48 protein-coding genes (2 of these 48 cut by a window edge) are annotated in these 57,671 nt (G+C 71.3%); 34 read left to right on the top strand and 14 right to left on the bottom strand.

Annotation, left to right across the window (positions count from 1 at the left end):
- Both ACFUO4_RS35140 and ACFUO4_RS35135 read right to left on the bottom strand, forming a co-directional pair.
- A protein-coding gene (locus ACFUO4_RS35140) for an aspartate aminotransferase family protein (protein WP_383492494.1) crosses the window boundary here: on the bottom strand, positions 1–1,009 show its 5' portion. It extends 356 nt beyond the left edge of the window; only the first 1,009 of its 1,365 coding nucleotides appear in the window; it begins with the start codon at positions 1,007–1,009; the stop codon falls past the left edge of the window.
- Between the two features lie 20 nt (positions 1,010–1,029).
- The gene (locus ACFUO4_RS35135) at positions 1,030–1,554 is read right to left on the bottom strand and encodes an Lrp/AsnC family transcriptional regulator (protein WP_059198004.1); all 525 of its coding nucleotides are present in this window, start codon (positions 1,552–1,554) and stop codon (positions 1,030–1,032) included.
- Between the two features lie 170 nt (positions 1,555–1,724).
- On the opposite strand from ACFUO4_RS35135, the gene ACFUO4_RS35130 reads away from it, so the two are divergent.
- Positions 1,725–3,164: a gamma-aminobutyraldehyde dehydrogenase gene (locus tag ACFUO4_RS35130; protein WP_079309716.1), complete on the top strand. Its 1,440-nt coding sequence runs from the start codon at positions 1,725–1,727 to the stop codon at positions 3,162–3,164.
- Positions 3,165–3,286: 122 nt separating this feature from the next.
- Here the strand turns inward: ACFUO4_RS35130 and ACFUO4_RS35125 are convergent, their stop codons facing one another.
- Positions 3,287–3,784, bottom strand: a complete 498-nt coding sequence (locus tag ACFUO4_RS35125; protein ID WP_383492490.1) for a hypothetical protein — start codon at positions 3,782–3,784, stop codon at positions 3,287–3,289.
- Between the two features lie 116 nt (positions 3,785–3,900).
- On the opposite strand from ACFUO4_RS35125, the gene ACFUO4_RS35120 reads away from it, so the two are divergent.
- The 8 genes from ACFUO4_RS35120 to ACFUO4_RS35085 all read left to right on the top strand — a co-directional run bounded on the left by ACFUO4_RS35120 (position 3,901) and on the right by ACFUO4_RS35085 (position 9,646).
- A complete protein-coding gene (locus ACFUO4_RS35120) occupies positions 3,901–4,554 on the top strand; it encodes a response regulator transcription factor (RefSeq protein WP_383492486.1) in 654 nt (217 codons plus the stop codon).
- Entirely contained in the window at positions 4,551–5,720 is a 1,170-nt protein-coding gene (locus ACFUO4_RS35115) for a sensor histidine kinase (RefSeq protein WP_383492483.1), read from the top strand. Before ACFUO4_RS35120 ends, ACFUO4_RS35115 begins: the two co-directional genes overlap by 4 nt.
- 82 nt (positions 5,721–5,802) lie before the next feature.
- Positions 5,803–6,993: a PotD/PotF family extracellular solute-binding protein gene (locus tag ACFUO4_RS35110; RefSeq protein WP_383492480.1), complete on the top strand. Its 1,191-nt coding sequence runs from the start codon at positions 5,803–5,805 to the stop codon at positions 6,991–6,993.
- A gap of 128 nt (positions 6,994–7,121) precedes the next feature.
- A complete protein-coding gene (locus ACFUO4_RS35105) occupies positions 7,122–7,487 on the top strand; it encodes a sortase-dependent protein (RefSeq protein ID WP_383492477.1) in 366 nt (121 codons plus the stop codon).
- A complete protein-coding gene (locus ACFUO4_RS35100) occupies positions 7,484–8,116 on the top strand; it encodes a class F sortase (RefSeq protein ID WP_383492474.1) in 633 nt (210 codons plus the stop codon). Before ACFUO4_RS35105 ends, ACFUO4_RS35100 begins: the two co-directional genes overlap by 4 nt.
- 85 nt (positions 8,117–8,201) lie before the next feature.
- Complete coding sequence (locus ACFUO4_RS35095) at positions 8,202–8,693, top strand: RNA polymerase sigma factor (RefSeq protein ID WP_059197996.1); 492 nt, start codon at positions 8,202–8,204, stop codon at positions 8,691–8,693.
- A complete protein-coding gene (locus ACFUO4_RS35090; protein ID WP_383492470.1) occupies positions 8,677–9,087 on the top strand; it encodes a hypothetical protein in 411 nt (136 codons plus the stop codon). Before ACFUO4_RS35095 ends, ACFUO4_RS35090 begins: the two co-directional genes overlap by 17 nt.
- 43 nt (positions 9,088–9,130) lie before the next feature.
- Entirely contained in the window at positions 9,131–9,646 is a 516-nt protein-coding gene (locus tag ACFUO4_RS35085) for a hypothetical protein (RefSeq protein WP_383492467.1), read from the top strand.
- Here the strand turns inward: ACFUO4_RS35085 and ACFUO4_RS35080 are convergent.
- The 3 genes from ACFUO4_RS35080 to ACFUO4_RS35070 form a co-directional block, all read right to left on the bottom strand.
- Positions 9,639–10,763, bottom strand: coding sequence for a serine hydrolase domain-containing protein (locus ACFUO4_RS35080; protein WP_383492464.1), 1,125 nt, complete (start codon positions 10,761–10,763; stop codon positions 9,639–9,641). The genes ACFUO4_RS35085 and ACFUO4_RS35080 overlap by 8 nt on opposite strands.
- Positions 10,764–10,928: 165 nt before the next feature.
- Entirely contained in the window at positions 10,929–11,618 is a 690-nt protein-coding gene (locus ACFUO4_RS35075; RefSeq protein WP_383492461.1) for a glycerophosphodiester phosphodiesterase, read from the bottom strand.
- 42 nt (positions 11,619–11,660) lie between these two features.
- Positions 11,661–12,722: an adenosine deaminase gene (locus ACFUO4_RS35070; protein WP_383492458.1), complete on the bottom strand. Its 1,062-nt coding sequence runs from the start codon at positions 12,720–12,722 to the stop codon at positions 11,661–11,663.
- Positions 12,723–12,874: 152 nt separating this feature from the next.
- On the opposite strand from ACFUO4_RS35070, the gene ACFUO4_RS35065 reads away from it, so the two are divergent.
- Positions 12,875–14,053, top strand: coding sequence for a hypothetical protein (locus ACFUO4_RS35065; RefSeq protein WP_383492455.1), 1,179 nt, complete (start codon positions 12,875–12,877; stop codon positions 14,051–14,053).
- Here ACFUO4_RS35065 and ACFUO4_RS35060 read toward each other — a convergent pair.
- Positions 14,050–14,634, bottom strand: coding sequence for an NADAR family protein (locus ACFUO4_RS35060; RefSeq protein ID WP_383492453.1), 585 nt, complete (start codon positions 14,632–14,634; stop codon positions 14,050–14,052). The genes ACFUO4_RS35065 and ACFUO4_RS35060 overlap by 4 nt on opposite strands.
- 212 nt (positions 14,635–14,846) lie before the next feature.
- On the opposite strand from ACFUO4_RS35060, the gene ACFUO4_RS35055 reads away from it, so the two are divergent.
- From ACFUO4_RS35055 to ACFUO4_RS35020, 8 genes are all read left to right on the top strand, one after another.
- Entirely contained in the window at positions 14,847–16,400 is a 1,554-nt protein-coding gene (locus tag ACFUO4_RS35055; protein WP_383492450.1) for a gamma-aminobutyraldehyde dehydrogenase, read from the top strand.
- A gap of 52 nt (positions 16,401–16,452) precedes the next feature.
- Positions 16,453–17,700, top strand: coding sequence for a PotD/PotF family extracellular solute-binding protein (locus ACFUO4_RS35050; RefSeq protein ID WP_383492447.1), 1,248 nt, complete (start codon positions 16,453–16,455; stop codon positions 17,698–17,700).
- The gene (locus ACFUO4_RS35045) at positions 17,697–18,860 is read left to right on the top strand and encodes an ABC transporter ATP-binding protein (RefSeq protein WP_383492445.1); all 1,164 of its coding nucleotides are present in this window, start codon (positions 17,697–17,699) and stop codon (positions 18,858–18,860) included. The genes ACFUO4_RS35050 and ACFUO4_RS35045 overlap by 4 nt, the downstream gene beginning before the upstream one ends.
- Complete coding sequence (locus ACFUO4_RS35040) at positions 18,860–19,789, top strand: ABC transporter permease (protein ID WP_079310950.1); 930 nt, start codon at positions 18,860–18,862, stop codon at positions 19,787–19,789. Before ACFUO4_RS35045 ends, ACFUO4_RS35040 begins: the two co-directional genes overlap by 1 nt.
- The gene (locus tag ACFUO4_RS35035; RefSeq protein ID WP_383492441.1) at positions 19,790–20,590 is read left to right on the top strand and encodes an ABC transporter permease; all 801 of its coding nucleotides are present in this window, start codon (positions 19,790–19,792) and stop codon (positions 20,588–20,590) included.
- Between the two features lie 35 nt (positions 20,591–20,625).
- A complete protein-coding gene (locus tag ACFUO4_RS35030; RefSeq protein ID WP_383492438.1) occupies positions 20,626–22,053 on the top strand; it encodes an NAD(P)/FAD-dependent oxidoreductase in 1,428 nt (475 codons plus the stop codon).
- 137 nt (positions 22,054–22,190) lie between these two features.
- Positions 22,191–22,643, top strand: a complete 453-nt coding sequence (locus ACFUO4_RS35025; protein WP_059197983.1) for a hypothetical protein — start codon at positions 22,191–22,193, stop codon at positions 22,641–22,643.
- A gap of 218 nt (positions 22,644–22,861) precedes the next feature.
- Entirely contained in the window at positions 22,862–23,359 is a 498-nt protein-coding gene (locus tag ACFUO4_RS35020; RefSeq protein ID WP_383492433.1) for a GntR family transcriptional regulator, read from the top strand.
- On the opposite strand, the gene ACFUO4_RS35015 is transcribed toward ACFUO4_RS35020, so the two are convergent.
- Both ACFUO4_RS35015 and gabT read right to left on the bottom strand, forming a co-directional pair.
- Positions 23,316–24,143, bottom strand: coding sequence for a phosphatase PAP2 family protein (locus ACFUO4_RS35015; RefSeq protein ID WP_383492888.1), 828 nt, complete (start codon positions 24,141–24,143; stop codon positions 23,316–23,318). The genes ACFUO4_RS35020 and ACFUO4_RS35015 overlap by 44 nt on opposite strands.
- Before the next feature lie 216 nt (positions 24,144–24,359).
- Positions 24,360–25,694: a 4-aminobutyrate--2-oxoglutarate transaminase gene (gene gabT, locus ACFUO4_RS35010; protein ID WP_079310953.1), complete on the bottom strand. Its 1,335-nt coding sequence runs from the start codon at positions 25,692–25,694 to the stop codon at positions 24,360–24,362.
- 286 nt (positions 25,695–25,980) lie between these two features.
- On the opposite strand from gabT, the gene ACFUO4_RS35005 reads away from it, so the two are divergent.
- The 4 genes from ACFUO4_RS35005 to ACFUO4_RS34990 all read left to right on the top strand — a co-directional run bounded on the left by ACFUO4_RS35005 (position 25,981) and on the right by ACFUO4_RS34990 (position 32,857).
- On the top strand, positions 25,981–28,410 hold the full coding sequence (locus tag ACFUO4_RS35005; RefSeq protein WP_383492430.1) for an ATP/GTP-binding protein: 2,430 nt from the start codon (positions 25,981–25,983) through the stop codon (positions 28,408–28,410).
- 145 nt (positions 28,411–28,555) lie between these two features.
- Positions 28,556–30,148, top strand: coding sequence for a PucR family transcriptional regulator (locus tag ACFUO4_RS35000; protein ID WP_383492428.1), 1,593 nt, complete (start codon positions 28,556–28,558; stop codon positions 30,146–30,148).
- A 169-nt stretch (positions 30,149–30,317) separates the two neighbouring features.
- Positions 30,318–31,229 carry a hypothetical protein gene (locus ACFUO4_RS34995; protein ID WP_383492425.1) on the top strand — a complete coding sequence of 304 codons (912 nt, stop codon included), beginning with the start codon at positions 30,318–30,320 and terminating at the stop codon, positions 31,227–31,229.
- 182 nt (positions 31,230–31,411) lie between these two features.
- The gene (locus tag ACFUO4_RS34990; RefSeq protein WP_383492422.1) at positions 31,412–32,857 is read left to right on the top strand and encodes an aldehyde dehydrogenase family protein; all 1,446 of its coding nucleotides are present in this window, start codon (positions 31,412–31,414) and stop codon (positions 32,855–32,857) included.
- 134 nt (positions 32,858–32,991) lie between these two features.
- Here the strand turns inward: ACFUO4_RS34990 and ACFUO4_RS34985 are convergent, their stop codons facing one another.
- Positions 32,992–35,832, bottom strand: a complete 2,841-nt coding sequence (locus ACFUO4_RS34985) for a glycoside hydrolase family 3 C-terminal domain-containing protein (RefSeq protein WP_383492419.1) — start codon at positions 35,830–35,832, stop codon at positions 32,992–32,994.
- 325 nt (positions 35,833–36,157) lie between these two features.
- On the opposite strand from ACFUO4_RS34985, the gene ACFUO4_RS34980 reads away from it, so the two are divergent.
- From ACFUO4_RS34980 to ACFUO4_RS34945, 8 genes are all read left to right on the top strand, one after another.
- Positions 36,158–37,861 carry an extracellular solute-binding protein gene (locus tag ACFUO4_RS34980; protein WP_079310258.1) on the top strand — a complete coding sequence of 568 codons (1,704 nt, stop codon included), beginning with the start codon at positions 36,158–36,160 and terminating at the stop codon, positions 37,859–37,861.
- Between the two features lie 27 nt (positions 37,862–37,888).
- Positions 37,889–38,923 (top strand): sugar ABC transporter permease, encoded by a 1,035-nt coding sequence (locus ACFUO4_RS34975; RefSeq protein WP_079310259.1) that lies wholly within the window; start codon positions 37,889–37,891, stop codon positions 38,921–38,923.
- Complete coding sequence (locus ACFUO4_RS34970) at positions 38,920–39,867, top strand: carbohydrate ABC transporter permease (RefSeq protein WP_383492415.1); 948 nt, start codon at positions 38,920–38,922, stop codon at positions 39,865–39,867. The genes ACFUO4_RS34975 and ACFUO4_RS34970 overlap by 4 nt, the downstream gene beginning before the upstream one ends.
- Before the next feature lie 125 nt (positions 39,868–39,992).
- Positions 39,993–42,194 (top strand): 1,4-beta-glucanase, encoded by a 2,202-nt coding sequence (locus tag ACFUO4_RS34965; RefSeq protein WP_383492412.1) that lies wholly within the window; start codon positions 39,993–39,995, stop codon positions 42,192–42,194.
- Positions 42,194–44,161 (top strand): beta-galactosidase, encoded by a 1,968-nt coding sequence (locus ACFUO4_RS34960; RefSeq protein WP_383492409.1) that lies wholly within the window; start codon positions 42,194–42,196, stop codon positions 44,159–44,161. The genes ACFUO4_RS34965 and ACFUO4_RS34960 overlap by 1 nt, the downstream gene beginning before the upstream one ends.
- Complete coding sequence (locus tag ACFUO4_RS34955; RefSeq protein WP_383492406.1) at positions 44,158–46,338, top strand: glycoside hydrolase N-terminal domain-containing protein; 2,181 nt, start codon at positions 44,158–44,160, stop codon at positions 46,336–46,338. The genes ACFUO4_RS34960 and ACFUO4_RS34955 overlap by 4 nt, the downstream gene beginning before the upstream one ends.
- A 38-nt stretch (positions 46,339–46,376) precedes the next feature.
- On the top strand, positions 46,377–47,093 hold the full coding sequence (locus ACFUO4_RS34950; protein WP_383492403.1) for a hypothetical protein: 717 nt from the start codon (positions 46,377–46,379) through the stop codon (positions 47,091–47,093).
- A 35-nt stretch (positions 47,094–47,128) separates the two neighbouring features.
- Positions 47,129–47,695: a chorismate mutase gene (locus ACFUO4_RS34945; RefSeq protein ID WP_383492400.1), complete on the top strand. Its 567-nt coding sequence runs from the start codon at positions 47,129–47,131 to the stop codon at positions 47,693–47,695.
- 56 nt (positions 47,696–47,751) lie between these two features.
- On the opposite strand, the gene ACFUO4_RS34940 is transcribed toward ACFUO4_RS34945, so the two are convergent.
- Complete coding sequence (locus tag ACFUO4_RS34940; RefSeq protein WP_383492398.1) at positions 47,752–49,791, bottom strand: TIM-barrel domain-containing protein; 2,040 nt, start codon at positions 49,789–49,791, stop codon at positions 47,752–47,754.
- 77 nt (positions 49,792–49,868) lie between these two features.
- Positions 49,869–50,876 carry a LacI family DNA-binding transcriptional regulator gene (locus ACFUO4_RS34935; RefSeq protein WP_383492395.1) on the bottom strand — a complete coding sequence of 336 codons (1,008 nt, stop codon included), beginning with the start codon at positions 50,874–50,876 and terminating at the stop codon, positions 49,869–49,871.
- A gap of 299 nt (positions 50,877–51,175) precedes the next feature.
- Here ACFUO4_RS34935 and ACFUO4_RS34930 point away from each other — a divergent pair, with 299 nt between their 5' ends.
- Positions 51,176–51,898 carry a CDP-alcohol phosphatidyltransferase family protein gene (locus tag ACFUO4_RS34930; RefSeq protein WP_079310265.1) on the top strand — a complete coding sequence of 241 codons (723 nt, stop codon included), beginning with the start codon at positions 51,176–51,178 and terminating at the stop codon, positions 51,896–51,898.
- Here the strand turns inward: ACFUO4_RS34930 and ACFUO4_RS34925 are convergent.
- Entirely contained in the window at positions 51,861–52,313 is a 453-nt protein-coding gene (locus tag ACFUO4_RS34925) for an adenylyltransferase/cytidyltransferase family protein (protein ID WP_079310266.1), read from the bottom strand. The two genes, ACFUO4_RS34930 and ACFUO4_RS34925, sit on opposite strands and share 38 nt — an antisense overlap.
- A 135-nt stretch (positions 52,314–52,448) precedes the next feature.
- Between ACFUO4_RS34925 and ACFUO4_RS34920 the strand changes: the two genes are divergently transcribed.
- From ACFUO4_RS34920 to ACFUO4_RS34910, 3 genes are read left to right on the top strand one after another with little or no spacing between them, the layout of a single operon-like run.
- Positions 52,449–53,732: a glycosyltransferase gene (locus tag ACFUO4_RS34920; RefSeq protein WP_383492392.1), complete on the top strand. Its 1,284-nt coding sequence runs from the start codon at positions 52,449–52,451 to the stop codon at positions 53,730–53,732.
- Positions 53,729–55,360, top strand: coding sequence for a lipopolysaccharide biosynthesis protein (locus ACFUO4_RS34915; protein ID WP_383492389.1), 1,632 nt, complete (start codon positions 53,729–53,731; stop codon positions 55,358–55,360). Before ACFUO4_RS34920 ends, ACFUO4_RS34915 begins: the two co-directional genes overlap by 4 nt.
- A complete protein-coding gene (locus ACFUO4_RS34910) occupies positions 55,357–56,568 on the top strand; it encodes a hypothetical protein (protein ID WP_383492386.1) in 1,212 nt (403 codons plus the stop codon). The genes ACFUO4_RS34915 and ACFUO4_RS34910 overlap by 4 nt, the downstream gene beginning before the upstream one ends.
- 81 nt (positions 56,569–56,649) lie before the next feature.
- Here the strand turns inward: ACFUO4_RS34910 and ACFUO4_RS34905 are convergent, their stop codons facing one another.
- Positions 56,650–57,671: the 3' portion of a hypothetical protein gene (locus tag ACFUO4_RS34905; protein ID WP_383492383.1), read on the bottom strand. It continues 448 nt past the right edge of the window; 1,022 of the gene's 1,470 nt are visible here — the last part of the coding sequence; the start codon falls outside the window, past its right edge; the stop codon is at positions 56,650–56,652.

The raw sequence follows: 57,671 nt of genomic DNA, 5'->3' as shown, positions 1-57,671 counted from the left end.
CGAACAGGTCGAGGTTGGCGAGGCCGACGGCCGCGGAGACCGGGTGGCCGCCGAAGGTGTAGCCGTGCAGGAAGGTGTTGTCGCCCTTGTAGAACGGCTCGGCCAGGCGGTCGGAGATGATGCAGGCGCCGATCGGGGAGTAGCCCGAGGTCATGCCCTTGGCGCAGGTGATCATGTCCGGGACGTAGTCGAACTTGTCGCAGGCGAACATCGTGCCGAGGCGGCCGAAGGCGCAGATGACCTCGTCCGACACCAGCAGGACGTCGTACTGGTCGCAGATCTCGCGGACGCGCTGGAAGTAGCCGGGCGGGGGCGGGAAGCAGCCGCCCGCGTTCTGGACCGGCTCCAGGAAGACCGCGGCGACCGTGTCGGGGCCCTCGAAGAGGATCTGCTGCTCGATCTGGTCGGCGGCCCAGCGGCCGTAGGCCTCGGGGTCGTCGCCGTGGATCGGGGCGCGGTAGATGTTGGTGTTCGGCACCTTGTGCGCGCCGGGGACCAGCGGCTCGAAGGGCGCCTTCAGGCCGGGCAGGCCGGTGATCGACAGGGCGCCCTGCGGGGTGCCGTGGTAGGCGACCGCGCGGGAGATGACCTTGTACTTGGTGGGCTTGCCGACCAGCTTGAAGTACTGCTTGGCCAGCTTCCAGGCGGTCTCGACCGCCTCGCCGCCACCGGTGGTGAAGAAGACCTTGTTGAGGTCGCCCGGGGCGTGGTGGGCGAGGCGCTCGGCCAGCTCCACGGCCTTCGGGTGGGCGTAGGACCACACCGGGAAGAACGCCAGCTCCTGCGCCTGCTTGAAGGCGGTCTCGGCGAGCTCGGTGCGGCCGTGGCCGGCCTGGACCACGAACAGGCCCGCGAGGCCGTCCAGGTAGCGCTTGCCCTTGTCGTCGTAGATGTGGGTGCCCTCGCCCCGGACGATGGTGGGGACGGGCGACTTCTCGTACGAGGACATGCGGGTGAAGTGCATCCACAGGTGGTCGTACGCGGTCTGGCTGAGGTCCTTGGTGCTCACGGTTATCGGGTCCTCACGGGTTATCGGGTTCCCCACATGTAGGTCTGCTTCTTGAGCTTCAGGTAAACGAAGCTCTCGGTGGAGCGCACGCCGGGGATGGCGCGGATGCGTCGGTTGATGACCTCAAGGAGGTGGTCGTCGTCCTCGCAGACGATCTCCACCATCAGGTCGAACGAGCCCGCGGTCATCACCACGTACTCGCACTCGGCCATGGAGGTCAGTGCGTCGGCCACGGACTCGACGTCGCCCTCGACATGGATGCCGACCATCGCCTGTCGGCGGAAGCCCACGGTGAGCGGGTCCGTGACGGCGACGATCTGCATCACGCCCTGGTCGAGCAGCTTCTGGACGCGCTGGCGCACGGCCGCCTCCGACAGGCCGACGGCCTTGCCGATCGCGGCGTACGGCCGGCGGCCGTCCTCCTGGAGCTGCTCGATGATGGCGAGGGAAACGGCATCCAGATGAGGAGTGCCGTTCCTGGACTCGCGGACGACCCGTGAGTCCCTGGGGTCTGTGCTTCGACTGGCCACCAGCTCACTGTGCACGACGTATCGACACTTCCGCAAGGCCGTAGCGATGAAATTCGTTGTTTACGTGTCTGAGACCTGCGGATTTCGCAGAATCGGCGGGAGCGGGGGTGTTGAAAACGTGGGCAAGCCGATTAGGGTGGGTGTCTCAACCAATGGACAGTTCGACCCGACACAGGAGGCCGGCAGTGAGCACCGAGCTGCGTCGTCTGCGCAACTACATCGACGGTGAGTTCCGGGACGCCGCCGACGGACGGACCACCGAGGTGGTCAACCCCGCGACGGGCGAGGCGTACGCGACCGCGCCGCTGTCCGGGCAGGCCGATGTCGATGCCGCGATGGAGGCCGCCGCACGCGCGTTCCCCGCCTGGCGCGACACGACCCCCGCCGAGCGCCAGAAGGCCCTCCTGAAGATCGCCGACGCGTTCGAGGAGCGGGCCGAGGACCTCATCGCCGCCGAGGTGGAGAACACCGGCAAGCCGATCGGTCTCACGCGGTCCGAGGAGATCCCGCCGATGGTGGACCAGATCCGGTTCTTCGCGGGTGCCGCGCGAATGCTGGAGGGCCGCTCGGCCGGCGAGTACATGGAGGGGATGACCTCCATCATCCGCCGCGAGCCGGTCGGCGTCTGCGCCCAGGTTGCGCCGTGGAACTACCCGATGATGATGGCCGTGTGGAAGTTCGCGCCGGCGCTCGCCGCGGGCAACACGGTCGTGCTGAAGCCGTCCGACACCACCCCGGCCTCGACCGTCCTCATCGCCGAGATCATCGGGTCGATCCTGCCCAAGGGCGTCTTCAACGTCGTGACCGGTGACCGTGACACCGGCCGCCTCATGGTCGAGCACCCGATCCCCGCGATGGCCTCCATCACCGGGTCCGTGCGCGCCGGCATGTCCGTCGCCGAGTCCGCGTCCAAGGACCTCAAGCGGGTCCACCTGGAGCTGGGCGGCAAGGCGCCGGTCGTCGTCTTCGAGGACACCGACATCGCCAAGGCCGTCGAGGACATCTCCGTGGCGGGCTTCTTCAACGCGGGCCAGGACTGTACGGCGGCCACGCGCGTGCTGGTGCAGGCCTCCATCCACGACGAGTTCGTGGCGGCGCTCGCGAAGGCCGCCGCCGACACCAAGACCGGCCAGCCGGACGACGAGGACGTGCTCTTCGGCCCCCTCAACAACCCCAACCAGCTCAAGCAGGTCTCCGGGTTCATCGAGCGACTGCCCGCCCACGCCAAGGTCGAGGCCGGCGGCCACCAGGTCGGTGAGAAGGGCTACTTCTACGCGCCGACCGTCGTGTCCGGGCTGAAGCAGGACGACGAGATCATCCAGAACGAGGTCTTCGGACCGGTCATCACCGTCCAGTCCTTCTCCGACGAGGACCAGGCCGTGGAGTGGGCCAACGGCGTGGAGTACGCGCTGGCCTCGTCCGTGTGGACCAAGGACCACGGACGTGCGATGCGGATGTCCAAGAAGCTGGACTTCGGATGCGTGTGGATCAACACGCACATCCCGCTGGTCGCGGAGATGCCGCACGGCGGCTTCAAGAAGTCCGGGTACGGCAAGGACCTGTCGGGGTACGGGTTCGAGGACTACACGCGGATCAAGCACGTGATGACTTCGTTGGACGCGTAGTCGGCCGACTGCGGGTGAGCGGGGGCTGGTCGCGCAGTTCCCCGCACCCCTTGGCGGCGTTGCGGCCCCCGGACGTAGATCAATTCCGTCCGGGGGCCGCCCCGTTCCCCCTCCTTCGTGGCCTACGCCTTCTCTGTGTGCTCGTGCAGCGACGGGAGCCCCTCGCCCGGCTCTCCCGGCTTGGCCGGGATCGGGAGCGGGGGCCGGTCCGCCGGGTCCGGGAAGGTGATACCGGCCTTCTTCAGGATCGGGGCGCAGGTCTTCAGCGCTTTCTCGTACGACTTCGACGCCGGGTCGAAGTCCGTCGTCGCCCCCGACTTCACCTCCAGCCGCACCCTGCCCTGCTCGTCCGTCGTCGCATGGAAGCCGGGGAAGGTCCGCTCGCCCTGGCCCCGCATGCACGCGGCGAAGTCGTCGTCGGCCTCGTTGACGTCGTCGGGGGTGTTGTCCGTCGGGTGGTAGGCGACCGCGAAGGCGGCGCCGCTCCTCGGAGGCTCGGCATCGGCGGATGTCGTACCGGACGACTGGGCGGCCGACGCGCTGACCGTGCCGAGTGCGGCGGCCGTCAGGACGGCTATGCCGAGGGCGAGTCGCTGCGGCCGGGTCGGCAGAGCACGCATGGGGTCCTCCTCGTGGGTGGTGGTGCTGACGGGGTCAACACAAGCGCCCGGGCGGTTACGGCACGGGAACGGCCGTCCTTATCGCCGTGTAACCCCGGCGCGGACACACTGACCGCATGCGTGTGCTGGTGGTCGAGGACCACGAAGAGCTCGCCGAGACCGTGGCGTCCGGGCTGCGCCGGGAGGGCATGGCGGTCGATCTCGCCCTCGACGGGGCGACGGCGCTGGAGCGCGCCGAGGTCAACGGCTACGACGTCGTCGTACTGGATCGCGATCTGCCCGGCGTGCACGGCGACCAGGTGTGCCGGACGCTGGCACGCGGGGACGGCCGGGCCCGGCTGCTGATGCTCACCGCGTCGGGGACCGTGGCCGACCGGGTCGCCGGGCTCGGGCTCGGAGCCGACGACTATCTGGCGAAGCCGTTCGCCTTCGCCGAACTCGTCGCGCGGATACGGGCGTTGGCCCGGCGCGCGCAGCCCGCGTTGCCGCCCGTGCTGGTGCGCGGGGAGCTGCGGGTCGACCCGGCGCGCCGGGAGGCGACCCGAGCCGGGTCCCGACTGCCGCTCAGCCCCAAGGAGTTCGCCGTGCTGGAGCTGCTCATGGCCGCGCGGGGCGGGGTGGTGTCGGCGGAGGAACTGCTCGAACGGGCCTGGGACGAGGCGGCCGACCCCTTCAGCCAGACCGTGAAGGTCACGGTGAGCAGGCTGCGGCGCAAGCTGGGGGAGCCGCCGCTGATCGAGACGGTCGAGCGGGCGGGGTACCGGCTGTGACGCGCGTCCGCGGGCCGCGCAGCATCCGCCGGCGCCTCACCCTGCTGTACAGCGCCCTGTTCGTGGTGGCCGGGGCGCTGCTCCTGGGGTTCACCTATGTCCTCGCCGCGAGTTCGAAGGCGGGCAGGACGCTCGCTTCCGGCGAGGGACAGGGCCCGGTGCCGGCCGGCGAGCCCGGCACGCTCGATCCGCCGGCCGTCAACGCCGTGGTGGAGGCGGTCCGTTCCGACCAGCTGCACGAACTGCTCGTCAAGGGCTGCGTCGCCCTGGCGGTGATGGCGCTGGCCTCGGTGGCCCTCGGCTGGCTGATGGCCGGGCGGGTGCTCGCGCCGCTGCGCACCATGATCTCCGCCGCCCGCCGGATCTCCGCCGACAACCTGCACGAACGGCTCGCGGTGGCCGGGCCCGACGACGAGCTGAAGGCGATGGCCGACACCTTCGACGCCGTGCTGGCCAGACTGGAAGGGGCCTTCGAGGCGCAGAAGAGCTTCGTCGCCAACGCCTCGCACGAACTGCGCACCCCGCTCACCCTCCAGCAGACGATCGTCGACGTGACGCTGGCCGACCCCGAGGCCTCCGCCGACTCCCTGCGGGCGGCGCTGCTGCGGGTGCGTGCGGCCGGACAGGAGCAGGAGCGGCTGATCGACGCGCTGTTGACGCTGGCCCGCAGTCAACGCGGGCTGGAGCGGCGGGAGTTCGTGGACCTCGCGGAGGTCGTACGGGAGCGGCTGCCCGATGCGGGTGTGAAGGTCGAGGCGTGGCTCGACCCCGCCCCCGTGCTCGGCGACCGGCAGCTCGTCGAGCGACTGGTCGTCAATCTCACCGACAATGCCGTGCGCCACAACCTGCCTGAGGGGGAGTCGAGTTGGGTGAGTGTGTGGACGGGGACGGACGCGGCGGGACGGCCCGGGCTGCGGATCGAGAACAGCGGGCCGGTGATCGCGGCGGACCAGGCCGCGGGGCTGTTCCGGCCGTTCCGGCGACTCGGGCCCGAACGGGTACGGAAGCGGGACGGGCACGGACTCGGCCTGTCCATCGTCGCGGCGGTCGTCGCCGCGCACGGTGGGCGGGTGCTGGCCAGGACGAGGCCGCGGGGCGGGCTGGTGGTGGAGGTCGCACTGCCCGCGTACGTGCCCTCCGGTCCGAGGGCCCCAGTGAACGCGTGATCGACAGGGTGTCCGCTGTGCCCGGCACGGCTCGACGCAGCGTCGATTGTCCGTCCGCGGCCGGGCGCGGCATGCTGCCGGAATGCCTCTCCCCTTGCAGACGCCCCGTCTCACCCGCCGTTCCCTGCTGGGCGCACTCGGCGGCACCGCGGCGCTGGGCGCCCTCGCCGGGTGCGGTGTGCCCGCCGCGTACGTGTCCGCCGGGGACCGCGCGGTTCCCGACCGTTCCGCCACCGACAAGCGGCTGAGCTGGGCGAACTGGCCGCTGTACATCGACACGGACGACGACGACACGACGAAGCGGCCGACGCTGGAGGCGTTCGGGAAGGAGACCGGCATCTCCGTCGACTACGTCGAGGAGATCAACGACAACGACGAGTTCTTCGGCAAGATCAGCCCCGCACTGATGAACCACCAGTCGACCGACCGCGACCTCATCGTCATGAGCGACTGGATGTGCGCGCGCTTCGTCCGCCTCGGCTGGGTCCAGGAGATGGACCGGGCCAACCAGCCGAACGTCACCCGGTATCTCGACCCGCTGCTCCGTTCCCCCGCCTTCGACCCGGGCCGCAAGCACACCGTCCCCTGGCAGTCGGGCATCACCGGCATCGCCTACGACCACCGCCGCCTCGGACGCGAGATACGGCACGTCTCCGAGCTGTGGGACAGCGACCTCAAGGGCAGGGTGACCCTGCTGTCCGGCCTCGACGAGGCGTTCGCGCTGCTGATGCAGGGCAACGGCGTGGACATCGGGAAGTGGACCGCCGACGACTTCCACACCGCCTGCGACCAGGTCGAGAAGTACGTGCGCAACGGCCAGATCCGCCGCTTCACCGGGAACGACTACACCAAGGACCTCGTCAGCGGAGACGTCCTCGCCTGCCAGGCGTACTCCGGAGACGTCATCCAGCTCCGGGCCGACAACCCCGACATCCGCTTCGTCGTCCCCGAGGAGGGCGCCGAACTCTGGTCGGACTCCCTGATGATCCCCGACCGCGCGAGCCACAAGGCCAACGCCGAACGGCTCGTCGACCACTACTACGACCCCGAGGTCGCCGCGGAACTCGCCGCCTGGGTCAACTACGTCTGCCCGGTGCCGGCCGCGCGGGACGTCCTCGCCTCCGCCAAGGACGAGGAGACGGCCGCACTGGCCGAGAACACGCTGATCTTCCCCGACGACGAGATGCGCCGTCGGCTGGTGATCGCCCGCGACATCACGTCCACGGAACGGGTGGAGTTCTCCAAGAGGTGGAACGCGATCGTGGGGCTGTAGGTCCCGCGATCCCGCCTCGGCGACTTTGCCATCTCTTTACAACGCGCCCCGCCGCTGCCTCGTCTCTCCGCTCGATCCGTCACCCCGCCCGACCGACGGGCGGACGGACCGAGCAAGGGGAGTCATCCATGCGTACAACTGTCCTGGGCGTCGCGGCACTTGTCTGTGCGGCCGTGCTGACCGGTGCGGCGCCCGCCGTCGCCGACGCGACGCCGAGTCCCGTGCCCAGCGCACCGGGCGAGCCCAGCGCGGAGCCGACCGCCGTGCCCAGCGCCGCACCGAGTGCCGCGCCCAGCGCCGCGCCGACCGCCGCTCCGAGTGAGGCGCCCGGCGCCCAGGTCTCCGTCGTGCCCAGCGGGGCGCCGAACACCGGAGTGACGGCCCCGTCCTCGGACGGCAAGGGTGGTCTCGTCGGTGGCGGTGCGGCCGCGGCGGTCGTGCTCGGTGGCGGCGCCGCCTTCGTCGTACGGCGTCGGCGGGCGAGCGGGGCGTGAGTCCGCTCTCGCGGCGTGGCTTCGCGCTCGCGGCCCCGGCCGCGCTGCTCGTGGGCTGCGGCGGTCCGGGAGCCGGGACGGGAGTCCGCACCTCGGCCACCTCGACACCCGTCGGCACCTCGACGCCCGCGGTCGCGTCGACGCCCGCCGGCACGTCGGCCGCGCGGAGCGGGCGTTCGACGCCGGTGCGGCTGCGGATACCGGCCATCGGGGTCGACACCCCGGTCCTCCGGCTGGGCCTAGCCCCCGACGGCACCGTCCAGGTGCCGCCGATCACGGCGCACGACCGGGCCGGCTGGTACGAGCACTCGCCGGTGCCGGGACGGACCGGACCCTCGGTGATCCTCGGCCATGTCACGGTCGGGTCCTACGGCGACGGCGTCTTCCGGCACCTCGCGGCCCTGCGCCGCGGCGACCGGATCACGGCGACGCTGAAGGACGGCACCGCGGCCGTCTTCGCCGTCACCGCCGTACGCACCGTCGCCAAGGCCGACTTCCCGACCGACGAGGTGTACGGCGACGTCGACCGGCCCGAGCTGCGCCTCATCACCTGCGGGGGCCCGCGGACCGGCGACGGATACGCCGACAACGTGATCGTCTTCGCCGCGGTGAGCGCCACCGGTCGTTGACCGGGGCCGCCGGATCCCGCCCCGTCGGAACGCGTGCCGACGGTTCGGGGTCTTCACCCATGAACCCCCCACGCACTGGAGAACGTTGAAACGGTCCCGAGAGAAGGCGGCGTCCGAGCTGTTCGCCGCGCTCTATCCGCGCCTCGCCGGCTGGTGCCGTCGGCTGGTCGACGACGACGAGACGGCCCACGAGATCGCCTCGGAGGCGTTCACCAGACTGTGGGCACGCTGGACCGCGGTGGACGAACCGCAGGGCTTCCTCTACGTCACCACGGCCAACCTCGTCCGCGACCACTGGCGCAAGCTGGAGCGCGAGCGCCGGGCCGTGCGGCGCGCGACCACGGAGGCCGAGCTCAGCCCCCGGCCCGAACAGGCCGACCCCTCGGTACGGTTGCTCGTCCAGTCGCTGCCGGAACGCCTGCGCGTCCCGATCCTCCTGCACTACTACGCCGACATGCCCGTCCGGGAGGTGGCGCTGCTGACCGGACGCAAGGAAGGAACCGTCAAGGCCGACCTCCACGCGGCCCGCGAACTGCTCCGCGCCCACCTGAGGAGGAGTCTTGATCACACCAGCTGACGACGGCCCGAACCTCGACGACGACCCGATCGCCGTGATCCTGCGTCCCCCGGCCGAGTATCTCGGCCCGCCGCCCGGGCGCTACGAGGCCGTCCGGCGGGGCGCCGCCCGGCGCAAGCTGCTGCGGGCCGCCGCCGGGGCGGGACTGGTGTGCGCCGTCGCCGCGCTCGTCGTACTGCCGTTGCGCCAGGCGGATGCCGGCGCCCCCGCCACCCCCACGGTCCCGCTCGCGCCGCCGCCCGCGAGCGTCCCCGCGTCCACTCCTGCGAGCAGCCCGCCGAGCGACTCCGCGGTGCCGTCCGAACCGGCCGGGACCCCCCTCCCCTCGCCCAGCGCGGTGCCCTCGGGGAGCGTGCCGACCGCCGTGCCGTCCGCGCCCGGGGCGACCCCCTGAAACGCTTTTTGAACATGTTCAACTTCAGGCGTACGCTCCTCCCATGAGCGACAGAGCCGCCCTGCTCAAGGGCATCCGTGCCTGGTTGGTCCTCTTCGTCATCTGCCTGGTGCTCAGCGGCGCCACGGCCTTCCCGCTCGTCCACGAACTGCGCTGGACCGAGGAACTGCTGACGCATGTGCCCGCGCCCGACGCCCTGACGGACTGGATCACCCGGGTCCGTCAGGGACTCGACACCGCCGACGCCGACTATCCCTTCCTCCTCTACGGCACCGACTGGCTGGCCTTCGCGCACCTCGTCATCGCGGTCGCCTTCTACGGCCCCTACCGCGATCCGGTGCGCAACATCTGGGTCGTCGAGTTCGGGATGATCGCCTGCGCCGGCATCGTCCCGCTCGCGCTGGTCTGCGGACCGATCCGTGGCATCCCGTTCTGGTGGAGCGTGCTCGACATGGCGTTCGGGGTCTTCGGGGTCGTACCGCTGTACGTCGTACGGAAGAAGATCAAGCGCCTGGAGGCGCTGACCGGCGCGACCCCCGTACCGGCGCTCGCTACTTGACGGCCGCCGCGACGATCCGGTCGATGACCGGGTTCGAGGACTCGTCCTTGGCGTCGGTGTCGCCCACCGAGTAGACGATGGTGCGGCGCAGATCGCGGGTCGCGGCGAGCGCGGTGCTGTACCCGTAACGGGCCCCGGTCTTGCACCAGTAGACCCGGTCGCCGACCGCCCTGCGCTGCAGCCCGGCGCTGAAGGCCGCCCCCTCGATGTGCGCCGGGACCGTGAACATCTCTTCCAGCTGCGGCCCCGGCAGGATCCGTCCCCGGAACAGCGCGTGGAGCAGCCGCTCCAGGTCCGCGGTCGTCGAGATCATGTCGCCGGCCGCGAAACGGTCCGCCTGGTTCCACTCCGTGACGTCGACGAGGCGCGTCGTCCCGTCCGCCGCCGTCATCCGCTGGTAGCCGCGGTTGTGCGGGCCGTGGATGCGGGGGTCGGTGCCGGGGAAGTAGGTGTCGTGCATCCCGGCCGGGCGCAGCACGCGCCGGGTGGCCTCGGCGGCGTACGGGCGTCCCGTCACCTTCTCGATCAGCAGGCCGAGGATGGTGTAGCCGATGTTGAGGTACCGCTGCTGCGTCCCCGGCGTGAAGTCCGGGCCCTTCGCGATCGCCGACGCCACGACCCGCTGCGGGGGCAGGGTGTCGAAGCGGTGGGCGTACGGGTCGTCGAAGCCGTCGCCCGGCTTGATGCCGCTCGTGTGGTTGAGCAACTGCCGTACGGAGATCGGGTCGAAGGCGGCGGTGAACAGGCCCGGCAGGTAGCGCTGGACCGGGGTGTCGAGGTCGAGGCGGCGCTCGGCGGCCAGGTGCAGGGCGGTGGCCGCGGTGACGACCTTCGTCGTCGACCCGGCCCGGAACCGAGCCCTCGGGTCGGCCGCCCGTCCGCTCTCCAGGTCGTGCACACCGGAGCTGCCCCGCCAACTGCCGTCCCGGCCGCCGATCCGCACGAGCGCGGCGGTCGCGTCCTCGTCGGGGAGACCGGCGATGGCGGCACGCAGGGCTGCGGCGTCCGGGGCGGCGGAGCTGTGCGCGGCGGCGGGTGCGGCCAGGCCGCCGGTGGCGGCGCCCAGGCCGAGGGCGAGGGAAGCGGTGAGGAACGTTCTGCGGTGAAGGGCGGACACGGGGCGGCTCCAGGGTGGGTGGCGACGGGGTGACCGTGATGATCATGCTGCGGTTACGGTCGTGCCCGGATCGTCGGCGAGGAGGGCACCCGCCCCCGATGTGTCCCTCAGCAACTTCCCTTGTGGAGACTGGAGTTGCTCGGGGTTTCCCCTAGGGGGCAACGCTCACGCGTGCAGGTCGCGCAGGGCGGAGAGGGCGTCGATGCGGTTCGTCGTGATCGAGTCGACGCCCGCGGCGATCAGGCGGCGCATCGAGCGGACCGTGTCGGGGGTCCAGACCGAGAGCAGCAGGCCGTCGCGGTGGACCCGCTCGGCGAGGGCCTTGTCGACCAGGGGGAAGCGGTAGTTGAGCCAACGGGGGCGGACCGCGTCCACCAGCGTGGCGCGCGGCGGGGCCAGGGACGTCCAGGTCAGCGCGATCTCCGCGGCCGGGTCCGCGGCGCGTACGGCGAGCATGGCCGGGGCGCCCGCGCAGTAGTAGACGCGGTCCTCCGCCCCGGCCTCCCGTACGACGTCCACCACCCGGCGGGCCGCCTTCACGTCCGGCGTGCCCGGCAGGTCGAGCATGAGCCGGGCCCCGTCGGCGGCGGCCAGCGCCTGCCGCAGGGTCGGCACCTTGCCGTCCGTGAGGCCGCGGACCTCGTCCGACGACAGGGACAGCAGCGGCCGGTCGTGCTCCCACAGCCGCTTCAGCGTCGCGTCGTGCAGCAGCACGGGGACGCCGTCCCTGGTGAGGCGTACGTCGACCTCGACGGCGTCCGCGCCCAGGTCGAGCGCGGAACGCAGGGAGTCGAGCGTGTTCTCACGGACGCGGTAGGGGTCGCCGCGATGGGCCACTGCGGTCAGCTTCTGCATGGGCCCATTGTGGTGGGCGGGGCGGGGTGCTGTGCGCTCGGCTCAGGGGGCGAGCCACGCCTCGGTGTACGTGTCGATCTCGTCCCTGATCCTCGCCTTGCCCGCCTCGTCGAGGAAGGCGGCGTCCACCGCGTTCTTCGCCAGTTCGGCCAGACCGCGCTCGTCGAGGTCGAGGAGGCGGGCGGCCACCGCGTACTCGTTGTTGAGGTCGGTGCCGAACATGGGCGGGTCGTCGGAGTTGATCGTGACGACGATCCCGGCCTTCACGAACTCCTTGATCGGGTGCTCGTCGAGCGTGCGCACCGCGCGGGTGGCGATGTTGGAGGTCGGGCACACCTCCAGCGGGATCCGCTCCTCGGCGAGGTGGGTGAGGAGCTTGGGGTCCTGGAAGGAGTTGGTGCCGTGCCCGATGCGCTCGGCGCGGAGGTGGGTGAGGGCGTCCCACACCGTCTCCGGGCCGGTCGTCTCACCGGCGTGCGGGACGGAGCGCAGGCCGGCCGCGATCGCGCGGTCGAAGTACGGCTTGAACTGCGGGCGCGGGACGCCGATCTCGGGGCCGCCGAGCCCGAAGGAGACGAGGCCCTCGGGGCGCAGCCGGTCGTCGGTGGCCAGCCGGGTCGTCTCCTCGGCGGCGACGAGACCCGCCTCGCCGGGGATGTCGAAGCACCAGCGCAGTACGGTGCCGAACTCGGCCTCGGCCGCCTTGCGGGCGTCCTCGATCGCCTCCATGAACGCCTTCTCGTCGATGCCGCGGCGGGTCGAGGAGTACGGCGTGATGGTCAGCTCGGCGTAGCGGACCTGCTGCCGGGCCAGATCGCGGGCCACCTCGTACGTCAGCAGACGTACGTCCTCCGGCGTGCGGATCAGGTCGACGACGGACAGGTACACCTCGATGAAGTGGGCGAAGTCCGTGAAGGTGAAGTAGTCGGCGAGGGCCTCCAGGTCGCTGGGGACCTTGGAGTCGCCGTGCCGCGCGGCCAGTTCCGAGACGATCCGGGGGGAGGCGGAACCCACGTGATGGACGTGCAGTTCGGCCTTGGGCAGCGCGGCGATGAACGCGTGCAGGTCGCGCGGGATGCTGGGGTCGACAAGGCGGTCGGTCAAGGTTCCTCCCCGGAACGGCGCCGTCCGCCGGCGTACGGCGGGGCGCGGGTGATCGGCTGATCGATGACTCGGGGATCATCGTAGGCCGCCCCCGCGGGGGAGATGCCCTGGCCGTAGCATGACGGGGCATCCGAACCGAGGGGAACCCACGCATGTCCGACGAGGCGCAGACCCCGGACCCGACCTGGGACGGGCCGACTCCGCCGGCGGATGCGAAGCCGGGGCTGGAGACGTCGGGCGCGACGGGGGAGAAGGCCGGGTCGGGCGCAGAGCCGGACGCCGGGCGGGACCCTTGGGCGCGGCCCGCGGGTGACGCGGTCGGGCCGCCGACCCGAGGCACGTGGGCGTCGCCGACCCGTGACGCGGAGGCGATGCCGGCGGTGTTCGGGGAGGACGTGCCGTTGGCGGGGGATGCGGGGGACGCGTCCGGGGTGCCGGCGTCGGAGTCGGCGCGGGATGTCCGTGGGGCGTCGGCGGGGGAGGTCTCTGAGGGGCCTGGTGGTCCCGGCGGCACCGTCGTGTCCGGCGACCCGCTCTCCTGGCCGCCTCCCTCGGTCCACGACCAGCGGACCGTCGCCTCGATACCGGGGGCGGACGGGACGACAGCGACGCCTGCGCCCACGTCAGCACCGGAAAACGGCACGTCCGCCCCACAGCCCTGGGCCAACCCCTTCGCCGCACCGACCGTCCACGACACCGGTCCGACCAACGACGCCTCCAACCCCTTCGCCCCGCCGACCGCCCCCTCGAACGGCGCCCCCAACCCCTTCGCTCCGCCCGTCGGCCCGTCCACCCCCGCGAACGCCCCCGCCCCCTTCACCTCACCGTCCCCCGCGATCCCGTCGAACCCCTTCGCGCCCCCCACCGGCCCCACCGGCCTGCCCCCCTACGCCCAGGACGCCGCCGTCCCTCCGCCCCCCATCGCCCCGGACGGTCCCGGCCAGGTGCCCTACGGCTATCCCGGCGGCGGCTACGGATACCCCGGTCAGCCGCAGGGCTATCCGGGGCAGGCCCAGGGCTACCCCGGTCAGCCCCAGGGCTACCCCGGTCAGCCCCAGGGCTACTACGGCTGGCCCGGCATGCAGCCGTTGCCCGCCAACGGCATGGGGACCGCCGGGCTCGTGCTCGGGATTCTCTCGGCGATCGTCTTCTGCCTGTGGCCGCTGGCCATCGTCCTCGGCATTCTCGGCGTGATCTTCGGCTCGGTCGGTCGCGGCAAGGCGAGCAAGGGCATGGCCACCAACGCCGGTCAGGCGCTGGCCGGGATCATCTGCGGGGCCGCGGGGATCGTGCTCGGCGTGGGGGTGCTCGTCCTCCTCGCCGTGACCTAACCGGGCCGACCCGCACCACCGTCCGCGCCGTCCCGCAACCGCCCCCGCGCCTCCATCAGCGCGAACCCCAGCAGGTTCGGCCCCCGCCACCGCTTCGGATCCGACGCCCCCTCGTCCGTCGCCGCCAGGCCGATGCCCCACACCCGGTCCACCGGGCTGGCCTCCACCAGCACCCGCTCCCCGGTGTTCAGCAGGAACTCCCGCAGCCGCGCGTCCGACGCGAACTTGTGGACGCTGCCCTCGACGACGATCCCGAAGCGCTCGCGCTCCCAGATCGTGTCGTCGAAGCCCCGGACCAGCCGCCCTTCCTTCTTCGCCACCGACGGATGCCCGGCGGCCAGCACCCGCCGCTCCGCCTCCGCGTCTTCGAAAAGCCGTGCCTTGGCCGCCATCATCCAGTGCTCAGCGGTCGCATACGTCACCCCGTCCACCACGAACGGTGACGGCCACCACTGACTCAGACAGCTCGCGCCGATCCGGCCGTCGGGCAACGGCCGGTGTCCCCAGAAGTGGAGGTACTTGACCCTCGCCCCCGTACCCAACGCCCTGACCAGCGCGTCCCGAGAATCGATCTTCGTCATGCATGCGAGTCTGGCAGGCGCCACTGACACTCCGTCCCTCCTTTTCCTCCCTCGCTCGACACCTGGTCGACAGATTCCGTCGCGTAACCAAAAGGCAACAACGGAATCACTTGTTGGACGGCATTTGCTCTGTCAGGATCGGCACTCAAATCGAGCTGGAGCTACGCCCACCGCCTGTGAACACGGGCCGGCGGCGGAGGAGAGCGAGCGACATGCACAACCCGGGCAACGCCACCCCGGAAACCCCCGACACCTCGGACCGGTTCCCCGCGCAGGAGCGCCTCGCGGACGGTGCGCAGTTCATCGCGGGCCGGCTGACCAAGGGCACCTCCGGACGTACCCACGCGGTCGTCGACCCGTCGACCGGCGAGGAGGTGTACACGTACGAGCTGGCCGGCCCGGCGGACGTGGACGCGGCCGTCGCCGCCGCCCGTGCGGCGTTCCCCGGCTGGGCGGCCACCACCCCCGGCGAGCGCTCCGACGCCCTGCACCGCTTCGCCGCCGTCCTCGCCGAGCGGGCCGAGGAGTTCGCCCGCGCCGAGTCCCTCCAGTGCGGCAAGCCGCTGAAGCTGACGCGTGAGTTCGACGTTCCGGGGACCATCGACAACACCGCCTTCTTCGCCGGTGCCGCACGGCACCTCCAGGGGCAGTCCGCGGGCGAGTACTCCGGGGACCACACGTCGTACGTCCGTCGCGAGCCCATCGGTGTCGTCGGGTCCATCGCGCCCTGGAACTATCCGCTGCAGATGGCCGCCTGGAAGATCCTTCCGGCCGTCGCCGCCGGCAACACCATCGTCCTCAAGCCCGCCGAGCTCACCCCGCTGACCTCGCTGCTGTTCGCGCAGGCGGCCACCGACGCCGGCATCCCCGACGGTGTCATCAACATCGTCACCGGGACGGGCAAGGAGGCCGGTGAGCATCTCGTCGGCCACCCCGACGTCGCCATGACCTCCTTCACCGGGTCCACCGCCGTCGGCAAGCGCGTCGCCGAGATCGCCACCGCCACCGTCAAGCGCATCCACCTGGAACTCGGCGGCAAGGCGCCCTTCGTCGTCTTCGACGACGCCGACCTCGACGCCGCCGTCAACGGCGCGGTCGCCGGCGCGCTCATCAACACCGGCCAGGACTGCACCGCCGCCACGCGCGCGTATGTGCAGCGGCCGCTCTACGAGGCGTTCGTCCAGAAGACGGCCGCCCTCATGGAGACCGTGCGGCTGGGGGACCCCTTCGCCGCCGGCACCGACCTCGGTCCGCTCATCTCGCACGTCCAGCGGGACCGGGTCGCCGCCTTCGTCGACCGCGCGCGTGCCTACGCGCGCGTGGTGACCGGCGGCGAGGCACCGGAAGGGGAGCTCGCCAAGGGCGCCTACTACCGGCCCACCCTCGTCGCCGACGCCGCCCAGGACAGCGAGATCGTCCAGTCCGAGCTCTTCGGGCCGGTCCTCGTCGTCCTCCCCTTCGACAGCGACGACGAGGGGATCGCGCTCGCCAACGACACCCCGTACGGACTCGCGGCCTCGGCCTGGAGCCGGGACGTCTACCGGGCGAACCGGGCGACCCGCGAGATCAAGGCCGGGTGCGTGTGGGTCAACGACCACATCCCGATCATCAGCGAGATGCCCCACGGCGGGTACAAGGCGTCCGGCTTCGGCAAGGACATGTCCTCGTACTCGTTCGAGGAGTACACCCAGATCAAGCACGTCATGTTCGACAATACGGGCGTGGCCAGGAAGGACTGGCACCGCACGATCTTCGGGGACCGTTAGCTGAATCAGGCCGCCCGACCCGCGGCCGACCCTCCGAAAGGGCACCACGCGCATGGAGCAGTACGAGCCCGACCGCCTGAGCCCGGCCCAAGTGGCCGCCATGCGGCGCAGCTTCCGCAATGGCCGGGCCGCCATGACCCGGCGGTCCCTGCTGCGCGCCTCCGCGGGCGGCGCGCTCGCGGTCGGCGGCCTCGGGGCGCTGACCGGCTGCGGCATCCCCGCGGCCGGCAACACCCAGGGCGGAGTCTCCGCAGAGGACCACTCGGCCAAGGAGAAGGTCGTCAACTTCTCCAACTGGACCGAGTACATCGACGTGGACGAGAGCGAGAAGCACCACCCCACGCTCGACCAGTTCAAGAAGCGGACCGGTATCTCGGTCAAGTACACCGAGGACATCAACGACAACGTCGAGTTCTTCGGCAAGATCAAGCCGCAGCTCGCGGCGGGCCAGGACACCGGCCGCGACATCATCGTCCTCACCGACTGGCTCGCGGCCCGCCTCATCCGCCTCGGCTGGGTCCAGAAACTGGACGCCTCCAACCTGCCGCACGCCTACGCCAACCTGTCGGCCCAGTTCCGCGACCCCGACTGGGACCCGGGACGCGCGTACTCGTACGTCTGGCAGGGCATTTCCACCGTCATCGCCTACAACAAGAAGGCGCTGGACGGCGTCGAGGTGAAGTCGGTCTCCGATCTGCTCGACAACCCCAAGCTCAAGGGGCGCGTCGGCTTCCTCTCCGAGATGCGCGACAGCGTCGGCATGACGCTGCTCGACATGGGCAAGGACCCGGCGAACTTCACCGCGGACGACTACGACGCGGCGATCGCCCGGATGCAGAAGGCCGTCGACAAGGGCCAGATCCGCCGCTTCACCGGCAACGACTACACCTCCGACCTGACCAGCGGCGACTTCGCGGCCTGTATCGCCTGGGCCGGTGACGTCGTGCAGCTGAAGGCCGACAGCCCGGACATCGACTTCATCATCCCGGACAGCGGATACATGACGTCGACCGACAACTTCCTGATCCCGAACAAGGCCCGGCACAAGACGAACGCCGAGCGGCTCATCGACTTCTACTACGAGCCCGAGCCGGCCGCCGAACTCGCCGCGTACATCAACTACGTGTCACCGGTCGACGGGGTGAAGGCCGAGCTGGCGAAGATCGACCCGGATGCGGCGAACAACCCGCTGATCATCCCGGACAAGGCCATGGCCGCGAAGTCTCATGCCTTCCGCTCTCTGAGCTCGAAGGAAGAGACCGAGTTCGAGCAGAAGTTCGCGAAGCTGACTGGGGCGTGACCACCGTGACGAACAAGAACGAAACCGGCGGGGACGTCCGCCTCTCGGGCATCAGCAAGACGTACGACAACGGCTTCACGGCCGTCCAGCCGCTGGACCTGACCGTGCCGCAGGGCTCCTTCTTCGCCCTGCTCGGTGCCTCCGGCTGCGGCAAGACCACCACCCTGCGGATGATCGCGGGCCTGGAGGAGCCGACGACCGGCACCGTGTTCCTCGGCGACCAGGAGGTCACCCACCTGCCGCCCTACAAGCGGCCGGTGAACACGGTCTTCCAGTCGTACGCCCTCTTCCCGCACCTCGACATCTTCGAGAACGTCGCCTTCGGTCTGCGCCGGCGGGGCATCAAGAGCGTCAAGAAGCAGGTCGAGGACATGCTGGAGCTCGTCCAGCTCGGTGAGCAGGCGCGCAAGAAGCCGCATCAGCTCTCCGGCGGCCAGCAGCAGCGCGTCGCCGTCGCCCGCGCCCTCATCAACCACCCCAAGGTGCTCCTCCTCGACGAGCCCCTCGGCGCCCTCGACCTCAAGCTGCGCCGCCAGATGCAGCTGGAGCTCAAGCGCATCCAGACCGAGGTCGGCATCACCTTCGTGCACGTCACACACGACCAGGAGGAGGCCATGACCATGGCCGACACGGTCGCCGTGATGAACGCGGGGCGCGTGGAGCAGCTCGGTTCGCCGAGCGACCTGTACGAGAACCCGCAGACCACGTTCGTCGCCAACTTCCTCGGCACCTCCAACCTCATCGAGGCCGAGGTCGACACGAAGAACGGCGACGACATCGTGCTGAAGGCCGGCGGCGGCAAGCTCGTCCTGCCCGAGTCGCGATGTTCCGCGCCCACCACGACCGGCGGCAAGGTGCTGGTCGGCGTCCGCCCGGAGAAGATCTCCCTCACCCACGCCGACGACGCGGGCGAGATCCCCGAGGGCCGCAACCGCATCACCGGCACCATCGCCCACAGCAGTTTCATCGGCGTCTCCACGCAATACGTCATCGACAGCGCGGTCTGCCCCGAGTTCGAGGTCTACGTCCAGAACATCGAGCGCGACTCCCGGCTGGTGCCCGGCGCCGACGTGGTCCTGCACTGGAGCCCGGCGCACACCTTCGGCCTGGATGCCGCACAGGACATCGACGCCGGTGTCGAGGAAGGGGCGGCGGCCTGATGGCGACGCTCACCGAGGCGCCGCCGCCTCTCGCCCCGACCGCGCCGGAGAAGAAGCCCCCGCGCAGGCGCGGCCGGCTCGTGCCGTACTGGCTGCTGCTGCCCGGCATGCTGTGGCTGGTCGTCTTCTTCGCGCTGCCGATGGTCTACCAGGCCTCCACGTCCGTGCAGACGGGCTCCCTGGAGGAGGGCTACAAGGTCACCTGGCACTTCGCCACCTACTGGGACGCGCTGTCCGAGTACTGGCCGCAGTACCTGCGCTCGATCCTCTACGCGGGTTCGGCGACGATCCTCTGCCTGGTCCTCGGCTACCCGCTCGCCTACCTCATCGCGTTCCGGGCGGGCCGCTGGCGGAACCTGATCATGATCCTGGTGATCGCGCCGTTCTTCACCAGCTTCCTGATCCGCACCCTCGCCTGGAAGACGATCCTCGCGGACGGCGGCCCGGTCGTCGGCGCCCTGAACTCGCTGCACGTCCTGGACGTCACGAGCTGGCTCGGCTGGACCACCGGCGACCGCGTGCTGGCCACCCCGCTGGCGGTGGTCTGCGGTCTGACGTACAACTTCCTGCCGTTCATGATCCTGCCGCTGTACACCTCGCTGGAGCGCATCGACACCCGCCTCCACGAGGCCGCCGGCGACCTGTACGCCAAGCCGGTCACCACGTTCCGCAGGGTGACCTTCCCGCTGTCGATGCCGGGCGTCGTCTCCGGCACGCTGCTGACGTTCATCCCGGCGGCCGGTGACTACGTCAACGCCGATCTGCTCGGCTCGACGGACACCCGCATGGTCGGAAACGTCATCCAGTCGCAGTTCCTGCGGATTCTGGACTACCCCACAGCGGCGGCGCTCTCCTTCATCCTCATGGCCGCCATTCTCGTGATGGTCACCGTCTACATCCGCAAGTCCGGGACGGAGGATCTGGTCTAAATGGCCTTCGTGAACTGGCTCAAGCGCAATCTCGTCGTCATCGCGGGACTTCTCACTCTCGGATATCTGCTGCTGCCGAACGTCGTCGTCACGGTGTTCTCCTTCAACAAACCGAAGGGGCGCTTCAACTACGAATGGCAGCAGTTCTCCATGGACGCCTGGAAGGACCCGTGCGGCGTCGCCGGCATGTGCGGCTCGCTGTCGATCAGCCTCCAGATCGCGGCGTTCGCGACGATCGGCGCCACCGTCCTCGGCACGATGATCGCCTTCGCCCTGGTCCGCTACCGGTTCCGCGCCCGCGGCGCCGTGAACTCGCTGATCTTCCTGCCGATGGCGATGCCCGAGGTCGTCATGGCCGCCTCGCTGCTCACCCTGTTCCTCAACATGGGTGCCCAGCTGGGCTTCTGGACGATCCTGATCGCCCACATCATGTTCTGCCTGAGCTTCGTCGTGACGGCGGTGAAGGCGCGCGTGATGTCGATGGACCCGCGCCTGGAACAGGCGGCCCAGGACCTCTACGCGGGCCCCTTCCAGACCTTCGTCCGGGTCACCCTGCCGATCGCGGCCCCCGGAATCGCGGCGGGCGCGCTGCTCGCCTTCGCGCTCTCCTTCGACGATTTCATCATCACCAATTTCAACGCGGGCTCGACCGTCACCTTCCCCATGTTCGTCTGGGGCTCGGCACAGCGCGGTACGCCCGTTCAGATCAATGTGATCGGTACGGCCATGTTCCTGGTCGCCGTACTGCTGGTCCTGACCTCTATGGTCATCACCAATCGCCGCAACAAGCAAAAGGCATGAGCCTTACCGCATCACCCCTGTAGGGAGTTGAAATCATGGCCCCAAGCGCCATGAGCCGTGGCAGTCATTCGATCAAGGCACTTTCCGAAGCCCAGCCGGTCCCGTACTGGCTGGACGACCCCGGCAAGCCCCACCCCGAGCCCGCCCTCACCGGCCCCGAGACCTGCGATCTGCTGGTCGTCGGGGGTGGCTACAGCGGACTGTGGACCGCGCTCCTCGCCAAGGAGCGCGACCCGCAGCGGGACGTGGTCCTGCTGGAGGGCCGCGAGGTGGGCTGGGCCGCCTCGGGCCGCAACGGCGGCTTCTGCGCCGCCTCCCTCACCCACGGTCTGGGCAACGGGCTGACCCGCTGGCCGGACGAGATCCACAAGCTGGAGGAGCTGGGCGCCCGCAACCTCGACGAGATCGAGAAGGCGGTCGCCCGTTACTCCCTCGACTGCGACTTCGAGCGCACCGGCGAGATCGACGTCGCCACCGAGACGTACCAGGCGTGGGAACTGCGCGACTGGTACGAGGAGATGCAGCGCCAGGGCCTCGCCGAGGGCGTGGAGTTCCTCGACGCGGAGGCGGTGCGGGAGCAGGTCGACTCGCCGACCTTCCAGGCGGGTCTGTACGACCGCAGGGGCGTCGCCATGCTCAACCCCGCGAAACTCGCCTGGGGTCTGAAGCGGGCCTGTATGCAGCTCGGCGTCCGCGTCTACGAGCACACCCCGGCCCTGACCCTGAAGCCGTACGGCGCCGGCATGGCCGTACGCACCCCCTACGGGTCGGTCCGGGCCCGCAAGGTCGCGCTCGGCACCAACATCTTCCCCAACCTGGTCAAGCGGGTGCGGTCGTACACCGTCCCGGTCTACGACTACGCGCTGATGACCGAGCCGCTGAGCGAGGAGCAGCTCAAGGAGATCGGCTGGAAGAACCGGCAGGGCCTCGGGGACTCGGCCAACCAGTTCCACTACTTCCGGCTCTCCGCCGACAACCGGATCCTGTGGGGCGGCTACGACGCCGTCTACCAGTACGGCGGTCGCGTCCGCGCCGAGTACGACGACCGGCCGGAGACCTACGCCAAGCTCGCCGACCACTTCTTCACCTGCTTCCCGCAGCTGGAGGGCGTCCGCTTCACCCACGTGTGGGGCGGCGCGATCGACACCTGCTCGCGCTTCTCGGCGTTCTTCGGCACCGCCCACCACGGCAACGTGGCCTACGCGGCGGGCTATACGGGCCTCGGCGTCGGCGCGACCCGGTTCGGCGCGGACGTGATGCTGGACCTGCTGGCGGGGGAGACGACCGAGCGGACCTCCCTGGAGATGGTCCGCAAGAAGCCGCTGCCGTTCCCGCCCGAGCCGTTCGCCTGGACCGGTATCGCGCTGACCAAGTGGTCGCTGGCCCGGGCGGACTCGCACGGCGGCCGGCGCAACCTGTGGCTGAAGACCATGGACCGGCTGGGGCTGGGCTTCGACAGCTGACACCGCCTTCGGGGGGCGCATTGCGGGCGTGCCCCAGTTCACTTCAACAAAGTGCCGAAACCCGCGTAATGCCTGCCCAGGACCTCCCTCTCCCTCGTGACGCGCTCCGCGTCCACACAGGAAAGGGAGGTCCCCTCATGACTGGGGCGAAGACGGCGGTCGAGTGGCTGGCATCCGTGGCTCCGGATCCCGAGGCCTGCCGCTGGGAGTGGGAACGCAACCCCCTGGGGGTCGCGTTGCTGCCCGCCGGCAAGGCCTGGGACGTGCTCATCCTGCCGGGCGAGCTCGGCTATCCCACGCTCGACGTCCTCACCCGCATCATCGACCAGCCCGGCCCGGTGCTGGTCGACTTCGGCGACGCGCGGATGGGGTTCCTGGTGCCGCCCGGAACGGCCGCGCGCTGGGTCGGCACCGGCATCCGCACGGCCGGTGCGGGCACCTGGATCGTCGTGCCGTATCCCGGACGCGCCACCGGCGGGGTCCGCTGGCTGGTCCCGCCCGACGGCTCCGGCACCCTCACCGACCCAGCGCTCCTCGAGCTGGCGATGCACGAGGCGGCGGCGGGGCTGGCCACGGACGACGAAGGCTGACCGTCCGACGGGCGCACCGTCACGCGGCTGTCGCATTCCCCCTTCCCGACGGCACACCGTGACTCCGTGACGCCCCGTCGCGCGTCCTTCGTCCGACATCTCGTCGGCCGCCCGTGCGGCCGACGCGGACAACTGTTCGGAGAAGGTGTCCCAGGCTGCCCTCAGCCCGACTACTTTGATACGGCCGGAATCCTGACGACGCGAAGGAGCCGGGCCCTGTGACCGACATAGACAGCCAGTTCCTGCGCGGCCTGTTCGACGAGGAAGGCACCCTGTACGCGGGGCGCGGAACGGCGCTGTACCGCCTCTACGGCGTCGAGGGCCTGCTGTACGTCGGCATCTCGACCTGCCCGCTCACCCGAGTGCGCACCCACCTGCGCGACAAGCCGTGGGGCCCCGATGTCATCGGCATCAGGATCGAGTACCCGGCCGACGCGGAGGAGGCCGAGCGCGACGCCATCCGATCCGAGCGACCCCGCTACAACGACACGTACAACGGCCGCCCCGAGGAGATCTGGACCCGGCTGGCCGACCGTCTCTGCGCCGACATCACGGCGGGCCGCATGCTGCCGGGCGAAAGGCTGCCGAGCCCGAGGCAGGTCGCCGCGTCGGAAGGCGTCGCGGTGTGGGTCGGTGAACGCGCCTACCAGGTGCTCAGGGAACGCGGGCTGATCAGGAGTGTTCCGCGGAGGGGCTGGATCGTGGCCGCCGTTTGAGGAAGAGCCACAGTGACCCGAGCAGCACCGTGCACAGGAACCAGCTGGCGACGACGTCCAGCGGCCAGTGGTAGCCGCGCCGGACCAGCCCGAACGAGACGCCGAGCACGGCGAGGGCGCAGAGCGCGACGAGGGCGCGGCGGACCCACGCGGTCCGCAGCCAGGGCAGGAGCAGCAGCGTCGCGGAGCCGTAGGCGACGGCGGCAGTGGCGGTGTGGCCCGAGGGGAAGTAGCCGACGCCGGGCGGCATGACGTGGGTGCCGTGGCGGGCGGTGAGTTCCTTGAGCGGGATGATCAGCACCGGGACCAGGGCCATCACGACGGCACCGGCGGTGGCGGGCGCCCACCAGCGGTCTGTACCGGTACGCCGGGCGCGCAATGCCACATGGACCAGGACGACGGCGAGGATCGGCACCGCCACCTGCATGTTGCCCAGGTCGGCGAGGAGTTCGGAGGCGCGGTCCGGGTGGAGGAGGGCGCGGCTGACGCGCTCGTCCAGGCGGAGCAGGGGGCCGTCGGCCACGACCTGCCAGGTGATCAGCGCGAAGAGGAGGGCCGGAAGCCCGAGAAGGAGAACGAGGAGGAGAAAGAAGGAGGTCGGCCGCCCCGGAACAGGGGGGGTGGTTCCGGGGCGGCCGTCCGGACCGGATCGTCGCGCGCCCCGGGGGGTTTGGGGCGCGTGACCGTCCGATCGGTGAGGAGATCCGGAGCCGGAGGCTCCGGTTGTGTGCGCGAGGGCACGACCAGGTCGAAGCTGGGGAGGCCCCGGCCTGATGTCGCCCACAGTCCCCTGTGGGCGGGGTGTATCTCTCATCTGGGTAGAACCTACGGCAGCGAGTAGGGGTACGACAGCCGGAATCGGGTCCTGCCATGCACCTCGCACACCTTCTTCACACCCTCTGCAGTCGGCCGCCCCAGACCCGGAATCCGCTGTGCGTTCACGCCCGGGGCGGCTGTGAAAAGAGAGGTTTCGCCCGGACGATCACCGCGGACGATTGCCTCAGATGCGGGCGAAGGCCTGCTCGATGATGTCGAGGCCCTCGTTGAGGAGGTCCTCGCCGATGACGAGCGGGGGCAGGAAGCGCAGCACGTTGCCGTAGGTGCCACAGGTGAGGACCAGCAGGCCCTCCTGGTGGCAGGCCTTGGCGAGGGCGGCGGTGGCCTCCGGGTTCGGCTCCTTGGTGGCGCGGTCCTTCACCAGCTCGATGGCGATCATCGCGCCACGGCCGCGGACGTCACCGATGAGGTCGAACTTCTCGGCCATGGCACCGAGGCGGGCCTTCATGATCGCCTCGATGTTCTTCGCCCTGGCGTTGAGGTCGAGCTCCTTCATCGTCTCGATGGAGCCGAGCGCACCGGCGCAGGCGACCGGGTTGCCGCCGTACGTACCGCCCAGGCCACCGGCGTGCGCGGCGTCCATGATCTCGGCGCGGCCGGTGACGGCGGCGAGCGGCAGACCGCCCGCGATGCCCTTGGCGGTGGTGATCAGGTCGGGGACGATGCCCTCGTCCTCGCAGGCGAACCACTGCCCGGTACGGCAGAAGCCGGACTGAATCTCGTCCGCGACGAAGACGATGCCGTTGTCGGCGGCGAACTGGCGGATCGCCGGCAGGAAGCCCTTGGCGGGCTCGATGAAGCCGCCCTCACCGAGCACCGGCTCGATGATGATCGCGGCGACGTTGTCCGGGCCCACCTGCTTGGTGATCTGGTCGATGGCCTGCGCGGCGGCCTCGGGGCCGGCGTTCTCCGCACCGGTGGGCCAGCGGTAGCCGTAGGCGACCGGCACGCGGTACACCTCGGGGGCGAAGGGGCCGAAGCCGTGCTTGTACGGCATGTTCTTCGCGGTCAGCGCCATGGTGAGGTTCGTACGGCCGTGGTAGCCGTGGTCGAAGACGACGACGGCCTGGCGCTTGGTGTACGCACGCGCGATCTTGACGGCGTTCTCGACGGCCTCGGCGCCGGAGTTGAACAGCGCGGACTTCTTGGCGTGGTCGCCGGGGGTCAGCTCGGCCAGCGCCTCCGCGACCTCCACGTAGCCCTCGTACGGCGTGACCATGAAACAGGTGTGGGTGAAGTCGGCGAGCTGGGCGCTCGCGCGGCGTACGACGGCCTCGGCGGACGCGCCGACGCTGGTCACCGCGATGCCGGAGCCGAAGTCGATGAGCCGGTTGCCGTCGACGTCCTCGATGATGCCGCCGCCCGCCCGCGCGGTGAACACGGGCAGCACCGAGCCGACGCCCTGCGCGACCGCTTCGAGACGGCGGGCCTGCAGCTCCTGCGACTTCGGGCCGGGGATGGCGGTGACGATCCGGCGCTCCTGCGGAAGTGCGCTCATGAGGGGCTCCTGGGGGTGTGGCGTACGGGGTCTTACCGAACGTCCTGCGGACGCATGACTCTTTTCTCGCAGGCTAGGGCGGGGAGCGGAGGGTGGGCATGCTCCATGTGGGCGGTGTCAGGGGGGCGGGTTTGTCCGCGGTGGACATAGCGGCGCCGACCGGTGAGCCGGCGCAGGCGGCCGTCCGCTCCGTGGGCCCCGGCCGCGTAAGCGGTGAACTCCCCTTGCGAGGGCGTTAGATTGACCGCTGACGGTGGACGGAACGGCTGGTCAGGGAGCAGGGGCGATGGACAGCGACGGGACGCGGGACACTCGGGGTACGCATGCGAACCCGGTGCCTCGTCCGGCGGGACCACCGGACGCGCCGAGGGTGCCGCCGCAGCCGGGACACAGCCCCGGGGCGCTCGTGGCCGACTGGCTCAACGAGAAGCGTCCCGAGGCCGAGCCCGGCATCTGGCGGTTCGGCTACCAGCGGCCCAAAGCGGCCCGGAAGGCCGAGCGGCTCTCCCCGGTGACCGTCGCGGGCATGCTGATCCCGCTCGTCGTCGGCATCGTGTTCTGGTCCTTCTGGCGGCGCGGTGAGGTGCCGTACGAGTTCACGGTGCTGCGACTGTTCACGCCGGACGACTGGTGGTGGGGCGGCACGCTGGCCACACCCAAGGAGCTGGCGGGGCAGTCGGTCCCGTACCCCGGCGTGGAGGCGCTGGAGGTCTACAGCGGCCTCTCCTTCGCCGTCCTCGTGTACCTGGTGGTCCGGCTCGGCGGCTGGGCCGTCGTCGCCCGGCACTTCGTCGGCCGCAAGGCCCAGCCCGCGCGGGCCCTCATCGCCGCCCTGGGCGGCCTGATCGCCCTCAGCTTCGTCTTCCCGGACGCCTTTCCCGTCGTCGGCTGGGACCCGGTGCCCGTCGTCACCCCGCTGTTCTCCCTGCTCGTGCTGATCACCGACGGGTACGGGGTGTACGGCTCGCCCTCCAAGCAGCTGCTCGACACCGCCGTCGTCGTCCTCGTCCTGCTGCCCTTCGCCCGCCTCGGCGGCTGGCTGCCGCTCGCCCGCACCTGGCTCGCCGACCGCCGCCGCGCCGCGCACGGCCAGGACCCGGCCGTCGTCGCCGAACAGCCCCGCGCCCGCTGGCCCGAACTGCGCGAGGCCGGCCAGTACCAGGCCGCCGACCTGCTCGCCGGTGAGCTGCTCGCCGGGCGGATGAACGACGTGGACTGCGCCCGCATCGAACACGGCTGGCACCGGGCCCGCCGCCTCGGCCGGCTCGCCGACTTCACGGACACGGTGCTGCGGCAGGGCGCCGCCGCCTTCACCCACCCCTCCGGCGCCCGCGACCTCGCCCACCGCGCCGCCCGGCACGACCTGCTCACCGGGCAGGTCCGCATCGGCCGGTGGGCCGAGGCCGAGCGCACCCCGCTGGCGTACGGCGGGGTCGGCGCCGCCCTCGGGCCGGAGACCCTGCGGACCTCACTGCTGGTCGTCGGCCCGTCCGGCGCCGGCAAGACCCGGCAGGTGATCGCCCCGGTGGCGGAGTCCCTGACGCTCCAGGCCCTCACCGGAAGCTGCGCCGTCGTCGTGGTGTGCGGCGCGGGAACGCCGCTCGGGGCGGACTCGGCCTACGACGTGGTGGTCCGCGTCGGCGACCCCGCCTCCGTGCACGACCTCGACCCCTACGCCGAGGCCGACGACCCCGACGAGGCGGCCGGGTTCCTCGCCGAGGCGCTGGCCGGCGACCTCGACACCGTGGGCGCCGAGCGTGCCGTACGGCCCCTCGCCCAGCTGCTGGGCCCGTACCGGGCCGCGTACGGGCGCTTCCCGGCGCTGCCCGTCCTGCGCGAACTGCTCGAAGGGGACCTCGCCCGCCTCGCCGACCTGCGCGCGCGGCTCGCCGACGACCGCCACGCGGCGATGCGCCGTGAGCTGGACGCCCGCGTCCGGCAGGCCGGCACCCCCGGCGACCCCGGTCCGGCGCTCGCCGACCGGCTCGCCCTGCTGGACCGGCCCGCGTTCGACGGCTTCTTCGGCTCCGGCGGCGCTGGTTCCGGTGGCGCAGGCTCCGCCGGGTCCGACATCCGCCCGTTCTCCCTCCGCGCCGTCGCCCACCACCCGCTCCGGGTCCGCATCGACCTGCCCCGGCACGGCCACGAGGAGGCCGCGCGGCTGCTCGCCCGGCTGGTGCTGGCCCAGTTCGCGCGGGTCGCCCAGGAAGGCGAGGGGGTCCGCGACCACTTCGTGAGCCTGGTCCTCGACGACGCCACCGGCACCGTCACCCCCGGGTCGCTGCGCCGGATCCAGCGGCTGCGCGCGCAGAACGCCGGTGTCGTGCTGGCGCTGCGCTCGGTCTCCGACGTCCCCGAGGCCCTGCACGGGCCGCTGTACGGGGCGGTCGGCTGCCGGATGGCGCTGTCCGGGGTGACGACCTGGGACGGCAGCCGCTTCGCCGAGGCCTGGGGCACGGAGTGGGTGGAGACCAAGGACGTCGCCCAGCACACCGTCTTCGCCGACCAGCCGATGACCCGGCTCATGCACTCCCTGCGCAAGCTGGTCACCGGCAAGGCCGTGACCACGGAGGCGGTCACCGTGCGCCAGGTGGAGCGGGAGCGCTGGTCCGCGTCCGAACTGGCGCACGCGGTACCGCCGGGGCACGCGGTGCTGTCCCTGACCACGGTGAAGGGGGAGCACGCGCCGCCGCTCCTGGTGGACCTGAGGGGCTGAGGAGCCGAGTCGGACCGTACGGTGAGGCAGAATCGGCACAGGCCGTTCATACACCGCGGCCAAATGATCACCTCGGCCCACCTCGCCGATGCACTCGGCCCCACCTCACCGACCGCTCGGCCCACCTCACCGACCTGAAGGCCTCATGCCTCCCACCCTCGCCTCGCTCGTCCACCACTCCGCGCTCAAGCTGACCGTGCGCGCGGGCGAGGACCGCCTCGACGTCCCCGTGCGCTGGGCGCACGTCAGCGAGCTCGCCGACCCCGTGCCGTACATGGAGGGCGGGGAACTGCTGCTGATCACCGCGCTGAAGCTGGACGCCGAGGACCCCGAGGCGATGCGGCGGTACGTGAAGCGGCTGGTCGGCGCCGGGGTCGTCGGGCTCGGCTTCGCGGTCGGCGTCAACTACGAGGACATCCCCGAGGCGCTGGTGGACGCCGCCGGGGCCGAGGGGCTGCCCCTCCTCGAGGTCCCCCGGCGCACCCCGTTCCTCGCCATCAGCAAGGCCGTGTCCGCGGCCATCGCCGCCGACCAGTACCGCGCGGTGACGGCGGGATTCGCCGCCCAGCGCGAGCTGACGAAGCAGGCGCTCGTGGAGGGCCCCGAGGGGCTGCTCGCCGCGCTCGCCGCGCAGGTCGACGGGTGGACGGCGCTGTACGACGCCTCGGGCGCCGTCGTCGCCACCGCGCCCGAGTGGGCCGGACGGCGGGCCGCGCGGCTGACCGCGGACGTGGAGCGGCTGCGCGAGCGGCCCGCACCGGCGTCGTCGGTGGTCGCGGGCCCGGCGGACGAGGACCGCGTCGAACTGCACTCCCTGGGCACGGGCCGGCGGCCCCGGGCCGCGCTCGCGGTGGGCACCGCCTCGGCACTCGGCACGGCCGAGCGGTACGCCGTCCATTCGGCGATCGCCCTGCTGACGCTCACGACGGAGCGGTCACGGTCGCTGCACGCCGCCGAGCAGCGGATCGGGGCGGCGGTCCTGCGGATGCTCCTGGCGGGCGAGCCGGACCACGCCCGGGCCGTGGCCGGGGATCTGTACGGGGCGCTGCTGGACGCGCCGTTCCGGATGGTGATCGCCGAGGCGGGGTCGGCGCTGCGGGGGCCCGAGGCGGGCGGCGCCGACGGCGATCCGCTGGGGGCGCTCACCGAGGCCGCGGAGTCGGCGGCGGCGCGGGCCGGCGAGGCCGTGCTGGTCGTGCCCGAGGGGGAGCGGCTGGTGGTGCTGGCCGCGGACGGGGGAGCGGCGGTGGCGGCGTGCGCGGACTACGGGGCCGCGGTGGAGGCCGCCCGGTCCGCGGACCAGGGCGAGGGCGAGGAACTCGTCGTCGGGGTGTCGGCGCCCGTGGGGCCGGTGGCCGCGGGGGCCGCGTACAAGCAGGCCGAGCAGGCGCTGTCCGTGGCCCGGCGGCGGGGCCGGGTGTACGTGGAGCACGAGCAGCTGGCGGCGGGGTCGGTGCTGCCGCTGCTCGCCGACGACGCGGTGAAGGCGTTCGCGGACGGCCTGCTGCGGGCGCTGCACGAGCACGACGCCACCGGCCGCGGCGACCTGGTCGCCTCCCTGCGGGCCTGGCTGTCGCGGCACGGCCAGTGGGACGCGGCGGCCGCGGACCTGGGCGTCCACCGGCACACCCTGCGGTACCGCATGCGACGGGTCGAGGAGATCCTGGGCCGCTCCCTGGACGATCCGGACGTACGGATGGAGCTGTGGCTGGCGCTGAAGGCGACGGCGCCGGAGTAGGGCGGCCCAGGGGTTCCCGGCGCGGCGGTCCCAGGAGTTGGCTGAAATCACAACTGCCGTCACCTGAAACACGGTTGTCGGCATCCCCGCTGATTGGCAGACTCGCCACGCCGGTGCGTGGAGAGCGCTCCCACCGGCGACGGGGCACTTCATCCGCAGGGGGATACGCATGAGAATCAGCGCGCCCGCACGCGTCCTGGCCCGAGCCGCGGCCGTCCTCGCACTGACCCTGAGCATGGCCGCCGGTACGACCGGTCTGCTGTCCGGCACCGAGGCGCACGCTCTGCCCGTCACCGACGGGACGTTCGCCTTCAGCGGTGACGAGGGCGACTACATCAGCGGCGGCCAGTCCTACTCGTACTCGACCGCGTCCCAGGACCGGCTGAACATCTCCGCCGACACTTCCGGCAACGGGGTCCACCTCTCCCTCGACGGCGCCCACGGCGACTGGTGGACCCTCGATCTCGCGGCGCCGTCCGGCAAGACGCTCGCGCCGGGGACCTACACCGGAGCCACCCGCTACCCGTTCAACGGGTCGGCCGAGCCCGGCCTGGACCTCAGCGGGAACGGGCGCGGCTGCAACACGCTCACCGGCGAGTTCACCATCACCGACGTGGAGTTCGGCCCGCAGGGCTACGTCAAGAAGCTCGACGCCAGCTTCGTCCAGCACTGTGAGGGATTCACCCCCGCGGCCCGCGGCGAGGTCCACATCGACAACCCGGCCCCGCCCGCGGAGCTCGACCTCGGCCTCGCCGTGGCCCTGGACGGCACCGCGAGCACCCTGAACGGCAAGGCCACCGTGCACGGGACGGTCAGCTGCAACAAGCCGGTGCGGGTGGACGTGGCGGGTGACATCACCCAGGTGAAGAACCGGAAGATCATCCGCGGCTCCTTCAGCACCTCCGTCTCCTGCACGCCGGGCACCGCGGCGGCCTGGACCGCGACGGCCGTACCCACCGGTGACGTGCCCTTCCAGCGCGGTGACGTCGAGGTCGAGGCCCGGGCGACGGCGACGGACCCGGACTACGACCAGCCGGTGACCGTCAGCGAGACGGCCGCCGTCCACCTCAAGCGCGCCTGACCCCACAGCCCACGCCACCTGCCCGCCCACCGTCTGCTGGTGGGCGGGCAGGGGCCTGTCCAAACCGGCACACCCTCACCCCCCACCACTCCACCCCGGACAAGCGCCCCGCCGACTCCTCGCCCCTACCGTGGAGGCGCAAGCCGCGTACACACCCCGACAGCGAAGGGCCGGACTCGCACATGACTTCCACCACCGCCTTCTGGCTCGCCGGCCGCCAGGTCACCGGCGAGGACAGCTTCGACGTCACCTCGCCCTGGGACGGCCGGGTCGTCGGCACGGTGAGCGTGCCGAGCGACGCGCAGATCGAGGAGGCCGTCGCCGCCGCGTACGCCGTACGGGACGAGTTCGCCGCCACCCCGGCGCATGTCCGCGCCGCCGCCCTCGACCACGTCAGCCGGCGTCTCGTCGAGCGCACCGAGGAGATCGCGCAGCTCATCTCCGCGGAGAACGGCAAGCCGATCAAGTGGGCCCGCGGTGAGGTCGGCCGGGCCGTCTCCGTGTTCCGGTTCGCGGCCGAGGAGGCCCGGCGCTTCAACGGCGGCGAGGCCCAGCGCCTCGACACCGACCTCGGCGGCCAGGGCCGGCTCGCGCTCACCCGGCGCTTCCCGAAGGGCGTCGTCCTCGGCATCGCGCCCTTCAACTTCCCGCTGAACCTGTGCGCCCACAAGATCGCCCCGGCGATCGCGGCCGGCGCGCCGATCATCCTCAAGCCCGCCCCGGCCACCCCGCTCTCCGGCCTGATCATCGGTGACCTGCTCGCCGAGACCGAGCTGCCGGCGGGGTCCTGGAGCATCCTCCCGGTGCCGAACGACCGGATGCCCGCCCTCGTCCAGGACGAGCGCCTGCCGGTCATCTCCTTCACCGGCTCCGAGAAGGTCGGCTACGCGATCATGGACTCGGTGCCGCGCAAGCACTGCACCCTGGAGCTGGGCGGCAACGGCGCGGCCGTCGTCCTCGGTGACTTCGCCTCCGACGCGGACCTCGACTGGGCCGCCACCCGCATCGCCACCTTCTCCAACTACCAGGGCGGCCAGTCCTGCATCTCCGTGCAGCGGGTCATCGCCGACGCGTCCGTGTACGACCGGCTGCTGCCGCGCATCGTCGCCGCCGTCGAGGCCCAGGTCACCGGTGACCCGGGCGACGACAAGACCGACGTCGGCCCGCTGGTCAGCGAGGACGCGGCCAAGCGCGTCGAGGCGTGGGTGAAGGAGGCCGTCGAGGCCGGCGCCACCCTGCTCACCGGGGGCGACCGCGACGGCGCCTCCTACGCGCCGACCGTCCTCACCGATGTGCCGGCCGACACGACGATCTCCTGCGAGGAGGTCTTCGGACCCGTCCTCACCGTGCAGAAGGCGGACGGGGAGGCGGCGGCCTTCGCCGCCGTCAACGACTCCAAGTACGGCCTCCAGGCGGGCGTGTTCACCCACGACCTCCAGGCCGCCTTCCGCGCCCACCGCGCGCTCGAGGTCGGCGGCGTCGTCATCGGCGACGTGCCCTCCTACCGCGCCGACCAGATGCCGTACGGCGGCGCCAAGCAGTCCGGTGTGGGCCGCGAGGGCGTGAAGTTCGCGATGGACGACTACACCTACGAGCGGGTGCTGGTTCTCACCGGGCTCGCGCTCTGAGGGGCTCGGGGCGGACCCCCTGAGGGACCCCTCTAGCTAATGGGAACCATTTTCATATAGGCTCCGGGGAAGGGGCCCGGCACCGATGCCTTCCGGTGCCGGGCCCCTTCTGTGTGCCGGTCTTCTCCGGACCCTCAACCGGAGAAGCCGACGTGCGCGAGCCGCAACGGGCCGCGCAGCCTGAGGTGCACGTCGCGCACACCGGAGGCGGTCAGCCCCGCCGCGACGGTGACGTAGTCGTACGGTCCTGACGTGGGCGCCTTCGGCGAGAGCGGGACCGAGGTCGCGCCGCCGTCCAGCGACACCTCCACCGTGCCCTCGCCCGCCACGGTCACCGTCACCTCCGTGACGCCCGGCCCGAAGTCGCAGGCGCGGTAGAGCAGTTCGGCCGTCCGGCCCCGCGCCGCCGTCACCGCGTCGCCCGCCGTCTTCGTACGGTCGACGATCTCCGCGCCGCTCTGCTCGTCGAAGTCCGCCCCGTTCAGGCCGTGCCGGGTCACCGGGCGCGGGCCGCCGGGCTCGCCGTCCAGGACGGCCGTCGTCCGCAGCCGGATGTCCTCGCTGGAGGCGCCCACCAGGAGGTCGTACGGGCCCGGTTCGAGGCGGAGGCGGCCCTGCGCCACGTCCCAGAACTCCAGCTCCGACAGCGGGACGTCGAAGTCCAGGGTCACCTTCTCGCCCGGCGTCAGCGTCACCCGGCGGTGCGCCGCCAGCGCGCGACGCGGGCGCGGCACGGACGGGTCCGCGGCCCTGGTGTAGAGCTGGACGACCTCGTCGGCGGTGACGTCACCGGTGTTCGTGACCGTGAAGGACACGTGCAACGCCTCTTCCCCCACACGGGAGTTCAGATCCGCGTACGCGAACGACGCGTACGACAGCCCGTGGCCGAACGGGAACAGGGGCGTGCCCTCGAAGTACAGGTACGTCTGCCGGCCGCCGATCACGTCGTAGTCGAGCAGGTCCGGCAGGTCCGCGTCGTCCGCGTACCAGGTCTGCGGGAGGCGGCCCGCGGGGGAGACGTCGCCGGCGAGGACCCGGGCCAGGGCGGTGCCCGCGGCCTGGCCCGCGTGGGCGGTCCAGAGCGCGGCGCGCAGCGGGCCGGTGTCGACGGCGTAGGGGTAGGCGGAGACCAGGGCCAGCACCGTGTTCGGGTTGGCGGCGCGGGCGGCGCGCAGCAGCCGCTCCTGGTGGGCGGGGAGCGCGAGGGTCGTACGGTCCTCGGTCTCGCGGCCGTTGAGATGCGGGTCGTTGCCCGCCACCACGACGACCACGTCGGCCTCGGCCGCGACCCGGGCCGCCGCGTCCGCACCCCGCTCGACGACGACCAGCTCGAAGATCTCCGGCGGCTCGGAGACTTCCGCGTTCTCGTCGGCAACCTTTACTCCGTCGGCGGCGACACAGACGTGGCGACCTGTGCCGACATGCCGGAGGAGGTGACCTTTCTCGTGGGGTTCGAGCCGGAACGTCTCCTGGACGATCCAGCCTCCGGGCTGGTCGGCGGCGGCGCGGACACAACCGTCCTCGGCGACCGAGAGATAGCGGCCGTCGGGGGCGCGCAGGGTCAGCAGGTCCTCGCCCCAGTCGACGAGGGCGAGTTCGGTGCCGGTCGCGTCCGTGGTCAGCGGCGGGAGGTCGGTGCGGCCCGCGAGCAGCGCCGGGTCGAGCGCGCCCTCGGCGCCGCGCACCTCGTCGCCGGCGTCCGCGGCGGGGACGTGGAGAAAGGCGCCGGTCGACGTCCTGAGCAGGACGCGGTCCACGCCCTCCGCGAACTCCACGCGCTCGGCGCCGAACCGCTCGTACAGGCCCTCCAGCGGGGTGGAGCGGTGGATCAACGTGCCGCTGTACCAGTCGAGTTTGCACTCGTCGGCGAGCAGGCCGACCACGGCGAGGCGGGTGTCGGGCGCGAGCGGCAGCACCCCGTCGTTGCGCAGGAGAACGATCGCCTGCTCGGCCGCCTCCTGGGCGAGGGCGCGGTGCTCGGGGGTGTCGAACGCGCCCGGCTCGTCGTACCCGTCGAACTCGCCGAGCCGGAACCGGACCGAGAGCTGGCGGCGGACCGCCGTGTCGATGTCGGCCTCGCTCAACAGGCCCTGGTCGTAAGCCCCCTTGATCCGCGCGATCATCTGCGAGCTGTCCGTGCCGTGGTCGGTGAAGCTGTCGACCCCGGCCAGCAGCGAGGCGGCCGTGGCCTCCTCGTGGGTGTCGAAGTAGTGCTCGGCGTCGACCAGGTTGGAGGGCGCGCCCGCGTCCGAGCAGACCAGCAGGTCCTCGTCCGTCCAGGCCCGCAGCTGCTCGCGCAGATACGGACTGACGTGGTTGGGGCGGCCGTTGACCAGGTTGTACGCGGGCATCACGCCGGCCACCGCGCCCGCCTCGACCGTCTCCCGGAAGGCGCGCAGGTCGTACTCGTGCAGCACGCGCGGACGCACCGAGCTCGACGAAGTGGCCCGGTCCGTCTCGTTGTTGTGGGCCAGCCAGTGCTTGAGGACGGGGGCCGTGCGCCAGTAGGTGGGGTGGTCGCCGCGCAGGCCGTGGGTGTACGCGGTGGCGATCGCGGAGGTCAGCTTCGGGTCCTCCGAGTACCCCTCCTCGTTGCGGCCCCACAGGGGGTGGCGGAGGAGGTTGACGGTCGGGGACCAGACGTTCAGTCCGACCCGGTCGTCGCGGGCCCGCATCGCGCGGACCTCCTTCGACACCGCGTCGCCGACCCGTCGTACGAGATCGGTGTTCCAGGTCGCGCCGAGGCCGACCGCCTGCGGGAACACCGTCGCCGGGCCCATCCAGGCCACGCCGTGCAGCGCCTCCTGGCCGGTGCGGAACGCGGCGATGCCGAGGCGCTCCACGGCGGGCGTGAACTGATGCAGGAACGCGGTCTTCTCGTCCAGGGTGAGCCGGGACAGCAGATCGTCGATGCGCTTCGCGATCGGCAGCTGCGGATCTCGGAAGGGCGGCGTGGGCGGCGTCTGTGCGGTCACGTGGGGTTCCCCTTGGAATGGAGCATCGAAGCTCTTTCGAAGCGCTTCGATGCTCATTCGACGCGGGGGTGGGTGTCAAGGGAGCGGCAGCGCTACTTCAAGCGGTGCATAAGAAATGGTCTGCTCCGCGGCCTCCCAGGAATCTTGGAAGCGACCCTTGTGCGCCCCCAGGGCTTCACTTAACCTCACAGCAACATCGAAGCGCTTCGACTATGCAGCGACCGTAGAAGTCGAAGGAACGCTTCGGCTCAGCCAGTTCCACCGAAGACACCGCAGCCGACGGCCCACCGCCGGGTGTCCTGGTGCGCCACGAAGGGTTGACGCAATGACGCCGAACGCCGCTTCCCTCCCCCCAGGTCCTTCGGGCCCCAGCCGGAGAAGCTTCCTTGCCTCCACGGCGGTCGCCACCGCAGCGGTGGCCGGGGGGATGCCCCTGCTCGCCGCCTGCGGAGGTTCGGAGGGTGGCACACGCGAGGGCACCACCTCGGGCAAGAACGCCAAGAAGATCCTCCCGGCGTACGTGGCCAGCAACGTCGTGCAGCCGGACATCCCGTCCAAGAACGGCTCGGCGATGGGCTTCACGTCCAAGCTCGACGTCGCGGGCCTCAAGACCTCGGTCCCCACGAAGCTCGGCAAGGGCGGCAAGGTCACCATCATGTCGCCGTTCTGGGGATCGCCGCCCAAGGGGGACAACGCCTACTACACGTCGATGAACGACCTGATCGGCGTCGACGTCCAGTGGCGCAACCAGGACGGCAACACCTACGACCAGAAGCTCGGCGCGGTCCTCGCCTCCAGCGACGTCCCGGACGTGGTGGTCGTCCCCGGCTGGAACATGATGGGCAAGATACCGAGCGCCATCATCAGCAAGTTCGCCGATCTCGGCCCCTACCTGTCCGGGGACAAGATCAAGGAGTACCCCAACCTCGCGGCGATCCCCAGCGACGCCTGGCAGCGCTCGATCTTCGGCGGCAAGCTGAGGGGCCTGCCGATGCCCGCCGGATACGTCGGCAACATCGTGCCGCTCTACCGCCAGGACATCTTCGACAAGGAGGGCTACGAAGTCCCGCGGTCCGCCGACGACTTCATGGCCCTGTGCAAGGACATCACCAACGCCCGGGCCAAGCGCTGGGCCTGCGGCGACATGAAGTGGACCGCGTTCAGCAACTTCGGGGTGCTCGGCGGCGGTGAGAAACCGCTGTGGTGGAACCTCGTCGACGGCAAGCTGATCAACCGCGTCGAGACCCCGCAGTACCTGGAAGCCATCGAGTGGACGCGGAAGCTGTTCGCCGCCAAGGTCGTCCACCCCAACTTCTACCTGGGCAAGGGCCAGATCGGCGACCCGGCCCCCATGTTCGCCTCCGGTGAGTTCCTGATCTGGAACAACGACATCTCCAACTGGTACGGGCAGCAGGCCTCGTTGCAGACCCAGAACCCCGACGTCAAGGTCTGGGGCATGGACATCTGGGGCCACGACGGCGGGAACCCGACGCTGTACGCCACGATGCCGGCCAATATCTTCGCCTTCGTCAACAAGAAGGCCTCCGAGTCCGTCATCCGCGACGCGCTTGCGGTCGCCAACGTCACCGCGGCGCCGTACGGCACCAAGGAGTGGATGATGACCAACTACGGCGTCGAGGGCACCCACTACACGATCAAGAACGGCGTCCCGGTCAAGAACGACAAGGGCAACAACGAGGTCATCAACGCCTACGTCATGGTCGCGAGCCCCGCGGCGACCATCGCCCACCCCGACCTCCCCGACTACACCAAGGCCATGGTCGAGTGGCAGCAGCGGATGGGCGCCTTCACCAGGAAGTCGTCGTTCTGGGGCCTGCAGATCACCGAGCCCTCCCGCTACACCAACCTCGCCAACGACTTCGAGCAGCTCGAGGACGACATCATCCGCGGGCACAAGAAGATCAGCGACATGCAGCAGGCCATCTCCGACTGGAAGAGCAAGGGCGGCGACAAGCTGCGCGACTGGTACAAGAAGCTGCTCGACGAGAACGGTTCCGCGGCGGGCTGACCCCACTCTGAGGCAAGGAGACCGACCGTGTCCCACAGCACGGTGCCTCGGAGCAGCGCCGAGGCCAGCACACCGGCGAAGACCGCGGCGGCGTCCGGTGCCGCCGCCCGCCCCCGGGAGAAACGAGTCACGGGCAAGCTCAGCCTGCGGCACAGGTTCCGGCGCGACCGCGTCCTGATCCTCATGACGCTGCCGGCCGTCGTGCTCCTCCTGGTCTTCAACTACCTGCCCATCCTCGGCAACGTCGTCGCCTTCCAGGACTACGACCCCTACATCAGCGACAACGGCATCGTCTCCATCCTGCACAGCCCCTTCGTGGGCCTGGAGAACTTCCAGCGGATGTTCGAGGACTCCGCCTTCTGGAACGCCGTCCAGAACACACTGGTGCTGTTCTTCGTGCAGCTCCTGCTGTTCTTCCCGATCCCGATCCTGCTCGCGCTGCTCATCAACAGCGTGGTCAGGCCCCGGGTGCGGGCCGTCGCGCAGGCTGTCCTGTACCTGCCGCACTTCTTCTCCTGGGTGCTGGTCATCGCCGTCTTCCAGCAGATGTTCGGCGGCGCGGGGATGCTCTCCCAGCTGCTGCGGCAGAACGGCCACGACGGCCTCAACATCATGACCAACCCGGACACCTTCCCCTTCCTGCTCACCGCACAGAGCGTCTGGAAGGACGCCGGGTGGGGGATCATCGTCTTCCTCGCCGCGCTCGCCTCGGTCAGCCCGGATCTCTACGAGGCCGCCGCGATGGACGGTGCCGGCCGCTGGCGCCGCATGTGGCACATCACCCTGCCCGCCCTGCGGCCGGTGATCGCCCTGCTGCTGGTGCTGCGCGTCGGCGACGCCCTGACCGTCGGCTTCGAGCAGATCCTGCTGCAACGCGACGGCGTCGGACCGGGCGCCGGAGAAGTCCTCGACACCTTCGTGTGGTGGAACGGCGTCCGCAACCAGGACTTCGGCTATGCGGCCGCCGCCGGCCTGGTCAAGGGCGTGGTCAGCATCGGACTGGTCCTCGCCGCGAACAAGGTGGCCCATCTCATGGGCGAGCAGGGGGTGTACCAGAAATGACCGCCGTCATCGACACACCGGCCGACAAAGCGGCCGCCACACAGCGCCGCTGGGCCGCCCCGCCCCGGCCCACCTGGGAGGAGGAGCCCTCCAAGGCCGGCCTCGCGGCCAAGGGCATCGCCCTGTCGTTCGCTTGCCTGGCGATCCTCTTCCCGCTGTGGATCGTGGTCGTCACCAGCCTCTCCTCCCGCAAGACCATCAACGAGGCGGGCGGTCTGGTGCTGGTGCCCAAGGGCATCACCTTCATCGCCTACCAGGAACTGCTCGGCGGCGGCCAGGTCACCCGCGCCGCGCTCGTCAGCATCTTCGTCACCCTGTTCGGCACGCTGTTCTCGATGACGGTGTCCGTCCTGTGCGCCTACGGCCTGTCCCGCAGCGGGACCCTCGGCCACCGCTGGATCCTGATGACGCTGCTGGCGACCATGTTCTTCAGCGCCGGCCTCATCCCCACCTATCTGCTGGTGCAGTCCCTCGGCCTGACCGACAGCTATCTCGCGCTGATCCTCCCGAGCGCGATCAGCGTCTTCAACATCCTGGTGCTGCGGGGCTTCTTCATGGGGATCTCGCAGGAACTCATCGACAGCGCGCGCATCGACGGGGCGGGGGACGTTCGGATCCTGCTGCGGATCGTCATGCCGCTGTCGCGGGCGGTTCTCGCGGTGATCACGCTGTTCTACGCCGTCGGGTACTGGAGCGCCTGGTTCAACGCGTCGCTGTATCTGAACCAGCAGGACATGATGCCGCTGCAGAACGTCATGATCCAGCTGGTGCAGCGGCAGGAGGCGCCGGTCGGTCTGGGCCAGGCGATCCGGACCGGGCAGCTGTCGGGGCTCGCCATTCAGATGGCGGTCATGGTGATGGCGTTGCTGCCGGTGGCGGTGCTGTCGCCGTTCGTGCAGCGGCATTTCAAGAAGGGCATGTTGACCGGCGCGGTGAAGGGTTGAGCCGCGCCCACTGAGTGGGGTGCGTTTGGCCGGCGGCTGCGGGGTTCGTCGTGGCTGGTCGCGCAGTTCCCCGCGCCCCTTTGAGGTACGTCCCCTCCCGTTTCTCATACAGCGAGGTATGTGTCATGCATGCGCCCAGCCTGAGCCGTCGTGCCGTTCTTGCCGGGACTGCTGCGGCCGTTGCGCTCACTGGTGTCCCCTCTCTTCAAGGGCGTGCGCACGCCGCCGCCCCCACCTACCGCTGGCGCAACGTCGTCCAAGGTGGCACCGGCTTCGTCACCGGCGTTCTCTTCCACCCCTCCGTCCGCGGGCTCGCCTACGCCCGTACCGATATCGGTGGTGCCTACCGGTGGGACGACTCCGCCGCCCGCTGGACGCCGCTCATCGATCACCTCGGGTGGGACGACTGGAACCTCCTCGGTGTCGAGGCGATCGCTGTCGACCCCGCCCACCCGAACCGTCTCTACCTCGCCCTTGGCACCTACGCGCAGTCCTGGGCCTCCAACGGGGCCGTCCTGCGGTCCGACGACCGGGGTGCCACCTGGAGGCGTACCGATCTCGCCGTCAAGCTCGGGGCCAACGAGGACGGGCGAGGCGCCGGGGAGCGGCTGCTCGTCGACCCGCGGGCCGGCGACACCCTCTGGCTCGGGACCAGACACGACGGGCTGCTCAAGTCCACGGACCGAGGGGCGACTTGGGCCACCGCCCCCGGCTTCCCGGCCACCCCGAGCGCCTCCGGGCAGGGCGTCACCCTTCTCGTCGCCGCCGGGCGCACCCTCTACGCCGGCTGGGGCGACTCCGACGGGACCGCCGCCAACCTGTACCGGACCGCCGACGGGATCACGTGGGAGGCCGTGCCGGGGCAGCCCTCCGGTGCCGCCGCCAAGGTGCCGATCCGGGCCGCCTACGACCAGCACACCCGCGAGCTGTATCTGACGTACGCCAACGCCCCCGGCCCCAACGGGCAGTCGGACGGCAGTGTGCACGCGCTGTGCACCGCCACCGGGAAGTGGCGCGAGGTCACGCCGGTCAAGCCGGGCGGGACCACCCCCGACGGCGGCACCGACTCCTTCGGGTACGGCGGGGTCGCCGTCGACGCCCGGCGGCCGGGCACCCTCGTCGTCTCCACCAACAACCGGTGGGCGCTCGTCGACACCGTCTTCCGGTCCACCGACGGCGGTCGCTCCTGGACCTCCCTCAAGGACTCCGCCGTTCTCGACGTCTCCGAGACCCCCTATCTCAAGTGGGGCGGCGACGCGCCCAAGTTCGGCTGGTGGATCCAGGCGCTCGCGCTCGACCCGTACGACTCCCGGCATGTCGTCTACGGCACCGGCGCCACCCTCTACGGCACCCGGGACCTCAGGCACTGGGCCCCGCAGATCCGCGGGATCGAGGAGGCCGCCGCGAAACTGCTGATCTCGCCCCCGGCCGGGGAGGCGCATCTGCTCAGCGGGTGCGGGGACATCGGCGTGATGTACCACGAGAAGCTCACCGCGTCCCCCTCGCGGGGCATGGCGTCGAACCCCGTCTTCGGGACGGCGACGGGACTCGCCCAGGCCGCGGCGAAGCCGGCCTACGTCGTGCGCACCGGGTGGGGCGACCACGGCAACGGGGCCTACTCGAACGACGGCGGGCGGACCTGGACGCCCTTCGCGGCCCAGCCCGCCCTCGCCAAGGACGCACCGGGACCGATCGCCGTCAACACCGACGGCACCGCCCTGCTGTGGGTCTTCGTGCACTGGGACGGCACCAGATATCCGGCCTACCGCTCCACCGACAACGGGGCCTCCTGGACCGAGGTCCCCTCTTTCCCGAAGGGCGCCACGCCGGTCGCCGACCCGGCCGACCCGACGCTGTTCTACGCGTACGACACCGACACAGGAACGCTGCTGGCCAGCACGGACAGCGGCGTCACGTTCACGGCACGTGCGGTCGGGCTGCCTTCCGGTGACAGTCAGTTCGAGCTCGTCGCGGCGCCCGGACGCTCCGGTGACCTCTGGCTCAGCCTGAAGGGGAACGGGCTGTACCGGTCCACCGACGGGGGCGTCAGCTTCTCCGAGGTGGCCGGCTGCCGGGCCTCGTACGCCCTCGGCTTCGGCAAGGCCGCCGAGGGGGCCGCGTACCCGGCCGTCTTCATGGTCGGCTCCACCGAGTCGATCACCGCCGTGTACCGCTCCGACGACGAGGCGAAGTCCTGGGTGCGGATCAACGACGACCGGCACCAGTGGGGCTGGACCGGTGAGGCGATCGCCGGTGATCCCCGGGTCTTCGGACGCGTGTACCTCGCCACCAACGGACGCGGCATCCAGTACGGGGAACCGGTCTGATGCCGGGGCTCGGTGACGCCACCCGCGGCCGCATCCTCTTCGGCGGCGACTACAACCCCGAGCAGTGGCCCGAGGAGACCTGGCACGAGGACGTCCGGCTGATGAAGGACGCCGGCGTCAACTCCGTCACGCTCGGCGTCTTCTCCTGGGCCAAGCTCGAACCCCGGCCCGGGGAACGGGACTTCGGCTGGCTCGACCGGGTCATGGACCTGATGCACGAGCACGGCATCGGGGTCGTCCTCGCCACCCCGACCGCCTCGCCGCCGCCCTGGATGGGGCATCTCCACCCCGACACCCTTCCCGTCGACCAGGACGGCCGCACCGAGTGGTGGGGCGGCCGCCAGCACTTCTCGCACTCCAGCGCCACCTACCGGCGCTGTGCCGCCGCCATCACCGAGGACCTCGCCGCCCGCTACGGCGGCCACCCCGCCCTCACGATGTGGCACATCAACAACGAGTACTGCACCTTCGACTGGAGCGACGAGGCCGCCGCCCGCTTCCGGCTCTGGCTCCAGCGGCGGTACGGCACGCTCGACGCACTCAACGCCGCCTGGGGCACCGCCTTCTGGAGCCAGGGCTACGGCGACTGGGCCGAGGTGCACACCCCGCGCCACGCCCACTATCTGAAGAACCCGGCCCAGGTGCTCGACTTCAAGCGGTTCACCTCCGACATGCTCCTGGAGTGCTACCTCGCCGAACGGGACATCGTGCGGCGGCACACCCCGCACGTCCCGGTCACCACCAACTTCATGCCCCTGTGGACGGGACAGGACGCCTGGCGGTGGGCCGAGGAGGAGGACGTCGTCTCCGTCGACCTCTATCCCGACCCGCGGGACCCGCTCGGCGCCCAGCACGCGGCCCTCACGCAGGACATGACCCGCTCGCAGGCCCGTGGCCCCTGGATGCTGATGGAGCAGGCGGCCGGGCCCGTCAACTGGCGGGGCGTGAACCATCCCAAGCCGGCCGGCCTCAACCGGCTCTGGTCGTTCCAGGCCGTCGCCCGGGGGGCCGACGCCGTCTGCTACTTCCAGTGGCGGCAGTCCCGGCAGGGCGCCGAGAAGTTCCACTCCGGAATGGTCAGCCACGCGGGGGAGCAGGGGCGGACGTACCAGGAGGTCAAGCGGCTCGGCGCGGAACTCGGCCGGATCGGCGGGGAGGTCGTCGGCGGTCACACGTCCCACGACATCGCCGTCCTGCACGACTGGCACTCCTGGTGGGCCGGTGCCCACGAGGGGCGGCTCTCCAGCGAGGTCGACTACGCGCGGATCCTCACCGCCTGGCACCGGGCCCTGTGGGAGGCCCACCTCGCCACGGACTTCGCCCCCCCCGAGCACGACCTGAGCGGGTACAAGCTCGTCGTCGTCCCGCAGCTGTACGCCCTCACCGACGCGGCGATCGACAACCTTCTCGGGTACGTCCGCCGCGGCGGCACCCTCGTCTCCGGCTTCCTCACCGGCGTCGCCGACCAGGACGACCGGATCAGGCCCGGCGGCATGGACGTACGCCTGCGGGAGCTGTTCGGCATCCGCACCCTGCACGAGTGGTGGCCGCTGGACGCGGGGGAGACCGTCGAGTGCGACGGATTCCGGGGCACCCTGTGGTCGGAGGAGATCGAGGCGGACGGCGAGGCGGTCGTGGCCGCCGCCTTCAAGGGCGGAGAGCTCGACGGGCTGCCCGCCGTGCTGCACAAGGGCCGGGCCCGCTATCTCGCGACCCTGCCCGACCCGGACCAACTGCGCGCCATGCTTGCCGGGTTCGCGGCCGGGGCGGGGGTGCGGCCGGTGCTGGAGGGGCTTCCGGCGGGCGTCGAGGCCGTACGGCGGGGTGAGCTGCTCTTCGTCCTCAACCATGTCCGCGAGTCGGTCACTGTTCGAGTTCCGGGAGCCTTCCGTGATCTGCTGACCGGCATGAACGTCACGGACGACCTGACTCTCGACCGCTACGGAGTGGCGGTGCTGAAGCCATGAGCCTTGTGCACGGCACCTGGGAACGCCGACCGGCCGTCCGCTGGGAGGACGGCTTCCTGAGCGGCAACGGCCATCACGGCACCCTTGTGTTCGGTGAGCCGAACGACGAGCGGGTCGTCGTGACCCATCACACCCTGGTCCGCCCCAACGGCTCCGAGCACGCCCGCCCGCCGGAGCTGGCCGCCGGCCTCCCCGACCTCCAGGACCGGCTGCTCGCCGGCGAGCTCGACGCCGCCGAGCGCTTCACGGACGGCCGGGACCTGCTGTGGGTGCAGCCCTTCCACCCGGCCTTCCAGATCCGGCTGCGCGGGACGACGGCGACCGGGGAAGCCCCCGGGTACCACCGGTCCGTCGACTTCGCGACCGGCGTCACCCGCACCCGGTACGAGGGCTGGGACAGCGAGGTCTTCGTCTCCCGCGCCGACGACGTCATCGTCCAGCGGGTCACCGCGACCGACCTCGACATCTCCCTGGACCACCGGCTGCCGGGCGCCCCCGACGGCCTCGGCGTCGGCCAGGGCGCCGTCCTCACCCCCGGGGGCGCCCTGCTCACCCTGCGCGGCCACTACCCCGGCAGCGACCGCGCCTACACCGGCGTCACCCTCGTCCAGGTCACCGGCGGCACCGCCACCCTCACACCACCCGGGGTGCGGATCACCGGCGCGGAGTCGGTGCTGCTGCTGACCCGCGTGGTCCGGCACACCGGCGAGCTGGACGTCCTGGAGGAGGCCCGCGCCCTGCGTGATCTCCCCCTGGACCACGCCGCGCTCCTCGACCGGCACACCCCGCTCCACCGCACCGCCTACGAACGCGTCACCCTCGACCTGGACGCGGACCCCGCCGAACGCGCCCTCCCCGGCTCGGAGTTGCTCGAACACCCCGAGAGCCCCGCGCTCATGGAGCGCCTCTTCGCCGCCGGCCGCTACCACCTGCTCTCCGCGAGCGGCCTCTTCCCGCCCCGCCTCACCGGCCTGTGGACCGGCGACTGGGACACCGCCTGGTCGGGCGCGTTCACCAACGACGCCAACGTCAACCTCCAGACCGCGTCCGCCGCGTCCGCCGCCCTCCCCGAGGTCACCGAGGCGCTCGCCTCCCTGATCCAGGGGCAGCTGGCCGACTGGCGGGACAACGCCCGCACGATCTTCGGCGCCCGCGGGATCGTCGCCCCGCCGCACAGCGACGGCGAGTCCGGGCTGACGTACCACTTCGAGCGCGAGTACCCGCTGCACCTGTGGACGGCCGGCGCCGACTGGCTCCTCAAGCCGCTCGTCGACCACGACGAGACCACCGGCACCCGCGACCCGCGCACCGCCGCCGCGCTCGCCGAACTCGCCCTGTTCTACGAGGACTTCCTCACCCGCACGGACGCCGAGGGCCGTCTCGTCGTCGTCCCCTCCTACTCGCCCGAGAACCGCCCTGCCAACGCCAGTTGGGGCGCGATCAACGCGGCGATGGACCTCTCGGCCGCCCGGCACGCCCTGCACACGGCCGCCGACTACCACCCGGGGGACGCGGACCGCCTGCGCGCCCTCGCCGACCGCCTTCCGCCACACCGGATCAACGACGACGGAGCCCTCGCCGAATGGGCCTGGCCGGGCCTGGAGGACACCTACGACCACCGCCACCTCAGTCACCTCTACGGCGTCTGGCCGCTCGACGAGATCAACCCGTACGACACCCCGGACCTCGCCGCCGCCGCGTACCGCGCCCTCGAACTCCGCGGTGCCGAGAACGACTCGGCGCACGGGCACCTCCACCACGCCCTGATCGCGGCCCGCCTGCGGGACGGCGAACGGGTCGCGCACGCCCTCGGCCAGGTCCTCAAGGGCGACTTCTTCCACGCCTCGCTGATGAGCGCCCACTACCCGAACCGCCGCACCTACAACGCCGACGCCGCCCACACCCTGCCCGCCGTGCTCATCGAGATGCTCGTGCAGTCGACCCCGGACCGGCTGGTCCTGCTGCCCGCGCTCCCCGACCGCTACCCCAACGGCCAACTCCTCGGCGTCCGCACCCGGTTCGGCGCCGCACTCGACCTCATCTGGACCCCGCAGCAAGCGACCGCGGTACTGCGCCCCACCCGCAGCCACCGCGTCGAACTGAGGACTTCCTCCGGCACGGAGCCGCTCGACCTCGTCGCCGGGGAAGACCACGTCCTGCGTCTGGAGGCGTGGTAACCACCCCCGCATTTCCCCCCACCCATGGAAGGGACACCATGGCAAAGCGCAGACTCCGTAACGTCACCATGGCCCTACTGGCTCCGGCGATGGCCCTCGGCGCCACCGTCGGACTCGCCTCCGCGCCCGCCTCGGCGGCCGTGTGGAACTCCTGCGACCAGTGGGCCTCCACCAGTCTGAACGGCTACACGCTCTACAACAACATCTGGGGCTCCGGCCACGGCAGCCAGTGCATCTGGGCCAACTCCGGTACCCAGTGGGGCGTCTGGGCCGACCACCCCAACACCGGCGGCATCAAGTCCTACCCCAACTCCACGAAGTGGATCAACAAGAGGATCGACTCGCTCGGCTCCCTCAACAGCAACTACAACGTCAACGTCCCGTCCGCCGGCGCGTACAACACGTCGTACGACATCTGGGACACCGACCACCAGTACGAGATCATGCTGTGGGTCAACTACAACGGAGCCGTCGGCCCGATCGGCAGCTACCAGGCCAACGTCACCGTCGGCGGCCACAACTGGAACGTCTACAAGGGCACCAACGGATCGAATCAGGTGTTCTCGTTCCTGCGGGCCTCCGACTCCAACTCCGGCACCGTGGACATCAAGCCGGTCCTGAACTGGCTCGCGTACACCAAGGGCTGGATGCCCAGCAACGAGACCATCGGGGACGTCCAGTTCGGCTACGAGATCACGTCCTCGTCCGGCGGCCTCAATTTCCAAACCAACAACCTGACCGTCAGCAGCAGTTGACCCAACGGGGTGCGATCGCCGGGTTATATGAACCCATGCGTATCACCACCCCCCTCATCACCACCTCTTTCGCCGCCGCCGCGCTGCTCGCCTCCCCGGGCGGCGCGACGGCGGCTCCGGCGTCCCCGGGCCTGCTGCCCGTCGCCTCCCTCGCGGCCGACCGCCTCGCCACCGCCGACCTCGTGGCCGCCGCCAAGTGGGGCACCGACAGCCCCATCGACGACCCCGCCCGCGAACAGCAGGTCCTCGACACCGTCGCCGCCCAGGCCCAGCAGATCGGTGCCGATCCGGACGAGATCCGGGCCGTCTTCCGCGACCAGATCGAGGCCAACAAGACCGTCCAGCGCGCCCTGTTCCGCCGCTGGACCGCCCACCCCGACGAGGCACCGACGACCAAGCCGGACCTGAGCGTCGTACGGCAGACCATCAACCGCATCAACACCGGCCTGGTCACCGCGCTGGCCGACACCACCCCGGAGCGGTCCTCGGCCGGCTGCCGCCCCGAACTCGCCCTCGCCGTCGTCGAGGTCCACCACGAGAAGCACCCGGACCTCCTGCACACGGGGGCGCTGGTCCGCTCCCTGATGTCCGTCTGCCGCTGACACGCGCGTGCGGCCGGTCCCTCCCCTATCGGGACCGGCCGCACGCCTGTCCGCGGCTACTCCGCTACGGGAAGCCGCGCCCCGTCCCGCAGGAACAGCGGGATGCGGTCCAACGGGGCGTCGACCGTCACGGTCGCGCCGCCCTCGTACGACTCACCGGTCCACGCGTCCGTCCAGGTCGCGCCCGCCGGGAGATAGGCCGTGCGGGCCGTCGCGCCCGCCGTCAGCACCGGCGCCACCAGCAGGTCCGCGCCGAAGAGATAGGCGTCGTCCACCGACCAGGCCGCCGGGTCGTCCGGGAACTCCAGGAACAGCGGCCGCATGGGCGGCAGGCCCTCCTCGTGGGCCTCGCGCATGACGTCCAGGACATAGGGCTTCAGACGCTCGCGCAGCCGCAGGTACTTCTCCAGCACCGCCCCCGCCCGCTCGCCGTACGACCACACCTCGTTGGGGCCGCCGGTCATCTCCGGGCCCAGCGGCATGCCCGGGTCGCGGAAGCCGTGCAGCCGCATCAGCGGGGACAGCGCGCCGAACTGGAACCAGCGGACCATGACCTCCTGGTACGCCGGGTCGCTCGGGTCGCCGCCGTGGAAGCCGCCGATGTCGGTGTTCCACCAGGGGATGCCGGACAGCGCGGTGTTGAGGCCGGCCGCGATCTGGCGGCGCAGGGTCGGGAAGTCGGTGCCGATGTCACCGGACCACAGGGCGGCGCCGTAGCGCTGACTGCCCGCCCACGCCGAGCGGTTGAGCGTGATGACCTCCTCGCCCGCGGCGCTCAGCCCCTCGTGGAAGGTGCGGGCGTTGTCCGCCGGGTAGAGGTTGCCGACCTCCAGGCCCGGGCCCGCCCAGTAGCGCAGGTTCTCCGGGAAGCCGGGCTTCAGCTCGGGCTCGCAGGCGTCCAGCCAGAACGCCGTGATGCCGTACGGGTCGAGGTAGTTCTCCTTGATCTTCGACCAGAGGAACTCCCGGGCTTCCGGGTTGGTGGCGTCGTAGAAGGCCACCTGGACCGTCGACGCCACTCCCTTGTCGGGCCAGTCCGCGTGGGCCATCGGCCCGTACTGCGTGCCGATGAAGTAGCCGCGCTGTTCCATCACCGGGTGGTTCTCGCTGAGCGGCGACACCGACGGCCAGACGGAGACGACGAGTTTGATGCCCAGGTCGGCCAACTCCCGCACCATGGCAGCCGGGTCGGGCCACTCCGCCGGGTCGAACCTCCACTCGCCGAGGTGGGTCCAGTGGAAGAAGTCGCACACGATCGCCGAGATGGGCAGCCCGCGGCGCCTGTACTCCCGTGCCACCTCGAGGAGTTCGTCCTGGGTGCGGTAGCGCAGCTTGCACTGCCAGAAGCCCGCCGCCCACTCCGGCATCATCGGGGTGCGGCCGGTGACGGCAGAGTAGCGGCGCTGCCCGTCGGCCGGGGTGCCGGCCGTGATCCAGTAGTCGATCTGCCGGGCCGAGTCGGCCACCCAGCGGGTGCCGTTGTGGGCCAGCTCCACCCGGCCGATCGCCGGGTTGTTCCACAGCAGGGTGTAGCCCCGGCTGGACGTCAGCACCGGGATGCCGACCTCGGCGTTGCGCTGGACCAGGTCCAGGACCAGGCCCTTCTGGTCGAGGCGGCCGTGCTGGTGCTGGCCGAGGCCGTACAGCCGCTCGTCGTCGTAGGCGGCGAACCGCTGCTCCAGACGGTGGTGGCCGTTGCCGACGGCGGTGTAGAGGCGTGGGCCCGGCCACCAGAAGTGGGCCCGCTCCTCGGCGAGGAGTTCGCCGCCGTCGTCGGTGCGCAGAAAGCGGACCAGGCCCTCTCCGTTGACCACGGCGGTGAGAGTGCCGACGGTCAACTGCCCCTGGCCGTCCTCGATCTTGACCGTGTACGACGTGACCGGCGCCTCTTCGAGCAGCGCACCCGGCAGCCCGTCGAGGATCGGTCCGCCGAGCCGGGCCCGTACCCGGACGGCGTCCGGGCCCCAGGGCTCGATCCTGAGGGTTTCCTGACGGCCGCTCCACTCCAGACCACCGTCCCGCTCACGGAACGTACCGACGGTCGGAGACGACTGCGCGAGGCTTACCCGGGTCTGGTTTTCGGCAGGCTGATTCACGTGTGTGCTCCTGGAGGAGTGCAGACATGGGGGTGCCCTGGAGAGGGCGGACGCGCCCGGTACGAGAGGCGGCCGGACTACTCCGGCACCGGGCCCGTGCTCGCCCGGACCGTCAACTCAGGGGTGATCAGGACGACTTCGTCGCTGCCGCGGCCGTCGAGCTTGGCCACCAGCCGCTCCACGGCGTTGCGGCCCATCTCCTGTGCGGGGATGGCGACCGAGGTCAGCCGCACCGAGGCCTGGGTGGCGACCTGGTCGGGGCAGATCGCGACGACCGACACGTCCTCGGGGACGGCGCGGCCCTGCTGGCGCAGCAGGGCGAGCAGCGGCTCGACGGCCGACTCGTTCTGCACGACGAACCCGGTGGTGCCGGGGCGCTCGTCGAGGATGCGGGCGAGCGTCACGGCCATCGCGTCGTACCCGCCCTCGCACGGCCGGTGCAGCAGTCGTACGCCCAGCTCCTGGGCCCGGGACCGCAGTCCGTCGAGGGTGCGCTCCGCGAAACCGGTGTGGCGTTCGTAGACCGCGGGGGCCTCGCCGATGACAGCGATGTCGCGGTGGCCGAGCATCGCGAGATGCTCGACGCAGAGCGCGCCGGTCGCCCGGAAGTCGAGGTCGACGCAGGTCAGCCCGGTGGTGTCGGCGGGCAGGCCGATGAGGACGGACGGCTGGTCCGTGCCGCGCAGCAGCGGCAGCCGCTCGTCGTCGAGTTCGACATCCATCAGGATCATCGCGTCGGCGAGCCCGCTGCCGGTGACGCGGCGCACCGCGTCCGGGCCCTCCTCGCCGGTCAGCAGCAGCACGTCGTACCCGTGTGTCCGGGCGGTGGTGGCGACGGCGATGGCGATCTCCATCATCACCGGCACGTACATGTCCGTCCGCAGCGGCACCATCAGCGCGATGATGTTGGACCTGCTGCTGGCCAGGGCGCGGGCGCCCGCGTTCGGGTGGTAGCCGAGCTCGCGGATGCTCTGCTCGACCCGCTGCCGGGTGGTCGTGGAGATGGACCGCTTGCCACTGAGGACATAGCTCACCGTGCTCGCCGACACTCCGGCGTGCTGGGCGACCTCGGCGAGGGTGACCATCCAGCTCTCCAAGCTTGTGAAGCGCTTCGACAGTGCGCGGTGTGAATATGGGCGGGTGGGGGTGGTTCGACAGTAGCCGCACCCGGGGTGGGTGTCCATAGGTTGTCGAAGCGCTTCGATACAGAGTGCGGGCCGACGCGCACCAAGGCTCTCACGTCTCCGGCGCGAACGCCTGCCACCGCGTCGGGCGCCTCGACACCGCGTCGTACTCCGTCAACATCGGCCGACGCCCCGAACGTCCGTTCACCCCGTGTCATCATGGCGTTCACTGACGCAGCACGGGGACACGAGGGGGGCTCGTGGGGACTCTGACGGCATTGCGAGGGGCGCAGAAATCGGCGAAGGGGGTGTCGCTCTACTCCCGGTACGTGAACCGGCCGGCCGGGCGCATCCTGGCGGCCGGTGCCCACCGGGCGGGGCTGACGCCCAATCAAGTCACGCTGATCAGTGCGGCGTTCACCTTCACCGGCATCGCCGCCGTGGCGCTCGTGCGGCCGTCCTGGCCCCTCGCGCTGGCGGTGTACGCAGCCCTGGTGGTCGGCTTCGCCTTCGACTCGGCGGACGGCCAGCTCGCCCGGCTCACCGGCAAGGGCGGGCCCGCGGGGGAGTGGCTGGACCATGTCGTGGACTGCGCGAAGATGGTCGCGCTGCACACCGCGGTACTGATCGCCTTCCACCGGTTCTTCGACCTTCCCGGTGACGGCTGGCTGCTGATCCCGCTCGGCTTCCAGTTCGCCGCCGTGGTCACCTTCTGCGGCGGCCTGCTGACCGAGCAGCTGAAGCGGGGCCGTCCCGCCGAAGGAGCCGGCGGCACCCCGGCGGCTCCGCCCTCCCGGCTGCGGGCCATCGCCCTGCTCCCGGTGGACTACGGGGTGTTCTGCCTGGTCTTCCTCACACTCGGCGCGCCCGAGGTGTTCCGGGCGGCCTACGCGGCCCTTGCCGTCGTGCACGCACTGTTCCTTGTGGCGTTCCTCGGTAAATGGTTCAGGGAGCTGTCCGCGCTTCCCCGGACCCCGGCGTGACGAGGGCGTCCAGCGCCCTGCCCAGCAGGGTGCTGGACGTGTGCACGGTGTACGGGAAGTACACGACCTCCACGCCCACGGTCGCGAAGTCCCGCTCCAGGCGCTCGCCCTTCTCGGTGCCCCGCCAGTCGTCACCCTTGAAGATCACGTCGAACCTGACCTGCTTCCAGGTCTCCAGCTTGTCCGGCACGGTCTCCACGAACGCGGCATCCACATGCCGCACGCTGCGCACGATCTCCAGCCGCTCCGGCAGCGGTATCACCGGTTTGCGGCCCTTGGCGAACTCGGCCATCTCGTCCGAGACGACCCCCGCGACCAGGTAGTCGCACTGGCTGCGGGCATGGCGAAGGATGTTCAAGTGGCCGATGTGGAACAGGTCGTAGACGCCAGGTGCGTATCCGACACGATGGACCATGCGTTCTCCCCCCACGGACGAACGTCAACCCCAGTCGGGGTCAATGGTCCAACGACCTTACTGTGAACGCCTCCTGTAGATCTGGTGAACGGTTAAGCTGGCTCAGGATCACTTCCGGGGGGAAGGGGACCGGCGTTGACCGGATCCGCATCGCATCTGCATCCACTCACCGGCCGCACTCTGCTGCTGGTCTCCACCAACTACGCGCCCGAGCACACCGGCATCGGCCCCTACGCCACCCAGCTCGCCGAGCACTGGGCCGCGCGCGGCGCCGACACGCACGTCCTCGCGGGCATGCCGCACTACCCGTCCTGGCGGCTCGACCCGGCCTACGCCGGGCGCTGGCGGGCGACGGAGTCCCGCGCGGGGGTCACCGTCCATCGGCGCAGGCACACCGTGCCCCCGCGCCAGACCGCTCTGCGCCGGGCCCTGTTCGAGGCCTCGCTGCTCGCCCATCAGCTGCTCGCCCCGCCCCGGATGCCCCGCCCGCACGCGGTGGTCGCCCAGATGCCCAGCCTCGCCGGAGCGGTGGTCGCCGCGCGGATCGCCGCCCGGTACCGGGTGCCGTTCGTGCCGGTCGTGCAGGACCTGATGGGGGCGGCGGCCGCGCAGAGCGGGATCAGCGGCGGTGACCGGGCGGCGGCGGTGGCGGCGCGGGCCGAGCGGTACGCGCTGAGCCGGGCCGCGCTCGTCGGGATCATCCACGACAGCTTCCGGCCCCGTGTCCAGGCCCTGGGCGTCGCCCCCGGCCGGATTCGCCTCGTCCCCAACTGGTCGCACGTGTCCCGTCCTTCGGCCTCGCGGACGAAGACCCGGGCCCGGCTCGGCTGGGCCCCCGACCGTCAAGTCGTCCTGCACTGCGGGAACATGGGGCTCAAGCAGGGCCTGGAGGTCCTCGTCGACGCGGCCCGGCTCGCCCCCGGGGTCGACTTCGTGCTCATGGGCGACGGCAACCAGCGCACCGCCCTCCAGGAGCGCGCCCGCTCCCTGCCCAACCTGCGCTTCCTGCCGCCTGCCGAGTCCGCCGACTTCCCGGACGTCCTGGCCGCCGCCGACGTCCTCGCGGTCACCCAGCGGGCGTCCGTGCTCGACATGAGCGTGCCGTCCAAGCTGACCTCCTACTTCGCCGCCGGACGGCCCGTCATCGCCTCCGTCGCCGCGGAGGGCGGCACCGCCGACGAGGTGCGCCGCTCCGGCGCCGGCGTCCTGGTGCCCCCGGAGGACCCGGCCGCGCTCCTCGCCGCGCTCAAGGAACTCGCCGCCGACCCCGCCGAAGCGGACCGGCTCGGGGCCCGCGGGCCCGCCTACGTGGACGAACACCTCAGCGCCGCGGCCGGGCTCGGCCGCCTGGACGACCTCCTCGCCGAGGCACTCGGCACGGACGGCAGCACCGCGCACGAAGGAGCGGTACGGGAATGAACGACGACATACGCGGGCAGCAGGACGAGCCCGAGCTCCTGCGCGACCAGGTCCAGCAGGTTCTGCGGCACCGTGTACTGGTCGCCGGGGGACTGCTGGCCGGGCTGCTCGCCGGGGGCTGGTTCGCCTACGGGTCGACGGCGACGTACGAGTCCTCCAGCGAGGTGCTCGTGCGGGCGGCGACCATCAACCCGTACGCCACCAACGGCGTCTCGGTCGACAAGCAGATCAACATCGGCAGCGAACGGCAGACCGCCGCGGGCAACGCGGTCGCCGAGCGCGCCGCCGACAAGCTCGGCCTGGACCCCGACGAGGCCGGGGATCTGCAGAAGCGGTTGCAGGTCACCAACCCGCCGGACACCCTGGTCCTGAAGTTCTCCTATGCCGGCGCCACGCCCGAGAAGGCCGCCGCGGGCGCCGCGGCCTTCGCGCAGGCCTACCTCGACTACCGCGAGACCCAGACCACCGGCACCGTCACCAACATGATCGCCGGATACAAGAAGCAGCTCGACCCGCTGGCCAAGCAGCGCGAGGACCTCCTCGACCAGATCGACCGGCTCCAGGGCGACACCGAGAAGAGCACCGCGCTGGCCGCACAGGCCAACCTGCTCAGCCAGATCACCGAACTCACCAACGACATATCCGAGTTGAAGGCCCTCGACACCACCCCGGGCTACATCACAGTCAAGGCCGAGGAGCCCACCGCCGCCGAGGGCCTCGGCACGCCCATGCTCATCGCCCTCGGCGGAGTCGTCGGCCTCGCGCTCGGACTGCTCGGCGCCTGGCTGCGGATGGTCTTCGACCCGGCGGCCCGCTCCGCCGACCAGGTCTCCCGCGCCCTGCGCGCCCCCGTCCTCGGCAGCCTGCCCAGGGTCCCGGAGGAGCCGCTCCTCGCCGCCGACGGGGCACTGGCCGAGCAGTACCGCTCGGTCGCCTTCCGGCTCGCCTACGACCGGCACTTCGCCGACCGCCGCCGCCTCCTGGTCGTCGAGCCGGGCGGCGAGGGCACCACCGCCTCCGTCGTCGCCGTCAACCTCACCGCCTGCTTCGCCGAGACCGGCATGTCCGCCCTGCTCGTCGAGGCCGACCTGCGCCACCCCGATCTCGCCCGCCGGCTGCCCGAGGTGCCCGGCGCCCGACCCGAGTGGGCCGACCGCGAACCCCTCGACGGCACGCCGTGGCCGGGCGGCCGCCACATCACCGTCGACGCGGGCGAGTCCGGCACCTTCGACCTCGTCCCCGGCGTCCGCGTCCCGCACGTGGCCCGCACCCTCACCTCCGCTGCCACGACCCGCCTCATCGACCAGGCCGACGCCCCCAACACCACCGTCGTCGTCCTCGCCCCGCCCGTCCTCTCCTACGCCGACGCGCTCGCCCTCGTCGACCGGGTCGACGGCGTGGTCGTCGTCTGCGACCCGCGCACGGCGGCCCGTACGGCACTGGAGCGCATCCGCGAGCTCATCGACGGCGCCGGCGGCCAGGTACTCGGCGCGGTCCTGCACCAGGCGGGCCGCCGACGCCGGGTCCGCCGCCGGGACGCCCAGGACACCGCCGCCATCCCGAACCCGAACCCGACCCCGAGCCCGGAGTCCGTCAGCCGGGACAGCCTCTCCTCGGGCACTCGGTGAGGGCCCGCACGGCCCTCGTCAGCTCCGTCCTCGACCAGGCGGTGAGCGCGCTCACCAACATCGCCGTCCTGGTCCTGGTCGCCCGCCACAGCGAGGCCGACACCTTCGCCCTCTTCGCCACCGCCTACGTCGTCTTCAGCGTGTTCCTCGGCGGGTTCGGAGCGTACGTCGGCCAGGAACTGGTCCTCCACAAGGAGCAGCCGCCGTGCCGGGGCGCCGTCGCCTTCACCGCGTCCGCCTCGGCCGTGCTCGGCGCGCTGCTGGCGGGCGGCGCCTTCCTCACCACCGAGGACGCCGCCGTCTTCGCGGCCCTCGGCCTGGTCCTGCCGATCACCCTCACCCAGGACACCCTGCGCTACTGCTTCTCGGTCCTCCGCAAGCCCCAACTGGCCCTGGCGACCGACGCGTTGAGACTTGCGGCGGTCCTCCCCGCCCTCCTCCTCCAGCCGGACAACACCTCGGCGGCCCGTACGACCCTGGTGTGGGGCCTGTCCGCACTCCCCGCCCTCCTGCTGGCCCTGCTCCTGCTCAGGACCCGCACGAAGGGTGAACGGACCGACCTCGGGCGCTATCTCGTACGAGGTCATCTCGGCCGGCGCTTCCTCGTCGAGTTCGGCGTCGGCAACGCCACCAGCCAGCTCGCCGTCCTCGCCCTGGGCCTCTTCGCGACCCCGCTCGCGGTCGGCGCCCTGCGCGGCGCGACCACCCTCTTCGGCCCCCTCAACGTGGCCTTCAACGCGGCCACCGGCTTCGGCCCACCGCTCCTCAACCGCCACCCCGCCCCGCGCAGGGCGGCCCTGCTGGCGGGCGGCGCCCTGGCCGCGGTGGCGGCGGCCTGGGGAGCCGTGCTGTACGCGCTGCCGAGCGGCTGGGGCCGCCAACTCCTCGGCGACACCTGGGAGTCGGCGGCGAAGGTCCTCCCGGCGACCGGCGCCCAGTACGCCGCGATGGCCTTCGGCGTCTGCGGCCTCCTGGCCCTCCGCGTGCTCTCCCCCCGCGCCACCATGCCCGTACAGCTGCTCTTCTCCCCGGTGTCGGCCGGCCTCCTGCTCGCCGGTTACGCATGGACGGGCGTCGAGGGCGCCGCCTGGGGCCTGTGCCTGGGCTCGGTGCTGAAGGGCGCGGCGGCCTGGATCCGAACCACCAGGACCGCGGCGCCGCAACAGGCCAGCACAACTGCCACCACCGCTCCGGACGCAGCGCACTGAACCCCCACGGGGGCCTTGCCGACGGCTCGAAGGCGGCCCGGCGGCACGCCTTCCGGCGTCGGTGGCCGCGTGGCGGGACCGTCAGCGCAACTGCCGCCAGCGCTCCGGGCGCAGTGTCGTGATCAGTGCCAGGCACATGATTCCGATCGCCACCCGGCCCGAGGCCTGCAGCAGCGGGCCCCGTAGCAGGATGAAGGAGTAGCCCGCGACCAGGGGCACGGCGAGGGTCAGGATGCTCGCCGGGCCGGGGCGGGCCACCACGCGGGCGTAGCGCCGGTCGACCCGGGCCGACGCCCAGCCGATCAGGCCGAACCCGGCGACCATCCCGAACGGGCCGAAGTCCAGCCACAGTTCGGCCCACAGAGGTGAGGAGCGGTTGGTGTTGGCGGCCGCCATCCACTCGCTCACCATCACCCCGGTGTCCTTGGGCTTGTCGGTCCACACCGAGCGGGGCACGAAGAACAGGGCGGAGCCGGCCAGCTGGCGGCCGTAGGTGTGGCCGTTGCCGGCGTCGGCGTACGTGATGGTGTTGGCGAACATCGCCATCTGGTCGTAGTCCTTGAGCACCAGCGGATCCAGCACCGAACTGGTCTCGGTGGCCCTCGTGTTGGCCTCGTCGTAGCGGAACCTGTCCGCGAACGGGAAGATCAGCACCGCCGCCGCGACACCGAGGGACAGGGCCGCCCGGTACATCGCCGGGCTCTGCGGGAACACCGTGAAGAGCAGGGCCAGCAGTACGGTCAGGAACCAGTAACGCGGGTTCGAGATCGGGTTGTTGACGATCCCGTTCAACCCGACGAGCGCCACCAGCGCCATCCACGGCAGCGGCCTGCCGCGGGCGCGCGGGGAGGTGATCAGCCAGCGGGTCACCACCATCAGGGCGAGCAGCGCCGGGACCGTCCCGAACCCGCGCAGGATCGCCGTACTGGCCTGGGAGCCGGGCGTGGACAGACCGCTCGTCGCGATCGACTCGTTGATCTCCATCCGGCTCGCGAAGAACACCGAGAGGCCGCCGAGCTTCATCACGAACAGCCCGCTCCCGGCGAACGCCACCGCGATGAGCAGCGCCAGGCGCCGCCGGGAGACCATCGCCGGCCGGAAGA

Origin of the sequence: Streptomyces sp. NPDC057280 (assembly GCF_042668605.1) — a bacterium.
Classification (GTDB): domain Bacteria; phylum Actinomycetota; class Actinomycetes; order Streptomycetales; family Streptomycetaceae; genus Streptomyces.
Note: the sequence above shows the minus strand (reverse complement) of the source record. Positions and strands in the feature narration are given on the sequence as shown.

Bases quoted from the DNA above. Each gene is read 5' to 3' on its own strand.
- ACFUO4_RS35005 (WP_383492430.1), top strand. From the start codon at position 25,981: ATGGACAGCGACGGGACGCGGGACACTCGGGGTACGCATGCGAACCCG.
- ACFUO4_RS34960 (WP_383492409.1), top strand. From the start codon at position 42,194: ATGCCGGGGCTCGGTGACGCCACCCGCGGCCGCATCCTCTTCGGCGGC.
- ACFUO4_RS35060 (WP_383492453.1), bottom strand. From the start codon at position 14,634: ATGACGAAGATCGATTCTCGGGACGCGCTGGTCAGGGCGTTGGGTACG.
- ACFUO4_RS34925 (WP_079310266.1), bottom strand. From the start codon at position 52,313: ATGGTCCATCGTGTCGGATACGCACCTGGCGTCTACGACCTGTTCCAC.
- ACFUO4_RS35025 (WP_059197983.1), top strand. From the start codon at position 22,191: ATGACTGGGGCGAAGACGGCGGTCGAGTGGCTGGCATCCGTGGCTCCG.
- ACFUO4_RS34995 (WP_383492425.1), top strand. From the start codon at position 30,318: ATGAGAATCAGCGCGCCCGCACGCGTCCTGGCCCGAGCCGCGGCCGTC.
- ACFUO4_RS35120 (WP_383492486.1), top strand. From the start codon at position 3,901: ATGCGTGTGCTGGTGGTCGAGGACCACGAAGAGCTCGCCGAGACCGTG.
- ACFUO4_RS35065 (WP_383492455.1), top strand. From the start codon at position 12,875: ATGTCCGACGAGGCGCAGACCCCGGACCCGACCTGGGACGGGCCGACT.
- ACFUO4_RS34955 (WP_383492406.1), top strand. From the start codon at position 44,158: ATGAGCCTTGTGCACGGCACCTGGGAACGCCGACCGGCCGTCCGCTGG.
- ACFUO4_RS34935 (WP_383492395.1), bottom strand. From the start codon at position 50,876: ATGGTCACCCTCGCCGAGGTCGCCCAGCACGCCGGAGTGTCGGCGAGC.
- gabT (WP_079310953.1), bottom strand. From the start codon at position 25,694: ATGAGCGCACTTCCGCAGGAGCGCCGGATCGTCACCGCCATCCCCGGC.
- ACFUO4_RS35085 (WP_383492467.1), top strand. From the start codon at position 9,131: ATGAGCGACAGAGCCGCCCTGCTCAAGGGCATCCGTGCCTGGTTGGTC.
- ACFUO4_RS34950 (WP_383492403.1), top strand. From the start codon at position 46,377: ATGGCAAAGCGCAGACTCCGTAACGTCACCATGGCCCTACTGGCTCCG.
- ACFUO4_RS34965 (WP_383492412.1), top strand. From the start codon at position 39,993: ATGCATGCGCCCAGCCTGAGCCGTCGTGCCGTTCTTGCCGGGACTGCT.
- ACFUO4_RS35105 (WP_383492477.1), top strand. From the start codon at position 7,122: ATGCGTACAACTGTCCTGGGCGTCGCGGCACTTGTCTGTGCGGCCGTG.
- ACFUO4_RS35035 (WP_383492441.1), top strand. From the start codon at position 19,790: ATGGCCTTCGTGAACTGGCTCAAGCGCAATCTCGTCGTCATCGCGGGA.
- ACFUO4_RS34945 (WP_383492400.1), top strand. From the start codon at position 47,129: ATGCGTATCACCACCCCCCTCATCACCACCTCTTTCGCCGCCGCCGCG.
- ACFUO4_RS35050 (WP_383492447.1), top strand. From the start codon at position 16,453: ATGGAGCAGTACGAGCCCGACCGCCTGAGCCCGGCCCAAGTGGCCGCC.
- ACFUO4_RS35040 (WP_079310950.1), top strand. From the start codon at position 18,860: ATGGCGACGCTCACCGAGGCGCCGCCGCCTCTCGCCCCGACCGCGCCG.
- ACFUO4_RS34990 (WP_383492422.1), top strand. From the start codon at position 31,412: ATGACTTCCACCACCGCCTTCTGGCTCGCCGGCCGCCAGGTCACCGGC.
- ACFUO4_RS35030 (WP_383492438.1), top strand. From the start codon at position 20,626: ATGGCCCCAAGCGCCATGAGCCGTGGCAGTCATTCGATCAAGGCACTT.
- ACFUO4_RS35110 (WP_383492480.1), top strand. From the start codon at position 5,803: ATGCCTCTCCCCTTGCAGACGCCCCGTCTCACCCGCCGTTCCCTGCTG.
- ACFUO4_RS35000 (WP_383492428.1), top strand. From the start codon at position 28,556: ATGCCTCCCACCCTCGCCTCGCTCGTCCACCACTCCGCGCTCAAGCTG.
- ACFUO4_RS34980 (WP_079310258.1), top strand. From the start codon at position 36,158: ATGACGCCGAACGCCGCTTCCCTCCCCCCAGGTCCTTCGGGCCCCAGC.
- ACFUO4_RS35055 (WP_383492450.1), top strand. From the start codon at position 14,847: ATGCACAACCCGGGCAACGCCACCCCGGAAACCCCCGACACCTCGGAC.
- ACFUO4_RS34970 (WP_383492415.1), top strand. From the start codon at position 38,920: ATGACCGCCGTCATCGACACACCGGCCGACAAAGCGGCCGCCACACAG.
- ACFUO4_RS35125 (WP_383492490.1), bottom strand. From the start codon at position 3,784: ATGCGTGCTCTGCCGACCCGGCCGCAGCGACTCGCCCTCGGCATAGCC.
- ACFUO4_RS35075 (WP_383492461.1), bottom strand. From the start codon at position 11,618: ATGCAGAAGCTGACCGCAGTGGCCCATCGCGGCGACCCCTACCGCGTC.
- ACFUO4_RS34915 (WP_383492389.1), top strand. From the start codon at position 53,729: ATGAACGACGACATACGCGGGCAGCAGGACGAGCCCGAGCTCCTGCGC.